At 37.0% G+C, this 42,388-nt stretch carries 26 protein-coding genes, 2 tRNA genes and 3 pseudogenes; 16 read left to right on the top strand and 15 right to left on the bottom strand.

Annotation, left to right across the window (positions count from 1 at the left end):
* The 5 genes from GGR08_RS02715 to GGR08_RS02695 all read left to right on the top strand — a co-directional run.
* On the top strand, positions 1 to 880 hold an 880-nt coding region (locus GGR08_RS02715), incomplete at its 5' end, for a tol-pal system YbgF family protein (protein ID WP_246350098.1).
* Between the two features lie 18 nt (positions 881 to 898).
* Positions 899 to 2,386: a tRNA lysidine(34) synthetase TilS gene (gene tilS, locus GGR08_RS02710; RefSeq protein WP_183193862.1), complete on the top strand. Its 1,488-nt coding sequence runs from the start codon at positions 899 to 901 to the stop codon at positions 2,384 to 2,386.
* Positions 2,387 to 2,500: 114 nt separating this feature from the next.
* Complete coding sequence (ftsH, locus tag GGR08_RS02705) at positions 2,501 to 4,669, top strand: ATP-dependent zinc metalloprotease FtsH (protein ID WP_183193861.1); 2,169 nt, start codon at positions 2,501 to 2,503, stop codon at positions 4,667 to 4,669.
* A gap of 483 nt (positions 4,670 to 5,152) precedes the next feature.
* A complete protein-coding gene (glmM, locus tag GGR08_RS02700; RefSeq protein ID WP_183193860.1) occupies positions 5,153 to 6,526 on the top strand; it encodes a phosphoglucosamine mutase in 1,374 nt (457 codons plus the stop codon).
* A gap of 2,337 nt (positions 6,527 to 8,863) precedes the next feature.
* Positions 8,864 to 8,953, top strand: a tRNA-Ser gene (locus tag GGR08_RS02695).
* A gap of 835 nt (positions 8,954 to 9,788) precedes the next feature.
* On the opposite strand, the gene GGR08_RS02685 is transcribed toward GGR08_RS02695, so the two are convergent.
* Both GGR08_RS02685 and GGR08_RS02680 read right to left on the bottom strand, forming a co-directional pair.
* Positions 9,789 to 10,241 (bottom strand): hypothetical protein, encoded by a 453-nt coding sequence (locus tag GGR08_RS02685; RefSeq protein WP_183193859.1) that lies wholly within the window; start codon positions 10,239 to 10,241, stop codon positions 9,789 to 9,791.
* Positions 10,242 to 10,244: 3 nt separating this feature from the next.
* Positions 10,245 to 10,571: an ElaB/YgaM/YqjD family protein gene (locus tag GGR08_RS02680; RefSeq protein WP_183193858.1), complete on the bottom strand. Its 327-nt coding sequence runs from the start codon at positions 10,569 to 10,571 to the stop codon at positions 10,245 to 10,247.
* A gap of 964 nt (positions 10,572 to 11,535) precedes the next feature.
* Between GGR08_RS02680 and GGR08_RS02675 the strand changes: the two genes are divergently transcribed.
* Together GGR08_RS02675 and GGR08_RS02670 are read left to right on the top strand one after the other, a co-directional pair.
* Positions 11,536 to 12,411: a MotA/TolQ/ExbB proton channel family protein gene (locus GGR08_RS02675; RefSeq protein ID WP_183193857.1), complete on the top strand. Its 876-nt coding sequence runs from the start codon at positions 11,536 to 11,538 to the stop codon at positions 12,409 to 12,411.
* Positions 12,408 to 12,860, top strand: a pseudogene (locus GGR08_RS02670) (biopolymer transporter ExbD); the annotation flags it as partial. The gene GGR08_RS02675 and the pseudogene GGR08_RS02670, both read left to right, overlap by 4 nt.
* Positions 12,861 to 13,320: 460 nt before the next feature.
* On the opposite strand, the gene dut reads toward GGR08_RS02670, so the two are convergent.
* Together dut and GGR08_RS02660 are read right to left on the bottom strand one after the other, a co-directional pair.
* Entirely contained in the window at positions 13,321 to 13,863 is a 543-nt protein-coding gene (gene dut / locus GGR08_RS02665; RefSeq protein WP_183193855.1) for a dUTP diphosphatase, read from the bottom strand.
* Positions 13,864 to 14,502: 639 nt separating this feature from the next.
* A complete protein-coding gene (locus GGR08_RS02660; RefSeq protein ID WP_183193854.1) occupies positions 14,503 to 15,324 on the bottom strand; it encodes a VIT1/CCC1 transporter family protein in 822 nt (273 codons plus the stop codon).
* 1,232 nt (positions 15,325 to 16,556) lie between these two features.
* On the opposite strand from GGR08_RS02660, the gene GGR08_RS02650 reads away from it, so the two are divergent.
* A complete protein-coding gene (locus tag GGR08_RS02650) occupies positions 16,557 to 16,748 on the top strand; it encodes a hypothetical protein (protein ID WP_183193853.1) in 192 nt (63 codons plus the stop codon).
* A gap of 135 nt (positions 16,749 to 16,883) precedes the next feature.
* Here GGR08_RS02650 and GGR08_RS02645 read toward each other — a convergent pair whose 3' ends face one another.
* Both GGR08_RS02645 and GGR08_RS02640 read right to left on the bottom strand, forming a co-directional pair.
* Complete coding sequence (locus tag GGR08_RS02645) at positions 16,884 to 17,456, bottom strand: disulfide bond formation protein B (RefSeq protein WP_183193852.1); 573 nt, start codon at positions 17,454 to 17,456, stop codon at positions 16,884 to 16,886.
* A 12-nt stretch (positions 17,457 to 17,468) separates the two neighbouring features.
* Positions 17,469 to 18,074 carry a YqaA family protein gene (locus GGR08_RS02640; RefSeq protein ID WP_183193851.1) on the bottom strand — a complete coding sequence of 202 codons (606 nt, stop codon included), beginning with the start codon at positions 18,072 to 18,074 and terminating at the stop codon, positions 17,469 to 17,471.
* A gap of 194 nt (positions 18,075 to 18,268) precedes the next feature.
* On the opposite strand from GGR08_RS02640, the gene GGR08_RS02635 reads away from it, so the two are divergent.
* A tRNA-Leu gene (locus GGR08_RS02635) sits at positions 18,269 to 18,353 on the top strand.
* Between the two features lie 605 nt (positions 18,354 to 18,958).
* Here GGR08_RS02635 and GGR08_RS08520 read toward each other — a convergent pair.
* The 3 genes and pseudogenes from GGR08_RS08520 to fumC form a co-directional block, all read right to left on the bottom strand.
* Positions 18,959 to 19,115 (bottom strand): annotated as a pseudogene (locus GGR08_RS08520) (integrase); the annotation flags it as partial.
* Between the two features lie 311 nt (positions 19,116 to 19,426).
* Positions 19,427 to 20,317, bottom strand: coding sequence for an outer membrane protein (locus GGR08_RS02630; protein ID WP_183193850.1), 891 nt, complete (start codon positions 20,315 to 20,317; stop codon positions 19,427 to 19,429).
* A 1,683-nt stretch (positions 20,318 to 22,000) separates the two neighbouring features.
* A complete protein-coding gene (gene fumC, locus GGR08_RS02625) occupies positions 22,001 to 23,389 on the bottom strand; it encodes a class II fumarate hydratase (RefSeq protein ID WP_183193849.1) in 1,389 nt (462 codons plus the stop codon).
* Positions 23,390 to 23,614: 225 nt separating this feature from the next.
* Here fumC and groES point away from each other — a divergent pair, with 225 nt between their 5' ends.
* Positions 23,615 to 23,911 (top strand): co-chaperone GroES, encoded by a 297-nt coding sequence (groES, locus tag GGR08_RS02620; protein ID WP_005774667.1) that lies wholly within the window; start codon positions 23,615 to 23,617, stop codon positions 23,909 to 23,911.
* 59 nt (positions 23,912 to 23,970) lie between these two features.
* Positions 23,971 to 25,617: a chaperonin GroEL gene (groL, locus tag GGR08_RS02615; protein WP_183193848.1), complete on the top strand. Its 1,647-nt coding sequence runs from the start codon at positions 23,971 to 23,973 to the stop codon at positions 25,615 to 25,617.
* A 1,509-nt stretch (positions 25,618 to 27,126) separates the two neighbouring features.
* Here the strand turns inward: groL and GGR08_RS08155 are convergent.
* The 5 genes and pseudogenes from GGR08_RS08155 to GGR08_RS02595 form a co-directional block, all read right to left on the bottom strand.
* A pseudogene (locus tag GGR08_RS08155) lies at positions 27,127 to 27,337 on the bottom strand (hypothetical protein).
* A gap of 128 nt (positions 27,338 to 27,465) precedes the next feature.
* The gene (locus tag GGR08_RS02610) at positions 27,466 to 27,702 is read right to left on the bottom strand and encodes a hypothetical protein (RefSeq protein ID WP_183193847.1); all 237 of its coding nucleotides are present in this window, start codon (positions 27,700 to 27,702) and stop codon (positions 27,466 to 27,468) included.
* A complete protein-coding gene (locus GGR08_RS02605) occupies positions 27,699 to 28,361 on the bottom strand; it encodes a lysozyme (RefSeq protein ID WP_183193846.1) in 663 nt (220 codons plus the stop codon). The genes GGR08_RS02610 and GGR08_RS02605 overlap by 4 nt, the downstream gene beginning before the upstream one ends.
* A 752-nt stretch (positions 28,362 to 29,113) precedes the next feature.
* Entirely contained in the window at positions 29,114 to 30,064 is a 951-nt protein-coding gene (locus tag GGR08_RS02600; RefSeq protein ID WP_183193845.1) for a YopJ/AvrA family T3SS effector serine/threonine acetyltransferase, read from the bottom strand.
* A 2,420-nt stretch (positions 30,065 to 32,484) separates the two neighbouring features.
* Positions 32,485 to 33,054 carry a hypothetical protein gene (locus tag GGR08_RS02595; protein ID WP_183193844.1) on the bottom strand — a complete coding sequence of 190 codons (570 nt, stop codon included), beginning with the start codon at positions 33,052 to 33,054 and terminating at the stop codon, positions 32,485 to 32,487.
* Between the two features lie 1,604 nt (positions 33,055 to 34,658).
* Here GGR08_RS02595 and GGR08_RS02590 point away from each other — a divergent pair.
* The 5 genes from GGR08_RS02590 to GGR08_RS02570 all read left to right on the top strand — a co-directional run bounded on the left by GGR08_RS02590 (position 34,659) and on the right by GGR08_RS02570 (position 40,295).
* Entirely contained in the window at positions 34,659 to 35,141 is a 483-nt protein-coding gene (locus GGR08_RS02590) for a hypothetical protein (RefSeq protein ID WP_246350094.1), read from the top strand.
* A gap of 40 nt (positions 35,142 to 35,181) precedes the next feature.
* The gene (locus GGR08_RS02585; RefSeq protein ID WP_343050717.1) at positions 35,182 to 35,736 is read left to right on the top strand and encodes a hypothetical protein; all 555 of its coding nucleotides are present in this window, start codon (positions 35,182 to 35,184) and stop codon (positions 35,734 to 35,736) included.
* 50 nt (positions 35,737 to 35,786) lie between these two features.
* A complete protein-coding gene (locus tag GGR08_RS02580; RefSeq protein ID WP_246350092.1) occupies positions 35,787 to 36,386 on the top strand; it encodes a hypothetical protein in 600 nt (199 codons plus the stop codon).
* 2,160 nt (positions 36,387 to 38,546) lie between these two features.
* Positions 38,547 to 38,804 (top strand): hypothetical protein, encoded by a 258-nt coding sequence (locus GGR08_RS02575; protein ID WP_246350090.1) that lies wholly within the window; start codon positions 38,547 to 38,549, stop codon positions 38,802 to 38,804.
* A gap of 1,254 nt (positions 38,805 to 40,058) precedes the next feature.
* Positions 40,059 to 40,295, top strand: coding sequence for a hypothetical protein (locus GGR08_RS02570; protein ID WP_183193841.1), 237 nt, complete (start codon positions 40,059 to 40,061; stop codon positions 40,293 to 40,295).
* 1,266 nt (positions 40,296 to 41,561) lie between these two features.
* Here the strand turns inward: GGR08_RS02570 and GGR08_RS02565 are convergent.
* Positions 41,562 to 41,885 carry a hypothetical protein gene (locus GGR08_RS02565; RefSeq protein ID WP_183193840.1) on the bottom strand — a complete coding sequence of 108 codons (324 nt, stop codon included), beginning with the start codon at positions 41,883 to 41,885 and terminating at the stop codon, positions 41,562 to 41,564.
* Positions 41,886 to 42,388 lie beyond the last annotated feature (503 nt).

Raw genomic sequence — 42,388 nt, 5'->3', positions numbered from 1 at the left:
GAAAGCGTCAGATTCCGTTGATAAATCAGCCTCTGATGCTGTGGAGAAAGCGTCAGATTCCGTTGATAAATCAGCCTCTGATGCTGTGGAGAAAGCTTCGGAGGTTGTAGGATACAAAGGAATTATTTTAGAGAATCAACAGATTTTATTTAAAGATTATGATTTAGATAAACTTTTGCATAAGATACGAGTGGTGCTTGAGCATAATAATTTGCAAAATATCAAAAAGCAGTTTCATCTGCTTTTTGATAAGAAGGATTCTTCTGTTTATTCTTGTTCCTTTAAAGAGGCTGCTTTGGATGAAAAATCTCAGACTGTGAAAAAAGAGATGGTGCAGAAGGATGGGACGGGTGAGCAGACAAAGGGTTCTGCTGTGAAGCTTAAGGTGGGAAGCCGTGACCATGAAAACAGTAAACAGTTGAAAAAAAGTCATAAAGATGTGAAGGAAATAAAGGATCATTTAAAAAAAGCGCCTGATGTAAATGTTCATAGTGAAGCACGTCGTGTAGATGGAATTCTTTCTCCTTCGAAAACTTTATATAAAGAAGGTTATGATTTTATTCGTTCCACCAACTATGTTGAAGCTGAAAAAGCCTTTTGTACTTTTCAAAATCGTTACAAAAAAAATCCTTTGAGTAATGATGCTTTATTTTGGTTGGCAGAATCTTTATTGGGGCAAAAACGCTATCATGAAGCAGCACAAGTCTATCTTAGTGCATGGTATGCAGATAAAAAGAAGCTCTATACCTCTGAAATTTTGCTAAAATTAGCAAGAAGTATGGTTGCTCTTGAGGTGAATAAAGAAGATTGTGCTCTGTTTGCAAAAAAATCAAAACGTCAGCAAAGGTTAGAATCTGTGTTTTGTAAACCTCTTAAATAAGTAGTTAGGTCTTTTTCAGTGTGCGTTAGACTGGCAAGAAATCTCTTTAAAACATCAGATTTTATTCAGTGTCAAAAGTTGATTCTTGCGGTTTCAGGGGGGAGTGATTCGTTGGCTTTGATGTTTTTAGTCAAAGAGTATTTGGAAACTCTCTCTGTTTCTCCTGAAATGATTGCTGTAACTGTTGATCATCAATTGCGTAGAGAATCAGCACGTGAAGCAGAAATTGTTGCAGAGATTTGTCAGGGTCATCGCGTTAAGCATATCATTGTGCGATGGGAAGGTGAAAAACCAAAAACACATATTGCTTCTAGCGCTCGTGTGGCGCGTTATGATCTCTTAGTGAAAGAGGCACAAAAGCAAGGTGCATCACTTATTATGACGGGGCATACACTCAATGATCAGGTTGAAACCTATCAAATGCGATATCAGCGTCTCCAAAAAAGTAAAAATATTGTGCATGGTGAAGTCGGTGGTCTGTGGAATAAGGTTTATGCGAGAGATTTTGTTGGTGCCTTGCACGGTGAAATTGGAGGCGTGCATGAGAAAGATCATGCCAGAGAAACAAGAATAAATATTGCTGAAAAAAGCTATGCATCTCTCTATGAGCGTGGTTTATCATGTATTCCGCGTGAGGCATTGTTGCATAGAAAAGTGCGTTTGATTCGGCCACTCCTTAGCGTAAAACGCCAAACATTACGGACTTATTTACGCTTACAAGGGAAAACATGGATTGATGATCCAACCAATGAAGATCGCAATTTTGAACGCGTGCGTGTGCGTTATTCTCTTCATCCCGAAAAGTTTGCTGATATTGCTAAAAAAATAAATGAAGCTGCATTGCAACGTCGTCAACAAGCGCAAGATATTGCCAATTTAATTTTAGCGCTGGATATTACTGTTCAACATGGGCGCTGCTTTATAGTAAAGCCTGCACCATTTTTACAGAAACATTCTAGTTTTCCTTTCGTTGTAGGACTCTTTGCGGTGTTGATGGGGGGAAGATTCTATTTGCTCCCTCGTCAAAAATTAAACACACTTGTTCAAAAACTCTGTTTTCATTCTCTAGAAAAACGGCGTTTTACTTATGCTGGATCTGTCGTTGAATATAACAAAAATGGAATTTCTTTGTGGCGTGAATCTCGAAATATGAAAGAGGCTATCGTAGAGCCAAACAAAACTTTTATATGGGATGGGCGCTATCAAATTACAAATCATGGATCTGAGGCTATAAAGGTTGGGGCAGCAAATTTAGAACAGCTGAAATCTTTAGTTAAAAAAAGCCATTTTGATCTTAAAAAACTTCATTTTCCCTCTTTACAATCGCTGCTGATGATTTCAAATGATAAAGGGAATGATATTCCAGAGTTGATTTCTCAAGCGATTGTTCATAAAAATGTGATCATCAAGCGGATTATGGCGCCTTTTGATTGGCTTTCCTCACGCGAAGATGCTGCGCTGGTGAATGTTGTGGCGCCTTTTTTTAATATTGAGGTGAAAAGATAAAGAAAAATCACTCTAAAAGAGAATAAACAGCTTCTCATCCCTTGGCAAGGGGATAACAAGGTTATATGTTAAGGAGAATTGTTTAAAATCTATATTTGATTAAGTGGGCTGAATATGAATTCCAATTATCGCTCTCTCCTCATTTGGGGAGTTATTGCCTTGATTTTGATTGTGTCGTTTTCTTTCTTTAATGGGGATAGTCAGCGTTCTGGTGGTGGAGAAGTCTCTTATTCTGAGTTTTTACGAAAAATTGAGAATAATGAATTGAAATCTGTAACTATTCAAGGTCAAAAGTTAACAGGACAAACCGTTGAGCATCGAGCTATTTCAACCTATGCTCCACGGGATCCGGGTCTGATACAAAAATTGGAAAGCAAAAACGTAAATGTTAAAGCTATTCCTGAAAGTTCTGGAAATAGCATTTTCCTCAATCTTCTCTTTTCCTTGTTGCCTGTGATTATTATCGTGGGAGCGTGGGTATTTTTTATGCGACAAATGCAAAATGGATCACGCGGCGCAATGGGATTTGGGAAATCAAAAGCAAGATTGCTTAATGAAGCGCAAGGACGTGTGACCTTTAAAGATGTGGCTGGTGTTGAAGAAGCAAAACAAGATCTTCAGGAAATTGTTGAATTTTTACGTGAACCACAAAAATTCCAACGCTTAGGCGGACGTATTCCACGCGGTGTTTTGCTTGTTGGACCTCCAGGAACTGGTAAAACTTTGCTAGCGCGTTCTGTGGCAGGTGAAGCCAATGTGCCATTCTTCACCATTTCAGGATCTGATTTTGTTGAAATGTTTGTAGGTGTTGGGGCGAGCCGTGTCCGCGATATGTTCGAACAGGCTAAAAAAAATGCGCCTTGTATTATCTTTATCGATGAAATCGATGCTGTTGGACGCCATCGGGGTGCTGGATTAGGCGGTGGAAATGATGAGCGCGAGCAGACCTTAAATCAGTTGCTTGTTGAAATGGATGGATTTGAGCCTAATGAAAGTATTATTCTGATTGCGGCAACAAACCGTCCTGATGTCCTTGATCCTGCTTTATTGAGACCAGGGCGTTTTGATCGGCAAGTGGTTGTACCAAACCCTGATGTTTCTGGACGTGAACAAATCTTGAAAGTGCATGTGCGCAATGTTCCTTTAGCGCCTAATGTTGATCTGAAAATTTTGGCAAGGGGAACCCCAGGATTTTCCGGGGCCGATCTGATGAATCTGGTAAATGAAGCTGCTCTTATGGCTGCGAGCCGTAATAAAAGAGTCGTAACAATGCAAGAATTCGAAGATGCCAAAGATAAGGTCATGATGGGAGCTGAACGTCGCTCAACCGCTATGACACAAGAGGAAAAAGAACTCACCGCTTATCATGAAGCCGGGCATGCTATTGTGGCTCTTAATGTGCCAGTTGCTGATCCTGTCCACAAAGCGACAATCGTACCAAGAGGAAGAGCATTGGGAATGGTGATGCAATTGCCTGAAGGTGATCGCTATTCTATGAGTTATCGGTGGATGATTTCTCGTTTGGCGATTATGATGGGTGGACGTGTGGCTGAAGAATTGAAGTTTGGAAAGGAAAATATTACATCCGGTGCTTCTTCTGATATTGAACAAGCAACTAAATTAGCTCGTGCAATGATCACACGATGGGGGTTTTCTGATCTTCTTGGAAATGTTGCTTATGGCGATAACCAAGATGAAGTCTTTTTAGGTCATTCTGTTGCGCGAACACAAAATGTCTCTGAAGAAACAGCCCGCATGATTGATATGGAAGTGCGTAAACTTATTGATGATGCCTATAAAAATGCTACCAATATTTTGAAAACAAAAAAGAAAGAATGGTTTGCTTTAGCACAAGGTTTGTTGGAATATGAGACTTTGACAGGAGCTGAAATTAACGAAGTCATTGCAGGAAAGCTTCCTTCACGCACACAGAAAGATGAGAGTGTTACGCTAAGGGTTTCCTCTGTTCCAAAAACTGGAACCGGGAGGGTGGAAATACCTGTGAAAAATGAGAAAAATAATGAAATAGCATCTAAAACAATGCCCCATAAAGCAGAGACCGATAAACGCAAAAAAAACAAAGCAGAGGGAACTGTAGAACAAAAAATCGAAAAATCTAGAGAGTTTGAGCCTAAAAAAGTCGAGCTTAAAAACGTGCAAGAGGAGGGGAGTCAGAAAAAAACGCAAAATACACAAGCTAGCACAAAATTAGTCAATCGCTCTAAAAGTAAAGGCAGTGATGAAAAAAAGTCGAATATTGCCGGACATGATAAGGAAAAATAAGAGCCTTTTAATAATGATTAAGTGATCATGTTTTGGGGAAATTTCTCAGAAAAATTCTTTGGGAAAGGCGCAAGCTAAGCTTGCGCCTTCAATGTAATGTTTGCAGAAAGATGAAAACAAAAAATCAGGCAAAGACGTTGTGTTGGAAAGGCTTAGTAAAATACAAGGCAAGGTGGTTTGTTACTTTGCGGATTTATAAAGTATGAGATTAACCTTTAGTTGTTTGCAAGAAGGTATTCTGGGTAAAGCCTTTTTAGAAAATAATATAGCTTTCTAGAGGAAGAATGTAACAGAATGGGGAGAGAGCGGTTTTATGAGATGTGTTCTAAATGGCGAATAGAGTTAGGGTCTTTGATTGTTTAAAAAAATGAAGGTTTAGTAAAATATCTCATTTCTAGGAAGAAGAAGGGCTATTGTCCTAAGAGCGCTGTTAGGATTTTAGAGAAGAACTAAGGTTAGAGGTATCTATTAAAGGAAAGACGTATGGTGCAAAAATATTTTGGTACAGATGGAATTCGGGGGAAAGCCAATTCATTTCCCATGACACCCGATTTTGCCATGAAGGTGGGGATGGCTGTTGGGGTTTTATTCCGTTCACAACATCAATCGCATCGTGTCGTGATTGGCAAGGATACACGATTATCTGGTTATATGTTGGAAAACGCTTTGGTTTCAGGATTAACAGCGGCGGGAATGGAAGCTTTTTTATTGGGGCCAGTGCCAACACCTGCGGTTGCAATGCTTTGTCGTTCTTTACGCGCGGATCTTGGTGTGATGATTTCTGCTTCTCATAATCCTTTTTATGATAATGGAATTAAACTTTTTGGTCCTGATGGTTTTAAACTTTCAGATGATATGGAAACGAAAATTGAACAATTAATCGATACAGATCTTTCAAAGTCTTTAGCAAGTTCTGCCGAAATTGGTTATGCAAAGCGAGTTGAGGGGGATATTTATCGTTATATTGAATATGCCAAGCGAACTTTGCCACGTGATGTGCGCTTAGATGCTTTGCGTATTGTTGTGGATTGTGCCAATGGGGCTGCTTATAAAGCTGCCCCCCGTGCGTTATGGGAATTGGGGGCTGAGGTTTTTGCTATTCATGATGAGCCCAATGGGACCAATATTAATCAAAAATGTGGATCAACTGATTTAAATTCTTTAAAACGAAAAGTGCATGAAGTGCGTGCTGATGTGGGAATTGCTCTTGATGGAGATGGAGATCGTGTTCTCATTGTTGATGAAAAAGCACAAACAATTGATGGTGATCAGTTGATTGCTGTAATTGCTGAAAATTGGCATAAAATGGGACGATTACGGTGCGAAGGTGTTGTCACAACCATTATGTCAAATCTTGGATTAGAGCGTTTCTTGAACGGAAAAGGATTGCATCTCGTAAGGACAAATGTTGGCGATCGCTATGTTGTTGATGCCATGCGCCAAAAGGGATATAATGTTGGTGGTGAAGTTTCTGGGCATATCGTGTTGAGTGATTTTGGTACAACTGGTGATGGTTTAGTGGCTGCATTGCAGGTTTTAGCCTGTATGAAGGAAAGCCAAAGCCCTATGAGCCAATTATGTAAACGGTTTGAGCCTGTGCCGCAAGTTTTAAAAAATGTAACAGTTAAAAATAAAAATATCCTGAAAAAAAGTCCAGTTAAAACAGCAGTCGATCAAGCAAAGAAACAGTTAGGGGAAAAAGCACGGTTGGTGATTCGTGCTTCTGGAACTGAGCCAGTTATCCGCCTTATGGCTGAAGGTGATGCACGAGAACTGTTGGATACAGTTGTGACAGAGTTGATGCATGTTATTACGCATCATGATGCATGCGTAGGGACTGCACTTGAGGAATCTTAAAGGTTATAAGGGTAAGCAATTGATAATCTTTTGAAAAAAGATGTTTGCTGTTAAGCTTAAGTGTTGGAATAAGGAGAATATTTGCAGATTTGGAGATTTCAGGTAGGTAATCTTACTAAAGAAAGCCATTCGCTACGATAGAGGGTTCTCCTTCAGAAGCAATAATAAATTGCTCCTTATATGGCTTTGCACTAAGAGTTCTTCTCATCACAATTTTATGGAGAAAATATAGGGCCATTCAGGTGCTATGTTGGATTGCATTTTTATGGTTTGGTAAAAATATCGTTTTCTGTCGTAATAAAATCCTTTTCCTATCAAAAAATAGAAACAAATCATAAGCATTTATTAACCATATTTTGATTCATTTAAAAAGATATTTTATTTATATAAAACAATACCTTATTCTATAATTTCTGATGTGATAATTTATGAATCTTATTGAGAAATAATGAAAGAAAAAAGAGATAAACTTATCTACAGACGATGGGGTAGGTATTGCATCTTTTATATTTGATCTGTGATATAAGGAATCCATTTAATCATAGAAACACGACGCTATTCTAAGGAGACAGGTCAATGAGAAGCATGTTCTATTTTGTTTTCTTCCGATGATCTAGAATGGTTTCTGCAACCTTATAAAGGGTATTGGTTGTTTCTGCGAGTCAAGCATGGGAACTAGAGTGAAAATTATGAGAGTGTGCGTTTAGTTTAGCTTGTTGCATAGACCTTAACAGACATTTCTTAGCAAGTCGGCATTATCATATGCTTTGCTAGTTCCAAATTTTGCGGCAGCTCTTGGCACTTAAGACGGTTCATAAGAGCATTTTAGTCCTTTCTTGTGCAGCTTTTACCCACACGCCAGCACCGTTTGTGGTGTGCGAGCAAGTGATTTTGATTGATTCAACATAGAATAGATTTGAAATGAGAAAATTCTATATTGTTCAGGATTCTAATTCAATCTGAGTAACGATAAATTAATCTGTTGTTACAAGAGTACTTCGATTGATTGCTGAAAAAAGAAATTATTGTGAGAAAACAAGTGCGCTTGTTTAAAATTTTCAATGCTTCTGGTGATAAAGGGACACGAAATTCTGGTGGAGCAGCCCGCTTTCCTTTCATATTTTCAGCAAGGATTACCCATATATCTCATCACTCTCATCTTCACGAATAGGGTGCAAGTGATTTGGACGAATTCCGGTAACGAGAAGTAAATGCAAAGCTTGTTGATGTTTGGCAGAGTATTTTATAAAAAGTTAGTATATCTCGCCAATCTATAGCTCTAGGATATTTATGTTTTATAGCCTTGTTTACCTAAGAAAGCTCTTGCTTTTTCTACTGCCTGTCAATTAACAGCTACATTTAGTGCTGCGGCATATTTGAAATGAAATTTGCGACGGAGTTGGGCTGTCGGAGCAGTTTAAGTGCGGTGTATCCCCAAAAGAATGAATTACACAAAAAGGCTGATCCCGGCTATAAATTCTGTTAAAATAATGAACTGGTTTACGAATAAGCAAAAGCAAAAAAGTATATTTTCAATATTTTTATTAATATCTTACGAAACTTTGCATGATGCTTATGAGAAAAAGCATTATAAATATCGCTCATTTCCAGTTATCTCTAAAAAAATTTTAAACTATCAACGCAAATGTCGTATAAAATTTTATCCAAATAACATAAATCACTGTTTGTCAATAAACATTCCATTGTAATTTTAGCTGAATTTTCTAACTTTTCTCGGTGATTGCACGTCAGCGATTCGCTTCAAGAGATGCCTTATCTGTAGTAAATATTTCAATATTTTATTAAAAAATTAAAATCTTTTAAAAATCTTTCTTATCAAATCGTATTCAATTTAACTTCAATACAAACTTATCTTGAATATTCTTGAGTGTGTAGGCAACTCTTCCAAATTTATCTTCCATAAAATATCAGAGTCACAACATATTCTTTTGGCACTAGATGAACGATCCCGATAGCATAATTATCTGAAAGGGCAACATACTTCGAAAATATATGTCCACAAAGAATTGAAGATAATTTATCAAAAATTTTCTTCTGAATATGTCTTATCGTTACGAAAACGCATTAAAACTAAAAAAGAAAAATATTGCTTTGTGAAAAACTTTTAGACAGGAAAACAAAATGATAAATATCATATTTATCTTTCATTTTTTTCAAAAAGAATTATCATGAAATATTAGGAATTACGCTCAAAGAATCAGCTTGTGAGGGGGGGATTTTAATTGAAAATTAAATAGTTTTACAAAAAATACTTTAAAATGCGTGTTAAAATGATTGACCTTTGGCAAGAAGTTTGTCAAAAAACATATCCAGTTTGGAGGGGTGGCCGAGCGGTTTAAGGCACCGGTCTTGAAAACCGGCGTGCAGGAAACTGTACCGTGGGTTCGAATCCCACCCCCTCCGCCATAGCACTCTCATCATGCTATAGCTTATTGATTGCTGCTTGCTGTGGCCTTGTGATTTCTGCTAAGCGCGTTTCATCTCCTTGCAACAAAAATCCATCTTCACTCCCAAATTCATCTCAAAGCCAAAATGCCTTCTTTTCCAGCACAAATTCCTTAAAATGCGGCAGGGAAATATCCGCGCTTACTTTCTGCGATATCAGCATTTAAACTTGCTTTAATTAAGATACAAGACATTGATGTATAATGATAATTAACTATTTTGTATAGTGCAGGAGAGTTCCGAATATCGTAAAATTTTCTCATTCCCAACCTGTGTATGTTGAATCAACCAAAACTATTTGTTTGTTCGTTACAAGTAGGAGAAGCGTGTGGATAAAAAAACTTAAAAAAGATTAAAATGGCTCTTGTCAACCGTCTTAAGTAGCAAGAGCTATAGGCTAATATTAGAAGTTAGAAAAGTGCGTGATGGCGCTGATTTGCTTCTCCATAAGCAGAAAGATGGGACTGCTCAATGGATCTTTGGTGGTATAGCATTCATGGTTGGCAGCGTGAAATGGGCTTGGAAGCGTTAAAACAGGTCTCTTTAAAAAGAGGTCTATGTTGCCTTTGATTCTATCAGTTCATAAACAAGATTTTAACTGGTCAAAAGCTATTCCTAAAAAATACTCTTATGTTTATGAAACATGGATTGCAATCTGAAAGAGATTTAATTGCTCCCATGATATTTTTAGCTAAAATGTAGGAAATTTCTTCTTAAACCGTTGAAAAGGCCAAAAAATAAAGAAAAAAGTGCTTTCTTTATAGAAAGCACTTTAAAAGGATTCAGAGCAGAAGCTTTACATATTTAAATCTGAAAAGCGGTCTTTTTTACCTTTTTTCCACAAAAAATAAGTTGCAAACCCGAGAATGGGAACACTCAATTTGACAAAAGGCAGATGTTGACTCAAAACTGCAAGACTGGAAACGGTTGCATCTGTTATCAGTTTGTGGTGTTGTTCTTCTGTCTTTTTTTGTTGGTGATAGCGTTGATAAGCCTTGAGTACACGGCTGATAATAAGACCTAATCCTGCAAGAAAAAGCCAAATTAAAAACATTATACCGGCAGCAACAAGAGGTTTCGTAACAGAACATAGTGCAATAAAACCAATGATACATAAAAAAAGCAAAGACATGAAAAATGAAATGCCCATAAGCCCACAGCAAATCGCTTGAAGGCGTATTTGCTTGACAGTGCTTTTCAGCCCTCCACCGACAAGATGGTTTAAAAGAGGAGCGATAAACTTATGCATTGCTTAACGACGCAGTAATTGAGAAAGAACAAAACCAGCACCTGCTGCAAACAGAACGCTTTTACCAGGATTTTTGCGAACGCATTGGTTTATGGTTTGTTCAAGATCACTAATTTTGTCTTTTGCTTGAGACATTATGTCTTCACCACTTTCTTTTGCTGAGTGATACAGTTTTTCCGCTTTGTCTTTGGCAGTGTTGAATTTGTTTGTTCCAAGATCTGTTAGTGTTGAGGTAATCCCTGAAATTTCATTGCGTAATTTTTCTAATTGTCCTTGTAGGTCTTTTTCTGTAGCTGTTTTATTGTGCTGTGTTGTTTTATTATTAGCCATGATGTTCTTTTCCTCTCTACTGATTCATTATATTTGTATTGATGTGTTCATAGTGATTATTTGTATTGGAGTGAAAATTTTCACTGTTTAGGTAACGTCAAAAGTTTTTTTTTGTTCCCTTCATTTTGGCCAATTTAAAACCGTTTTTGATAAAATAAATTGCATCCATTATGATATGGTTTGTCTGTAAAGAATCCTATCTCTTGAAAATTGGCTTATGCTTTTAAAGGACTTTATGACCATGCTCTAGCTTTTAGGGGGGCGTTTTCTATAAAAGGCTCTTGAAAGAAGCACATTGAGACTGGTTCTTTAGATTTGTGATAGGTAAAAAAGCATGCTTGGTACGATTTTGTGGGGGAGAAGTAATGCTATTTTTATGTTTTGAAGAAGGGAAGAAAAAAGAATATTTCTGTTCTTTTTTCTATGCATTTGGCACCTAAACAAGAATTCCTATATTCTGGATTGGTTTAAAATATTGCGTTCGTTCTTTTTAAAAAATGTATCACGTCTTTGATGCCTATTCCGTGAAAGAAAATATTTTGTTTGATCCAAAAGAGCAGCTAAAATAAAAGAAGCTTATAATATGAGAGATGCATTCAACAGGAATGACGATGAATTATTCTTATAAGTCAATGTGTTGTAAGTAGAAATGTCGTACGTTATTCTTTAAATTAAAAGATTATATGAAATATTTCTTGCAAGTCTATCATTTTGCCAAATTTATGCAATAAATCGATTTGAGTCAGATAAACTTGTTGAATTGTTAGAGAAAAATTACTTGGGTGCTCTCCCTAAAATTAAGAGAGAGCTTGGAGAATAAAACTATATTTGATTTATCAAGTTTTCTTTCTTAAGAGGAAGGCGAAAGTGACGTTAAAAGGGAAGTGGCATTGTGGAACAAAGATGCTATGCGGAGTGACAGTCCTAGCTGTAAAAAAGCGAGGCCCACAAGTGTGAGACAAAAATGGAATCTGAAACAGTATCATTAGATAATATGTCTGCTGCATTGACAGCACATGATTTTTCTCCTTTTTCTATGTTTATAGCTGCTGATTGGGTGGTGAAAGCTGTTATCATTATTTTGTTGCTTGCTTCTCTTATGTCGTGGACAATTGCTTTTGTAAAAATTATTGAGCTCACTTTGGCAAAACGAAGAGTGCGTTTTGAACTGCAATTGATTCTTAACGCTCAGACTCTCGCTCGTTTAGCCGCTAGTTTGAAAGAAAGCAAAGGTGCTGGTGTGTTTTTTCTCAAAGAAGTCCTTAAGGAGGTATATCTTTCTACACAGCAGGTTCATTTTGCTGTTCCTGAGGGAATAAGTGAAAACTTTGGTGAAAGAAGTAGTTCAAGAGAAAGTGCACAAACGCTTGAGGATATTCTCTTTTATGAAGAGAGTGATCAATATGGAGATGCTTCCCGCGGTGTTAATGTTCCCGATATGCATGAAGGTTTAAAAGAAAGGGTTCATTCACTTTTATCGCGTTGTTTATTGGCTGCTACACGCCGTGTTGCATGTGGAAGCACTGTTCTTGCAACCATTGGAGCAATTGCTCCTTTTATTGGTCTTTTTGCAACAGTGTGGGGAATTATGAATTCTTTTATTGGGATTGCTCAATCCCAAACAACGCGACTCGATGTCGTTGCTCCTGGAATTGCTGAGGCCTTATTCGCAACAGCTATAGGGCTTTTTGTGGCTATTCCTGCCGTTGTTATGTATAATAGCTTTATGCGTTCGTTGAATGGTTATCGCAGTGATTTAGGCGATATCGCGGCTGCTCTTGAAAGGCTCTTAAGCCGTGAGCTGGATAAACAAAGACAACAGAAAAGTCATAAAAAATGAAAGCAAGCTTTAATAATGATTGGGATACAGAGGAGAGCGGGGTGCAAAGCGAAATCAATGTAACCCCTTTTATTGATGTTGTGTTGGTATTGCTTATTGTTTTTATGGTGGCTGCTCCTTTAGCAACGTCTGTTATTCCTGTTCAGCTTCCTTCTATTATTCAAGCCCCTTCGGTGATTCAGCCTGATGAGCCTCTTTATGTTACTTTGCAAAAAGATCATTCTCTTTACGTTGGGGATCATCTTGTAGAGTTGATCGCTGTGAGAGAAGCTTTGCTGAAGGAAACCAAGCAAAATTTAGAAACAAAAATTTTAATCAAAGCGGATAACGAAATTAATTATGGGATTGTGGTGGATTTATTAAATCAAATACGCATGGCTGGATATCGTAAAATCGGTCTTGTCGGATTGCAAAACTCTCCTGCACTTGCTTCAAAAGGGGTGGTGAATAAATAAAATAGCAGATGTGGTTGTTGTTTGTCGTTGGCTCTGCCATTTAGCATTATCATACTCTTTGCATCTTTACGGGTCTCCAATGTTCTACAGCTTTCATGGGCGTGTTCAGAAGAGGTTTTTTAGTCTTTTTCTGTTTTTATCTCGAACGTTAGCCGTGCCTTGAAATTTGCAAAAGACATGTTTTTGATGGATGCAATATAAATAGATTCGAAATGAGAGAAATTTAGGGTAATTGGATTGCTCGTTAAAGCTGTAAATAATGAATTATTTTTATAAATCAATGTGATGTAGAAACTATAGATTTTATAAGTAGTGTGTGAGCGCTCAATAGTTCATCCCAATGCTTTTGTTTTGGAGGGGAAGGGATACGAGAAAATATCGGGTGATAACAAAATTTTGTCTAATGCAAAGAAGCACGGTGTGGTTGCTTTAAGAATAGCGATTTTAGAGCTTCTTAGTTGTGGCCCGTTGAACCAAAACCTCCTGTTCCACGGCTTTCTATATGGTTTTGGGTGCTGTCTTTTTGTTTTGGTTCAATGGCACAAACATTGACTTGAATAACGGGTGAGATAACTGTTTGTGCAATACGCATTCCCCGCTGGATGGAAAAGTCTTCTTGACCACAATTGATAAGAAGGACTTTAACTTCTCCGCGGTAATCACTATCAATTGTCCCAGGTGTGTTAAGGCATGTGATGCCGTGCTTTAAGGCTAAGCCTGAGCGAGGACGTATTTGTGCTTCATAGCCTGGTGATAAATGAAAGATGAGACCTGTTGGAATAAGTGCACGCTGACCAGGTGCAAGGGTGAGTGTTTCTCCTTCGCCAATTGCTGCGCGTAGATCAAGACCAGCAGAACCAGCTGTCGCATAGTAAGGAAGCTCTAGGCCTTGTCCGTGTGCAAGATATTGAACCGATAAAGTCACGGCCTGTGAAGGTTGAGAAGAGACAGAATTGTCTTGCTTGCTTAGAGGTGCGTTGGTTTTAGTGTGCAGCATGATTACGGTATTTCCAAAAGATGAGGTCTAGAAAAACAAATGACACTTTAACAAAAGATATCCATAAAACAAGTCGATAAAAGCTTGTTGATAGATGTTATCCCCAGAGCTTGTTTTATTTCTTGCTGAATCTCAAAGCATCATAAATGGTATGCAAAATAATATCAACATACTGATTTATAATAATTTATTGTTTTCTTCGTTCAATGAGAGTTCTGAATATTGTAGAATTCTCTCTATGTTGAATCAATCAAAACCATATCTTTTGCACATGATAAGTGAAGAAAGACGGTGGTGAAGAAAGATGTGCGGCATGTCACTGGACAAAGAAGGAGTAAAAACGCTTATGATGAACTGTTTCAAGGGCTTAGGAGTGTTGGCAATAGGAGGACTGGAAAAATGTGTAATAGTGCTAGCCTGCTTCTTCACAAGTTTAATGGAGATGCTCAATAGATTTATCGTTAAATATCATTCAGGAATGCCGTTGTGAAAGGGTTGTGGATGTGTTGAGAAATCGCTCTTTTTAAAACAAGTGTTGAAGCTGCAACCTAATAGATATCTCTATGGATGATTTAATCTTCCGCTAAAAGAGATGTCGATTTCTTAGAGATCTAAATTATGGGTGACGGATAAGATTTCTTAAATACTGCCGATAAGAATACCCGTGGCAAAAACCAATGCACCACCAATAATGACTTGTAAAGAAGCACGCCAAAAAGGCGTTGACATGAATTTGTTCTGGATCCAGACAATGACGCCTAGTTCGAAAAAAACAACAATAAAGGCAATAATTGTCGCTAGGTAAAAAGAGTTGATCAAATAAGGAAGCGTATGGCCTAATCCTCCTAAGGCTGTCATAATGCCGCTAGCAAGTCCTCTCTTTAAGGGTGAACCACGCCCTGATAATTTGCCGTCATCATGAGCTGCTTCTGTGAAGCCCATTGAAAGTCCCGCGCCAACAGAAGCTGAGAGCCCTATCAAAAAAGTTTGATGCGTATCTCCTGTGGCAAAAGCTGCGGCAAAGATAGGGGAAAGGGTAGAGACAGAGCCATCCATTAACCCTGCAAGACCTGGTTGAATCCATGTCAAAAGTGTTTGTTTTTCCGCTTTTGATGGCTTTTTTATGATCTGATTTTCCGCTGTTATTTTCGGAGAGAGATGGACGGGCTTGCTTTTCATAAAACTTTTTATAAAAGAAGTTCGATCATACCATGAACCGCGAGCATGGGCACGATTATGGCAAAAATTGCACAAAAGTTGCTTATAATTGTCAAGCTCTTGGATGCCCAGGGTGTTAAAAATTGCTGCTTCCTTAGCAGAATAAGATTCTAGAGCTTTTGCATATTTTAAACAAAAGACTGCATGGTGCTCTTTTGCTTTGAGCGCTCGAATCATCATTTTTTGTGCTGAATGAAGGGACAGAGCCTTACGTGGTATCGATGAAAAAAACCATTTCAACATTTTTTGTTCCTTCACACTTTAGAATAATTCTAAAACATAAGAAAAATAAACCGAAAGTCAATCTAAAAGTTAAAAACTGAAAAATCACAAAAAGGTTGCGGTGAGAAAAAAATGTTGGGGAATCAAGAAAGAAAAAAAGATTTGTTAAGAAGAATGATGGGTGAAAAAATTAAGAGATAATGCGCTTTATTTTATTGAAGGGACGGTTCAATGAAGTATAGCATTCCAATGGGAAGTGTTCCAATGAATTGCGCTAGAGAATATATGGAAAGGAATAAACCATCGCGATTGTTCAAAATACTATAACAACTCTTAGAATTTGAGACGGTTCTTTGAAGGGGAATTTTTATTTCTTTTTTCGATCGTCTCTTATATGGGAATCCTGCTTGTGATGTGCAAGAGACAGGGTTCAATATTAAAGAGGTTTGAAGAGAAAGAACATGACGATTTTGGAATCTTTCATTCAATATAAAAAAGCAAGTAACCATTATAAATTAACGTGTTGACTGAATAAGAAGAGAAGATGAAATGATAAAAATGAATTGGGAAAATTAGATTAAAAAGTAGCGTATTAAAAAGAAAGATCATATATGCAGGAAGTTTTTTGTGGTCAAGGAAAGATGATATCGGACTGATAGATCAGCTTGACATTTATAATAGGATCACGAACCTCAGGTAAAACAGAACGCCATTAGCTTGTCTATTCACCGGTTTTTTTTAAAGAAACATCTGGTCCCCAAACCCATTTTACACCGATCCCCATGAATGGGAGAACGATAAAACCATGGCGTATCGCCATCTTTATGTTTATGAAATATCAAGCCAACACCATCACACATTTTCCCCAATATTACGACAGCTCCTTTGGCACTTAAAACGCTGCATCAGAGCCATTTTTAGCTCTTTTCTCTATCATTTTTATCCATATACGCATCCTGCTTAGGACGCGCAAGAGATATGGTTTTAGTTGATCCAACCTGGAAAGCTTTGAAATAAAAAAACTTTCCGTTATTCAGGGGACTAATTGAAAAGACATAATGCTAAAAATTAGCCTTATATATCAATATATTACATAAAGTCAAATTGATAGTATTCTGATATTATCCTAGTATTTCCTAAAACATGATCTTTGGGGAGGTGGTGGTATACACCATGGAAGTTTCTTTGAGGTATTTAAATGTTTTTTTAGTGTGTGTTTTTTTAGCTGCGAACTTCTTAGGCACGGATTATCAATGAAGCTTCCAAGTTTAAGGACAGGAGGAGGAAGCAAAGCAAAATTTACCATACAATGGGGATTATTAATGGATTGGTGTTGGTTAAAAACTTCATTTTTTAAGGGCGGTGGGGATGTTAATTTGACAATTGATAAAAAAATGGGGGTGATCGGAAGAATATGGATTTCGTTTGTTGAGGAACGGTGGTAGTCTAGGAATACGGTTTAAAAGATGAGAACCTATGAGCGTCAAGATCTGCTGCTTTGTTTCAAAAACAGCAGAGTTTCTTAAAGGGTGACTCTGTTTTTAGCGTTTTTGTGGGGAGATTTATCTTTTATTTTTGAGTTATAGCTTTTTATGTTTTGAAAGAATTCCTTTTGAAGCAATATACAAGCTTAGAAGGGTGAATAATAGGCTAGAAATGACATTCCAACCAGCAAGTGAGAGAAAAAGAAAGCGCATGGATGCTTCAGAACAAGAAGGAGGATGAATGTTGTTTAATTGGTTAAAAAGTTGGTTAATGTCTGAAATTTTTTTCGCTGCATTTAGGCTACAACTGGGGGGAGCTGTCCAAAAGCCATATTCAACACCGGTATGATAAACGGCTAAAACAAGGCTGATGCTCATTAAAATGAAAACACATAAAAACAAAAGTTGTATCCAAGAAGATATGTAAAAAAAATGTGTTCCAAAACCTGCTAAGAGCAAAAATGGGATGGCGCTGTAATAGGGAAAACGTTCTATGAGACATAAATCGCAAGGAAGATATCCTCCAAAATATTCAAAACTAAGCGCCAAACCTATGGTAGCGGATAAGCAAAAAGCCAGAAAAAAAGCCCATAAACTTTGTTCTTTTTTGCTGGGTTCAAGGTGAAGATGCTTGTTTAAAAGTGGGTAAGAAGATAAAATACACGCCACTGAGTCTGTTCCTTATAAAAGATGCTTGTTTAAAAAAGCCATAAAAATTATATAAACTAAAAGAAGATTAACACAACCAATGAGAACAATCCATTTGAAATGCTGGGCTAAAAAATTCATTGCTTTTTGACCAAAATGTTTAATAAGCCATGCTAAAAGATAAAAACGAGCGCCTCGAGAAAAAAAGCAAAGAAGAATGAAAAATTCAAGACGAAGGCTTATGACACCAGCTAAAATTGTGACAATTTTGATGGGAGGAAGATGTAAAAAACCTGATGTGATCAGTAAAATGATTAAAAATTGCAAGGTTGTATTGTTTTTCAGAGATTCAAAGCTTTCAACTTTACCGTAAAATTCTAAAATGGGTTTGGCAAGGGTATCATAGGCAAAATGTCCTATAAACCAACCGGCAATTCCTCCTAAAACAGAACAGATCGTTGCAAGAAAAGCATAGCGATAAGACCGATAGGGATGGATAAGGAGCATCGGAATATATAAAACATCTATGGGAATTGGAAAAATAGAACTTTCAAGAAAAGCAATGAATCCAAGCCAGTGTGGTGCTGTACGTCGATTTGCTAAAGAAATCGTCCAGAGCTTTAATTTGTTTAATATCATGAGGTTTTTTATAAATTTAAGAGGTAAAGACTTTACAAATGAGGTTTCTATAAATCTAAAAGAAAGAATATTCTATAAAATAGATAAGAAAGTGATAGGAATTCTTAAAAAATGAGAAGTCTAGTGTTGACGAATCTGTTCTGCTTCATATAGTGCAGAAGGATAATCGGCAACTCTGTCTTTTATAGCAAAGTGCGGGTGTGGTGGAACTGGTAGACGCGCCAGACTCAAAATCTGGTTCCGAAAGGAGTGTCGGTTCGAGTCCGACCACCCGCACCACTTATAGATTTTCTACAATATCATTTGATGTCGGTGTTTATCTCATTTTGCTTATAGCTCGTTTTTCATTTAATGAATTGTTTTTATATCCGACCTTGATATCTGATGAATCTATCAAAAGGTGGTTTAAAAGGTGATTAGAAAAACAAGAACACGTGATAGATTATCCACATTATCTGTAAAGAATTTTCCTAAAGGTAAATATGCGGATGGAGCTGGATTATCGCTTATCAAAATAGAATCAAGGATGTTGGGTATTTCGCTTTAATTCCAGTAAAAAATGTCGTGAAATGAGGTTAAGCTCTTGGCGTTGTATCTTTGAAAGAAGCAAGAGTTAAGACTATGGTTTACTGTGATCTTTTGCAACAAGGTATTGATCCGATTCATAAAAGGAAAAATGAAAAGTTACCATAGACGGTTGATAGTATTTCTTTAAAGGAAATATTTTAAGTGCTTTTGATGCCTAAAAAAAGCGAACTAAAAAATGAAGGAACCGCAGCAAGCAGAGGTTTTCAATGTTGATCAAAAAAAACCTTGAAGGAAAAGTGTTCTTCTATAAAAGAAGATGTGGAAGCTATAAATTTACCATGACATTAAAGAGATCGTCTTAAAGAAGCCAAGCCCATTTTACGACGGCGCCCGTGAGGGGTATAACATCCATTGAGCATTACCATCTTTCTGTTTGTGAAGAAGCAAGCTGGCACCATCATTATATTTGCCAGCCTCCAATGTTGCGACAGATCTTATATTAAGACGATTCATGAGACCATTTTTATTCCTTTCTTATACGAATTTTATCCACACATGTATTCTGCTTGTAATGTGCAAGAGAGTGGTTTTGATTGGTTTAAGATAAACAGCTTTGAAATGAGAGAATCTTACGTTATTCGAGATTCTCATTCAAGATGAATAACGCTAGATTATTTATATAAATCAATATCTTGCCTTATATAGGAAGAATTCACACTCTCTGGTTTAAGGAATTTCGTTTTTTAGAAAGAAGGAGCCATAAAAAACCCTGTTTTTAACAGGGTTTTTAAACAGTACAATCTTTTACAAGATATTAGAATATCTTAGAATTTGTAAGCGATACCAAGGTGAAAATTATGCGTTTTGGAGCTAATTTTAAGTTTATCATTTGCAAATTTTTGTTTAGAAAAATCCGAATAACGATATTCTGTACGCATGATGATGTTATTTGTCATCGCAAGATCAAATCCACCACCAACAGTATAACCAACCATTGTTTTTGTCTCATCTAAGACATTCCCAGAGGCAAAAATCGTCGAATCTTCTTGCGATTTCGTTAAAAGTGACATGACATATTGCATCTGTGTATAAGCTATACCACCTGCAATATACGGCATAAGACGATGAGAAGCAAAACCAAGACGGATGCGGGCGGCACCAGCCCATTTTTCTTTCAACGTTACACTACTTACAACAATGTCACCATAGTTGGGTATTGTTTCATCCTGAGCAGCAGGTTTTATGATAGGAATTCCAGCTTCTTTAAAAGCAGCATTAATCGTATCTAATTCATCTAGGATTTTTTTTCCATTATCCGTTTGAGTGCTTTTTCTACCAGACCAGACCATGTCTGTATCAAAACCGAAAATAAAGTTATTGCCCAGAGCAATATTAGAACCTCCATAAATACCTGCTCCGAATCCTGATGGTTTGGGTGATAAATTTCTATCAACCCAAGCCCACTTGCCATCCCTCGCTTCTTGTGCGTAATTTAGAGTGTTTTTACTGGAAAAAGATCTAATTTGTCCTCCAAAATAAAAACCAGACCAAGAAAAAGGCGCTGAAACAGTAACCGGTGAGATAGGTGGTGATGAAATATTTTGCGATGAAACGTTAGGTTTTGGTTGCTGAAAGACTAACGTATCTGCCGCTTGCGCTGTTGAAGCGGTAATGAAAGTAAAAATAGATAGTGTAATTAAACATTTTGTATTCATAAAAATGTCCCCAATTTATTTCTGATATGGAATATATTATATGATTTGGTTAAAAAAATCTATAGTTAATATCATTATGATAAAATAAATGCTCTGAAAATCTATAATTATATGTGATTAGGAGTTTTTCAAGCTTGTTTATCGTGCAATTATTATCATAAAGGCGTTAATTTTTCAATTTTTTTTGATATATTCCTAGAGTGATCGCATTATTTTATAAAACATTATGCCGTAGCAAACGGAATGTTAATTTGTTAAAATCGCTATTTTAAATATAACAATATGATTTTTATTAGTTATTTTTATGGATATAATATTCATTATAATTAATATCTTTATGATCTATATTAAATTGATATCAAAAAATATATATTAGCACCATCGGCTTCTTTTTCTTTATCAGTTTCCAATATTGCGATAATTTTTAGCACTTGAAAGGGCATGCGTGACGTTATTTTTTTTCAATCGTTTTTTTATTTAGATGCTATTCTTGCTTGTGGTGTTCAAGCGAAAGGTTTTAATTCAATGTAATTGGGGGAATAAAAAGGGGGGAATAAGAGTATGATCATGCGATGTCTTAAATGCATGTCAAATGATAATTTATCCTTTTCTTTCCCTAGAGTTGTTGGAACGTGGGTCAAAGCTTAAAAACTAAATATCATTGGCAATTTTAAAGAAGTTAACTCATGCATTCAGGCTTTTGTGGAAATAAGTGGGCACGCTGTGAAGAGTGAGTACTTTAAAATTTATTGTGAGCAGTTTTTAAAGCGTATCCTCGTGAGGGAGCTGATTGTTGCAGTAAAGGCAGCGTTGAAAGCTTTTGGTGCATTGAGGCTTGTTTAAATAGCGATTCCTCTTTTTCTCTTTGAAAAATACATTGTTTTATAATGATAATTTATTGTTATTCCATTCGAAAGAGAGCTCTGAATGCTCTAAGGTTCTCTTGTTTCAAGATTGTTTTATGTTGAATTAAGCAAAACCATTTTCTTGAGCACGACAAGCAGAGAAGTGATGTGGGGTGAAACTGTACAAGAAAAAAGGAGGAAAAATGCCGCTCATGAATCTTCCTAGAATATCAATGGCTTGTCGTAACATGGGGAGGCGATAAAGTGTGTGATCGTGTTGGTTTGCTTTTTCACAAGTATAAAGATGGGAGTATTCGCTAAGTTTTATATTCGTCACGGGATTGTATTGTTATACCAGTTATAGGCTCTATCATAAAATGGGCTTGGGTGAATTGAAATATGTTTGTTAAAAAAGTCCGTGAATCAGCAACACAATGGCGTTCTGTTTGATATGAGGGATATGACTCCATAAAAATGTGAGAAACAAAAGCGTGAGGCAAGGCGTCATTGCTCTTGTTTACCAGTGATTATAAAGGCATTGCTTTGGACTCTTTTAAAAGAAAAATGATGGTAAGGTTGGGGATTGGTTCCAACTTTTGCGGTTTTACATTCTCCCCAAATTAGGCTGCATGCCCGTTTCCGAGATTACCCAAATAAGAGAAATGCAAGACACTCATTCTTTTTGGGTATATAAAAGCTTCAGCAGCACAGAGAGCACCGACTCGTCTTCTTAATAACTACCTTAATATTTGGCTCAAATAGGCTGCTGCACTAAATCTCGATGTTGATTGACAGGCTAACACCAAAAGTATGCGCTTTCTTTAAAAAACGGCTTCTCTTATTGGGGAGCAATCATCTTTTTGGGATCCACGATCCGATCATAATCATCTCCAGAAACGCCTGCTTTTAGTGCTTCGGTGCGCAAAGTTGTATCATTTTTATGTGCTGCTTTGGCAATTTCAGCGGCTTTTTCATAACCAATTTTTGGTGCAAGAGCTGTGACTAACATAAGAGAACGCTCCATGAGAGAGTGAATATGAACCCGATTGGCGCGTAATCCTTGAATGCAATGCAGATCAAAAGAGCGCATGCAATCACCAAGCAGGGTAATGGATTGTAAAACGTTATAGCCAATAACAGGTTTATAAACGTTTAGTTCAAAATGCCCTTGGCTTGCTGCAAAGGTGACGCTGGTATGATTCCCAAAGACTTGGCAAGAAACCATTGTCATTGCCTCACACTGGGTAGGGTTGACTTTGCCTGGCATAATAGATGATCCGGGTTCATTTTCAGGCAAGTTTAGTTCTCCTAAGCCAGAACGCGGACCAGAGCCTAAAAATCGAATGTCATTAGCAATTTTAAAGAGATCAGCAGCTAAAGCATTCAGGCTTCCATGGAAATGAGCAAGGGCACCATGATGGGCAAGAGCTTCAAATTTATTGCGAGCCGTCTTAAAGGATATCCCTGTGAGTGAGCTAATTGTTTCAGCAAAGGCAACATCAAAACCTTTCGGTGCATTGAGCCCTGTGCCGACAGCTGTTCCTCCTTGGGCAAGCATTTGAACATCGGTAAGAGCTGTTTCAATGCGTTGAAGATTCGCTTCCAAAGCTGCGCGATAGCCTGAAAATTCTTGGGCAAGCGTTAAGGGGGTTGCATCTTGCGTATGAGTTCGTCCGATCTTAATGATGTCGGAAAATTCTTCTTCTTTTTTTCTTAAAGTGGTAATGAGCGCTTCAAGAATGGGAAAGAGATGTTGGCGTGTCTGTAGCGTGGTGGCAATGTGAAGCGCGGTGGGAAAGGAATCATTCGATGATTGACTCATGTTAACATGGTCATTGGGATGAACAGGTTTTTTGCTGCCCAGTTTGCCGCCTAAAAGCATGCTGGCATGATTGGCGATAACTTCGTTGACATTCATATTGCTTTGCGTACCTGAGCCTGTTTGCCAAACAGAAAGGGGAAAATGCGTATCGAATACGCCAGAGAGAACTTCATCAGCAGCAGTGATAATTGCTTTGCCAATTTCAGGTGAAAGTTTACCTTTTTCCATATTTACAAGAGCTGCAGCTTTTTTTACAAGGCTTAAGGCGTAAATGATGGTAAGAGGCTGCTTTTCATTGCCAATATTAAAATTATGCAGAGAACGTTCAGTTTGTGCGCCCCAGTAACGATCTTGACGGACCGAAATTGTACCAAAGCTATCCGTTTCCTGACGTGTTCCAACCATGATAAAATCCTTTTTTGTTCACAGGTTCATAAAAAAGCTAAATAACGCGAAATAGCGATAAGAGGCAAGACTTTAGAAGTTTTATTAGAGATTTTTTTATAACTCTTCTTGACATTGAGAAATGCTGATTTTATATTCCAAACAGTGCTAGCACTCACAATTTAAGAGTGCTAGTAAGAGTTTTTAAGATTAATGCAATTATGTTCAGTTTTAAGGATTTAAAACATGGCTAATATACAATTCCGCCCACTTCACGACCGGGTCGTTGTCCGTCGGGTTGAATCTGAAAATAAAACAGCTGGTGGGATTATCATCCCTGATACAGCAAAAGAAAAACCTCAAGAAGGAGAAGTGATCGCTGTTGGCAATGGCGCTCTCGATGATAATGGAAAACGCGTGCCTCTAGAAGTAAAAACAGGAGACCGCATTTTGTTTGGAAAGTGGTCTGGCACTGAAGTCAAGATTAATGGGGAAGACCTCTTAATCATGAAGGAATCTGACATTATGGGAATTATGGGCTAATTGAAGTGCCTGATTTTTCATTATGTACTATTTTGAAAAAAACTCCAAGGAGAAATTAAATGGCTGCTAAAGAAGTCAAATTTGGCCGTGAAGCGCGTGAGCGTTTGTTGCGCGGTGTCGATGTCCTTGCTAATGCTGTTAAGGTAACACTCGGCCCTAAAGGTCGCAATGTGGTGATCGATAAATCATTTGGTGCGCCTCGCATCACAAAAGATGGTGTATCCGTTGCAAAGGAGATCGAACTGGAAGATAAGTTCGAGAATATGGGTGCGCAAATGTTGCGTGAAGTTGCTTCTAAAACCAATGATATTGCTGGTGATGGAACAACAACAGCAACCGTGTTGGGGCAGGCTATTGTGCAAGAGGGCATTAAAGCCGTTGCTGCGGGCATGAACCCTATGGATTTAAAGCGTGGAATTGATGCTGCTGTTGATGAAGTGGTGGCTGATCTTTTCAAAAAAGCTAAAAAAATCCAAACTTCAGCAGAAATTGCACAAGTAGGGACAATTTCTGCAAATGGGGCTGCTGAAATCGGTAAAATGATTGCTGATGCCATGGAAAAAGTTGGCAATGAAGGCGTCATTACTGTGGAAGAAGCTAAAACCGCTGAAACAGAATTGGAAGTCGTGGAAGGAATGCAGTTTGACCGCGGGTACCTTTCCCCTTATTTTGTCACAAATGCTGAGAAAATGGTCGCTGATCTGGATGATCCTTACATTCTTATTCACGAAAAGAAATTGTCTAATTTGCAATCTTTACTGCCTGTGTTGGAAGCTGTTGTTCAGTCTGGGAAACCACTTCTCATTATTGCTGAAGATGTGGAAGGCGAAGCTTTGGCAACACTCGTGGTTAACAAGTTGCGCGGTGGTTTGAAAATTGCTGCTGTAAAAGCACCAGGATTTGGTGATCGTCGTAAAGCAATGCTTGAAGATATCGCTATCTTGACAGCCGGTCAGGTTATTTCTGAAGATGTGGGCATTAAACTTGAAAATGTCACTTTAGATATGCTGGGACGTGCTAAAAAAGTGAATATTTCTAAAGAAAATACCACAATTATTGATGGAGCTGGACAAAAAAGCGAAATTACCGCACGGGTAAATCAGATTAAAGCTCAGATTGAAGAAACAACTTCTGACTATGATCGTGAAAAATTGCAAGAAAGACTTGCTAAACTCGCTGGTGGTGTAGCTGTTATCCGTGTGGGGGGAGCAACAGAAGTTGAAGTGAAAGAAAAGAAAGACCGTGTCGATGATGCTTTGAATGCAACACGTGCTGCTGTTGAAGAAGGGATTGTGGCCGGAGGTGGTACCGCGTTGTTGCGTGCAGCAAGCGCGTTGTCTCTGAAGGGGAATAATCCTGACCAAGCTGCTGGTATTAATATTGTTCGTCGTGCTCTACAAGCTCCAGCCCGCCAAATCGCAGCCAATGCTGGTGAAGAAGCAGCTATTATTGTGGGCAAAGTGCTTGAAAATGATGCAGATAATTTTGGTTACAATACTGCAACCGGTGAATTTGGTGATTTGATTGCTTTGGGAATTGTTGATCCAGTGAAAGTTGTGCGCTCTGCTCTTCAGAATGCTGCTTCAATTGCTAGCTTGCTTATCACAACAGAAGCAATGGTTGCTGAAGTTCCCAAAAAAGATACTCCAATGCCTCCAATGCCTGGTGGCGGAGGAATGGGCGGAATGGGTGGAATGGATTTCTAAGATCTTGTCCTCTCATAGAGATGATAAAGAAAACGGGTCTTTTAGGCCCGTTTTTTATAAGTTATCTTTTTCTCATGCTTTTGTTGCGTGTGCGCCTGTAAGAAGGGCATTTCCGCATGCAAAATACTCCCCAAAAAGAGATTTGGCTTGCATATGCACGTGTTTTTTTAAGAAACATTTTGTTCACAAGCTCATTTTGCAATGGTATTGTGTGAATGGAGATGGATGAGGCACCGATGAATAATATAAAACTTAGGATATTAGTATCTTGACGTTTGTGAAAAAGAAAATTAACATCATCCCATCATCCCATCATCCCATCATCCCATCATCCCATCATCCCATCATCCCATCATCCCATCATCCCATCATCCCATCATCCCATCATCCCATTCGTTCTTAGTTTCGGATGCCGGGATAGCTTTTAGCTCTTGAGATGGTTCATAAAAGCCATTTTTAGTTCTTTCTTAGAAAATTTTGCTCTTACACTTGCTTTGCTTGGAAGGTGCAAACGACATAATTGTGATTATTTCAATATAAAACAAGATTTGGAAACGAGAGTATCCTACGATCTGCAGGGTTGTAATTCAGGATGAATAAGCATCAATGATGATTATAAATCAATATGATGTGGTTTTGTGGTTTTGAAAAACATTCCATGCTTGAAAATAATGAAAAGGGCGTATTGCTTTACATTTTTTAATGGAAAAACGCTTTATATTTATAAGCATACCTCATCGTTTTGTTCGTTGAATAAAAGATTTTCAGAGCAGTGGATTTTTTTATTTCAAAGCTTTCCAGGTTGGATCAACTAAAACCATATCTCTTGCGCGTCCTAAGCAGGATGCGTATATGGATAAAAATGATAGAGAAAAGAGCTAAAAATGGCTCTGATGCAGCGTTTTAAGTGCCAAAGGAGCTGTCGTAATATTGGGGAAAATGTGTGATGGTGTTGGCTTGATATTTCATAAACATAAAGATGGCGATACGCCACGGTTTTATCGTTCTCCCATTCATGGGGATCGGTGTAAAATGGGTTTGGGGACCAGATGTTTCTTTAAAAAAAACCGGTGAATAGACAAGCTAATGGCGTTCTGTTTTACCTGAGGTTCGTGATCCTATTAAAGAACGTGAAAACCAAAAGCGTGGGGTAAGGCATCATCGCTATGATTTAAAAGAAATATCTTTTAATGTTTTTAAATTTTTTAGGATGCTATTAGGCAAAAATATAAAATTATTTGGGCATCCATACTTTATGTAAAAAATGCAAATCGGTATGATCATTCTCTTATGTTAACCCAAAGTTGTTTATGCATGCGCCTGTTAAAAAATCTCTTTTAATTGTAATTGATCCAACCTCATTTCATAATAATGTTTGTGAAGCGTATAAAAATTTCTCGTGAGACGTGAAAAATCATCAATAAGATCTTCATTGTCTAAAAAATTTATGAGCTGATGGCTTTTTATCTTGTAAAAAGATTAAACATGTCTCACATGTCGTTTTTTGTTTTAGAGCTGAATATTCATTTTTGTGTAAAAATACTCGCTAACCCATCTATGAGACGAGAAAAATCAAGCACTAATAACAAAATGATGAATAGAAGTCACTTCATCTAGCGTGACATCATTTTTATACTTTTATAAGTCATGATGATTTCTTGTAGAATTTCTTTTTCCTTTTCTGTAAGCTCTGGTTGTTTTTCCATTTTTTTCTAGGCATGTTTCCATCCGCACAAGTTTTCTCCTTGTTTATTGTGCTTTAAAATATCTCTTGCAAGACTTGAGCTGATGTTATTGATATCTTTTTTGTCTAAATAAATAGGCATCCAACCAATACAAGAAGAAGACTCATTTATTGTTTTTATCGCGCAACCAGTGAGTAAGAGTAGTGCGTACATCAGAATCACTTTTTTGATTAATTTCATTTTCTACCTTTAGCCGTATTGTTGATGATTTTAGTGTATTTTTTATTTGTTTTTGTTGTTCAGTCTTCTTTCCAAGAGTGAAAATTTTTGTTAAAGCGATAAAAAGAGCGGTCAAAGCCGCTCCTGTTATCGTAAGATTTTTTTTCATCCACCACATCATAGATGCTGCTCCCGAGACCGTTTTAACACAAATAAAAGGCCAACACAGGCAGCTAAAACCATAAGGCTTGCTAAGACCCATTGGATGGGTTCATTGTCTGCCAATAAGCCTCCAAGTCCAGAAAAAGAACCAATAATCGGTGTAAGCGCTTCTGCTTTGAGAAATCCTATTGGCTCTTTTGTTTCGACGGTTTGATAGTTGGAAGAAACATAAGCACCTTTTGCCCATAATCCGGACTCTGCTGCACGACGGTGGACAAGGCCGTGAAGACGTTTCCCTCCAGCTTTGGTCCATTTTTGTAATTCAGCAGGAACAGCTTCATATTCACCGTTATTGAGCTTTTTTAGAAGAGTTGATTGGCAAAAAGCCGCTGTTCCTACATTATAGCAAAACGAAACTAATGCAGCGAATTGTGCATTCGTTAAAGAAACCTTCACATTTTTTTCAACGGTATTTTCAAATTGTCTTAAATCTTGACGAAGAAGGTCTTCAGCTTGTTTTTCAGTAATGGTCATGCCCTTATGAACAAACGGTTTTCCAGCTGTGCTGGTATGTCCGTATCCAATTGTCCATACTCCGATGGAATCTTTATAGGCATGTAAACGCAAACCTTCCCATTGTTTAATGAGTGCAATTCCTTCTTTGGATATTTTTCTCATCTTCTTCTCCATAAAATAAAGCCTCACGATCATGTGAGGCTGGTCAATATCTTAAAAATGATTTTTCGCTCTTCAGGAAGAGAAGAGGCATGAAACTTTGATCAAATCATAAGGTTGGTTGGGCGATCCTAGGGGATGGGATAATGTTCATTGTGGTCGTATTTTCCTTTGGGAGACATTTGTTGTTGGTTTTGAGACTCTGTTCGTGTGATGGTTTTTTGATGGAGCCTTATAGACACGGTAGATGTTAGTGTGAGGCATAAAGGTATGGTCATTGCACTTGTGTTGGTCGGTGCTTGTGGTGAAAAAAGGGTTATGAATGGTGTTGTTTATTATGAATATACTGGTTCGGAAGATAGCTGTGGATGATGAGCAGCACAGAATTGATGGAGAGGTCCTTGAGATAGAGCGATATTTTTAGAAAAACTCCACAGAAAGATTATAATGTTTGCATTTCAAGAATCATGCACTATAAAATATTTTATGGATCCAGTATGCTGTCTATAAAATAGGTATCATGGTTTAGAAGAGCTTTGGAATTTTGATGCAATTTTAAGATTGGTCGATTTTGGTAAACCAATAACATTAGGATTCTGCCTTTCAAAAAATTAAACTTCTCGTTGTTTAACTCTTTCAAACAGAAAAAAAACAACAAATTTATGTTTCTCTAAAAAGCGCCACAGCCCCATTCTTTAGGGTTACGGAATAGCGCATGGGGTTAAAATGTTCATGACATCATCTGAGATTTGTATTCACATCATTAGAGATTTGTATTCCGTTGCTCTTTTCCTGTGTTGTGAAACAGAAACAGTTTTTCCCTCTGTTGTCACTAAGTTTTTCTCAAACCTTTCGGTCAGAGTTTCACCTTTTTTGTTTACTTTTTCATGGGCCTCTTCCGGATTTAGTTTTAGATATTCCCCAAGACGCCTTCTTCCTTGCACGTGTTTATAGAAACGAGCAGGAAGATAGGTATCCAATTTTTCAGCAGATAAAGGCGTATCTGGTTCACATAAGACACCCTTAACATTATCTTTGTGCAGTCTCTCTAGTTTAGCAGATTCAAGATAAAGCTTTTTGGCAAGTGCTAAGCTGAACATCCCACATTCAGAAGAGCTTCGTTGAATATTCATTTCTGCTGTGGCAAAATGAATCTGAGGCAATTGGTAATATTCAATAGATTTTTGCGTCCTTGATGCGAGTAAGGCGGGGAGTGTATCACGCAGTGAGGTCGGTTCGAAAAATACCAAAGATGTCTTGTCCTCAACGGTTTGATGATCGACGACCGCAAAATGGATGCCCCTATCTTGTGCATTAACGATTAATCTCGAAGATTTTATGCCGTTCTCGAGTGTTTCTTTTAGTGAACGTGCAAAGTCGTCAGGTGTCATTGCAAGTTTGAGATTCATCTCTGGATATTTGTGATTTGCTTGCTCTACTAGGGCTGGCATCATGTAAAAATCTAAAATATCATAATAATTTTTGATCCAACTTCCATCGGCATTATGCTGTTCTAAGCCTGCAATAATATCTTTTAATTCTTCACGATTGAAAGGCGTATTTTTTATTTTTTCGAGGCTAAGCCGCTCTAAATGTGCAGCTAGATTTTCTGTGGGATCATTTGTACTCACCCCTTCGGGTGTGCTCACCCCTTCGGATGTTTGTGGTGAACTATAGGCACTGATTTTTGAATCTTGTGATTTCATAATATTCACTTTTCATTTCAATAACCGGTAAGCAAGATTATCTCCTTCAATTCTGGCTAAACAATGTTTAGGAGAGAGCTTTTGTTTTGAAAGATGAGATGATGAGAGTCTATAGTTGCTGTTTTCATAAGAAAATAGGGTGATAGGTCTTTTGGATTCAAAAATTTGAATGTTTTTTCTCTTTTTAAAATTTGAAAAACGATAAGAAGTTTGGATGCATTATCTTTATTTTTAAGTTGCTTTTATTATCCATCTTATATGCTTCAGCTTAATGAGAAGGCACAGGTCTATTTTCAATCGTTTTCTGCGCAAAAATTTGAAATGAAATCATCTAGAATACGTGTTTGTTGGGCAACAATATCTGCTTTTTTCAGAAGCTTCTTTTGAATTTTTGTAAAGAGAAGTTTATTAATCATCTGTTGTAAAATTATCTTAGTCTATGATGTTTTTTGTCCATCATAAGATAAAAACAATCTGTATGGATAAAACCGTACAAGAAAGAACTAAAAATGCTTCTCAGGAACCATTATGGCGTTAAGAGCTGTCGCTAGCATTGGGAAAAAGTGTATAATGGAGCCGATTTGTTCCAATCGAGTGAAAGAGGGACGTGTTGGTGTTTGAAGACAGATAAAATTGAGCCTATTATGCTGTGTTTTGTTATTATTATGGGGGGATGCTATAAGGGAAACTTTCTTTGAGATGCTTAAATATTTTTTTATGCATGGCTCAACTTGTTGGACTGGTTTGTGGCGCTTTACAGTTTTTCGTGAAAATATGCAAGGAGATGTCGCGTGAATCTCAAGTACAATTCGCCAGAACAGTTGTTTCTTTACAACTGATGTAGCTTCTAGAAGCTTCATCCTTTCAGGTGTGGGAAGAAGAAACCGAATGTGCCGTGTGTTAGCAAAAACAGCGTATTCATCTTATTTCTGTTTGTGGATTGCTCATCATTTTTAGCATAATTGCATTGGTGGTTTATTGAGGAGAAATTGGGGAGCGTTTTATTGGATTCTGCTTGCGCTGAATCTCTCAAAATTATTTGGTTGATTGGTGAGGAAAATAGAGTGATATAAAAATAGTCAGAAAAAGATGAAAAACACCTTCAAACATTGCTGCAAAATACAATATTTTATATCAATTTTCACACCAACATAAATATTTGAAGCTGAAATTTTGACACAAAAAAACCCCTACCGCATCTATTATTAAATACGATTTTTCATATTCTGTCAACAGGAAAATGATTATTTTTTCTTTTTTATCGTGGAAAAAATCGATAGGAAAAAGCTCATTTATTGGTTGTGCTGCGAAATATGCTGTCGTAGTTGGAAAGTTTTTTGATGCAGCAAAGAAGATTTTTTCGTGAAAAAGACAGTAAGGTAAAGATTTTGGAGAGGAATGTTTGTGGCGTTGGGCAGAGGGTGGTGAGATTAGGAGGATGGGGTTTGTTGGTGGTGTTGGGATAGGGCAGGAAGACAGGGACATGGCAATGATATGGCAGGGACATGATGGGTGAGGACTTCTCTTTTGATTTAAGGGATGAGGCTTTTAATTTTGTAAAAAACAACGTGTGGTTTTAAAGATCAATATATTAATTTATTATTCAGCTTGAACAACAGCTTTGATGATCGTACAATTTTATTCCTTAAAGCCTATGTTAAATTCAGCAAGAATTATGTTTCTTGTTTATCATAAGAGAAGAAGAATCGTAGAAATAAAACAGGACAGGAAAAGGCTAAAATATCTCATAAACTTTCGCAAGTGTTAACGGCTGTCAAAATATTGTATAACGATAAATTCGTTGAGCATCACCGTCTTTACCTTTGGAAAGAAGCAAGCCAGCGTCATCACACTATTCACGAGCTTCCAATGTTGCGATAGCTTTTGCATTCAGACGATTCATAAGAATCATTTTTAGTCCTTTCTTATACAGTTTTCTCCACACATGCCTCTCACTTGTGATGTGCAAGCAAGTGGTTTTGATTGATTCGACATGGAGAGATTTAGCGTGCGAGAATCTGAGGATCGTCGGTTTTACCATTCACCATGAACAACAGTAAATTATCATTATAAATCAATTTGTTGTTATGATAAGGAAAAGGAGATGACAGAACTGGTTTGTTGCAATGAAGGGGGGGAAGGTTGGGCTCTAAAGAGGCGCAAGAGTGATCTTATTATGCTGTTGTTCTTTGAGATCGAGTGATAGGAAGGTGGATCTCTTTGACACGTTTAAGCGTTTTTTGAGAGCGTCATGGGCCTTTTAAAGTTTGTTTGTTGCGTTGCTTAAAGCAGGAACCCCTGAAAGGGAAAATCTAGAGGATCCCAAATGTAGGCTGCTAAGAGGGGGTGTTTCTTTAATAAAAGGTGTGATTTTAGAGTTCTTTCTCTTGTGAGAGAGAACAACGCAAGGATGGGTGTTTTTAGCGGAGGCTCTTTTGGGTAGAACAAGAAAAATGTTTAGATAGGGCATCAAGAATAATTCGTAATGAGCCAACAAGCGTAGAGAGTGGTTGATCTTCTATAACAAGATATTGTAGTGCTGCATGGAAGTTATGTTGGCGATGCAGAGATTGTGCTTCTTTAATCGCTTCTTGCATATCTTCGTAGTGTTCCGTTGCCCTTTGAATCCATTGCTTTTTTGCGTTCTCATCGGATGTACTGTGCGTGAAACCATCATAATAGCCGTTTGGTAAACCTTTTGCACATAAATAGTCATTTCTGATTTGAAGATACCGTTGCGCCGTGTCATATTGCTCTTTACTAATGCCTGTGGAATTCTCTTTAAAGCCAAGCAAACAAAGACGGCCTATATAGGAACTCGAAAGCGGATTTTTCGCTTCTTTGAGGCTTAAACCAAAATGTTTTGCACGCATTTCAATTGCAGATTGAGGTGCAGATTTGCTGAGGCTTTTGGCTCGTGAAATACGACCATTGGGTTCTCTTAGCTTGCCTGTGATTATCGGTCTACCGCGTTTTTTACGTATTTTCATGAATTTACCACTTAAATGAAAAAACTGTCTGTTGATCGAGGACAGTGATGTAAAAAGCACTTGGAGCAAATACTAGGTGGATATGAGCTATTGGAAGATCAAAAAAATGATCCTAGAACTATCTTAAGTGCAAAGAAAAGCACTGTTGTGGGGTGAAAAATGCCCTTTAGCGCGAAATGTTTCTTCCCATTTTTCTTGTCCTTGTCAGTCTTAATTTTTTCGCCTAGCAATCTTATTTTTTCATGGATTGCCAATTATTTACTTTCTCAAAATGTTTCAACTTCTCTTGAAAAGTTGAAAAAAAATTTTGTCAAATGTAAAAAATAAGAATCTTGTTCCATAGGTAGGTCATCGTCTTTTCTCATGGGATTATTGATTTCTTTTTTACAAGCTTTTTGCAGTAATTTTTCAATTCTACCTTTGAAAAGTCGTTGTTTTCTTATGATTTTTTTGTTGCTAAGCGCTGGATCAAGATGTCTGATATGCGTTATGCTAGTTAAGTCTATTTACATCCTCTTAGAAAATAGACTTTTGTTGAGTGCCAGAGAACTGTAATTCTCTACTTTATTATGATAACATAAAATACACTGTATTTTCAAATAAAATATCGTTTTTGGGTCAAAATAAACTGTAAATGGTCAAGCGATTTGGTTTAGAAATTCCTTTATTAAATATCTTTTATAGAGTACAAAATTTCTTTTTTTGCTATTTAAATGGCGTTCATTATGAGAAGGGGAAATATCGTTTAAAGGTGGGATGCACAGATTGAAAGAGGCTGTTTTGATAAGTGAAAAATGCCTTTATTCTAAGAAGATGCTTGGATTACTGTAGGGGACGTGGAGAAGGGGAGACATTTCTTTTTAATGGAATTTTTTAAAATGAGAGCTTTTTTGATTCAGAAGCTTTCCAATGAGGATTGAAAAGTTGTAAGGCGCTTGTTGCGCACTTTTAATGCCAGAGAATTGCTTGCTTACGTGAGGTCATTGTATCGTATTTTTAAAAGCGTTCTCTCTTAAAGCTCCTAAGTCTAGTCAAAATATGCTTGTCTGTGTAGAGTATAACGCGGGAAGAGTTTTAAGCGTAAAGTCTCCATGAGGAATATAAAATTGGAGAAGATAAAGCTTCTTGAGCGCCTTTCTCTTTACTACTTGTGAAGTCACAAGACCGCAGGTATCACACATTTTTCCAGCCTCCATTGTTGCGATAGTTTTGGGTCTTTAAAACGGTTATTTTTATTCTTTCCTTAAAGGTTTTTCCTGCTTGTAAGGTGCAAGAGACATGGGTTTGGTTGATTCAACATGAAACAAATTTGAAATGAGTTGACTTCACAATATATGATATTCGGGATTTTCATTCAATCGACAAAACAATGAATGATTTTTATTAATAGAGGTTATGAGAACATTAAGAGTATGGAGCTTATGTAAATTTTGCCGAAAATTTCAGCTCGGTTTCTTTGAAAATCCATGATGCTTTGAGATTATAAAGTCATCTTTTAACATAAAATCTTGCTTTACGGTGGGAAGAATGCTAAACAGACCAATTGCGTTGGTGCGTGTTTCAGATATTGAGCGAGCATTTTAGAAAGTGGGGGAATATTCAGTATGAACGAAGATAAATTGCAACACCAATCTCCCCCTAGGAGAGAAGATATGCCTAGTGAAGACCAACCAGTGTTGGGTCAATTTGCGGCTTTTAAAAAATGGAAGATTCTCTCAACAAAAGATTATGTCATCATTTATTGTTTGGCAATTCTCTGGTTGGGGCTTTTTGCTGCGACTAGCTATATGAATCCTTTGGATTTTTTTCACGTGATATCCAAAGAACATTTTCAAGCAATGAGAGAGCAAAATTTTCAAAAAATAATTCGGGAAAGCTTGAATCGACCTTTTGAAAATAATCCTATGATCGCATTATTGCGTGAGGCAGGGTGGAATAGCGTTTGGGCTTTTTTATGTCTCTTGCCGCAGTTTATTTTTGTCCTTCTTTTTGTACTTTTCCCATTCTTTTTTGTCTTTAACGCTATCATTAAACAGCATGTGAAGGCAATGATGCAGCTGTGGAAAATATGGCCAGAGCAGAAATAGAAAAATAAATCATCTCTCAACAAAATATATAGGGAAACAAGTGGCTGATTCTTTCATACATGTCTATGTAATCTTCATCGCAGTAGGCTGGAGTGCTATTATGTTTCTTGGAGTGAGCATGGTGCTGTTTTCAACCGTGATGACAATCTTGGCCATTTATTATTCTTTGATAAAACGGGCGATATTGTTATTTGGGATGCGGCGAAAGTTAAAAAAGAATGAAATCCAGAATTTGACGCCTTATAAGACAGAAAAAAGAGAACAAAATGGTGAGTTTGCAACAGCATTCAGCGCTTTTTCTTTCCAAAAATCTTTACTTCTTTCAAGAAAAGATTCTTTAATAATCTTTTCTATAGCTTTCATTGTGCTTGTGATTTTCGCAGGTTCTATGGTTTTTGCAGCTTTGCTTCCAAATTCCGCGGTTTTTTTGTTCAATCATATGCCTTTATTGTTAAAAGCCGGTACTTTTGTCATCCAATGGCTGTTTTTGGTTTGTGCGTGTGTTGTTGTTTCTTTACCTGTTGTTTTAATCTTTCATAGTCTCCTTCATTATGGCGTGAAAAAAACAAGCAGGAGATTGGAAACACTTGCTTGAGCAGAGAATAAAAATGATGATTTCATAGCAATGTGATAGGGGAAAAAGTGATGGTTATTATAAAATTTTTGGCTTTTTTAGGGTTCACAATCATTGCCATTTTAATGTTTATGGTGATGATTAAACTACCTTATCTGTTGATTAAGTATGTAAGATTGTCTTACAAACTGTCTCAAAAAGTGAAAAAAGACACAGAACAACAGAAATATGTGATACAGCAATTGCGCAATGATCAGGAAGAAATGAAAAAACAAAATCTCATGCTTGAGACCCTTAATGCAAAAATGCGTTTGCTCACTTTTAAAGAATCTCTACCTCTTTATCCAAAAGAATGGAAAATAATCCTTTTTGTTTTAAGCATCGTTGTTGTTTTACAATTTATTTTCTTCTTTAGCAGGAATTGGGGTGGGGTGAAAAGTGATATGTTTTACTTTAGCAAATTGCTATGGAGTATGCTATGGGCTGTAATTTTCCTCTTTATTCCGATCATTGGGATGGGGAGCATAAAATTAATGAGAAAACTGACAAAAATGCTTCAACAATTGGAGGAAGCGATACAACAACGAGATCAAGCAATCCGTAAGCATATTCAGACAATCTATGGGCACAGCGGGTATGGAGAACAACGTGGAGGGCAAAATGATAAGTAGCATTATAACACTAATAGTCCTTTTTTTCCTGTTAGCTGTGATCTTAAATGGTTTAATTTGGGGGATAATGGTGGCCATTTCTTACTTGTTTATTAAGCATGCGAGGTTATATTGCAGGGTCAAAAAAGAACTGAAATATGTCCTGAATGAACGTGATAGAATATTAAAACAGATCTCCCAAAAATCAAAAGAAACAGAATTTAGTATGTGATAAAAAATAGCTTTCTCTCGGTTGGCAAGATTATAAAAGAATATCCTCATTGTTACAGTCATGGTCGTCCTTTTGATGGTTATAATGATGTTCATGATCATGAACAGGGTTTGACATTTTTTCTGCTATTTTAGGGTAGTCACTTGCGGATGCTTACATGTGCTTTTGAATTCTTACCGGTTGTTTTCCTCCTACGGGTTGCTGTAACACATTCGTTGAGGAAAAGGTGCGACAATTGAAAGAACAGCTTGAGCAGAAAAAGTGCTGGTAAGATTATACAGTGTAGTAAGACTGGATAATGTAAGGGATGGTAAATGTGAGGAAAAATAAAGAGAGGTTGCTCTTGCTTTATAGTTATCGTTGTTGGTGTTTTCTTTAAAGAGAGAAAGTCTTGTAGCTTCTTTGCTTTTTATCAAGTATAAAAAATTATCACGTATAAAATGTGGTTTAGCAAGCGACAAAAGAACGAAAAATCCATGACTCAATAGAGGATACAGTGATGGGTTTATGGGAACAGGTTGTGCTAGCAGGCTACGTGAAGAGCCTATTTCTCTGAAGTTGGAAAAAGCGGGCTAAAAGTAACACGTTTTTAAGCAAGATGTTTTGGCTATGAAAAGGGCAAAGGCACTTTGAAAGCTTGGAGTGGATAGTAGAAAATTGAGGGAATAGGAGATCATTTGGTTACTTAATTATTTACCAGATTACGGAGGGTAATTGCTCTCAAATGAGGAAAATGGTTTTTCACAATTTGATTGTGCGCTTGCGGTTGTTTCTGGTGTTTACACGGCAAGATGTTGATTTATATAGATAATCTATCGTTATTCAGATTGAATTACCCCCCCGAATACCGTATGGTTCTCTCATGTAAAATCTGTGTATGTTGTATCAATCAAAATCACTTGCTTGCATGCCCCAAGCGGTGCTGGATGTGGGTAAAAACTGAACAAGAAAGGGCTAAAATGCTCTTATGATCCATCTTAAATGGCAAGGGTTGCGCAACATTGGGGGCTAGCAAAGTGTGTGATAGTGCCGGTTTGCGGCGGTTTGCCAAAAGATAAGATCCTTATAATTCTAGCAGATTGATTACTTTAAAATTGAAGTGTGTGATGAGGGGGTGGAAATTTTTGAAAAAAAGGCGAGTGTTGGGTGTTTAAGGCAGGCACTCGGGAAAGTTTTAGATAAATGCAATTAAAAATGGTGATCTTGACAATATGCTTGGTTTTCAATATAGCACCCTTTCTTGAGACAACAAAGTTGAGGTCTCTCTGTTGACTTTTTTATTTGCTGTGCTATTCCGTGTCTCTAGCTTTGATCGGTGGTATTGAAACTTTACATTCTTATCACAAAAGCTTTATGAAAGATGAGAATTTAGGCTTTGAAGAAATCACCGAGGAGATGCTTTGGGGATTGCTAAAGCTGCAGAAATTGTGTGGAAAAGACAAGGGAACAAGGTTACAATTTACTTCAATAGGAGTAAAGGCCTTTTCCATGAAGGTGGTGAGGGGTGAATATTTTAAAGCTATAGAGCCCAAGTTGTGCAATAGATGAAGAGATGTCTATAAAAATTTGATCGAAAAGAAAAAGCACAGATAAGAGAAAAGGGATAGTTCGTTTGTGAAAATTAGAAACCGTGCGCGAGGTTGATACAGAAAGCGATCGTCCTGATATTCTTTCCATAAGGGGTACATAATGAAGATATGTAAATGTAAAATAGGATTGATAAAATCAAATATTGAGGAAATAAAATAAAGAATTTAGGTGAATTAAAGAGAGCTTCATCCTTAAAATGGAGCGTGAGAGAACAAAGTGTAAAAGCAGAGGGGTAAATGCAGAAGAAAAAGGCTACAGTTGAAATATCTTTCTTTTCATTCAAAAAAAATCTAATGTTTTCAGTTAAAAAGTGTAAAGAGAAGGGAAGTGGTAAAATGATAAGGCGCTGCTTTTTTTTCATGTTTTGTGCACCCCTTATCATGATGGTTTCAGAAATTTCTGTTAGCGCAAAATCTCTGGGACAGCCGTTGCAGTGGGAAGGAGGGGAGAGGATTGGTTATCTTATCTTTCTTTTGCCGGTTTTAATTTGGTTTTGTCTTCTTACACCTCTTCCTATTCTGTGGGGAATCCGCAGTTTTAAAGAGCGCAAATTGGAAAAAATAAGGCAAAAACTGAAAGAAGAAATAAAAAGACAGTCAAGTAATCGGTTAGAATAAAAGCGCTGTCAATTCAGAGTTTTTCATTCTTGTCATACCGTTTGCTTTTTTGTCTTGCTCAGGGGGGGCTTTTGTCATTAGTGTCATGGTTTTTGCCATTTTTGTGCCTGTGGTTATGGTGGTGCTTTAATCTTCTTTAATGTAATTGGGGAACTTTCGATACAGAGTAAAAAGCAAAAATGTCTGAATGAAAGAACAATTGCGGCAGGGGGACGAAAAAATTTAAAAAGCAGAGGAGGAAAATTTAGCTCTGAATACAGGAGAAAATTCCTATTCATTTAAAAAATGGTTCGCTTTAATTATCCCATCATATTATGCTTCTTCTTATCATTATCGTTTTTAAAATTTTTGCCTAGACGGCCTTATTGAAAGGAAGTGGGGCGATAATTAGTAGAGATCATCTCTCGTTTTGGATGGTGGTCTTTATGTTTGCATGTAGTTTGGCAATGGTTCCTTTCATTTTGTTATGCCAAGAATTTTTAACTTCTCAGTTGAAAAAATGCATCAATAATTGAAAAAAGCTGCAACAAAATCAAGAAAATTCTCAATAGAATAGGAAGAGAAAATGCAGGATGGTCTGATTGGATTTAAAATAATCTTTTTCGTTGCTTTTATAAGGATGATTCTTGATGTCTTCTTAACAAGAGCTGCTGTGGTACTTTATGTTTCTTTTATCTAATGTTTGATCTATGAACAATAAGATCATGCGATCGTTAAATACTGTGCTAAAAAAGTGTGCGTAGGCTTCTGTTATGGGGGCGGTAGAGGGGGATATAGTATCATGGACTTATCTCATTTTATGCTGGCATCTGTTTGCAAGGGGTTGAGGTTAAGCACAAGGTTTCCAGAGTGATGTTTATCGGAATTTTCTATTTTCTGTAGATTCGCAAAAACGTGTTTCTGTATATTTTTAGAATCGTAAAAACGTTGAACGATCAAATAATACACAAGTTAAGAAAAGAATTGAAAAGTGTGTTGAAAGAGCATGATATAGTCTTTGAAAAGTTCTGAGAGAGAAAAAGAATGGTTAAGAGATTCTGGGAGTTTCAGTATTTATGATTATTGCTTTCTTTGATATTTTTCCTTTGAGATATTTCTATGTTCTTTATGGTTCGTCAAAAATATTTCTCTCAAGGGGTATTGAGGATGGTCTTTTCTTGAAGGAAAAGTTGAATTATGACTATTTTTTATAGTTGATGAGGTTTGCAAATCTTTACGGTTTGAGATGTAGGGAGAAGGGAAGCGGTAAGGGATTTGAAAGATAAAAAGATTGCTGTGAAGAGCAAGGCACAAGTGCTTGATGAGGAGGAATTTTTATCCATACAGAGTGCCACTGCGCTTTTAAGAGGCTTGGGGTGGTCAGTGAAATTGAGGAAAAAGGAGGTCATTTGGCACTCCTTTTTTACCAAATCGCTGATGGAGTTCCTTTATAATGATGAGAAAATGGAAGAATTTTCGTCGTTTGATCGTGGATTTTTAATGATCGAATGATCGTTTTGCAGCGGTTTTCAGACGATGAATTCTCATAATTCTGGGATTTTGCTAACGGTTTTTTTGAGTTTTATCTCTAATGAATTGGAATTTTTTGAAGAAAGAGTGAGCCAAGCACGTTTAAAGAAAACTCTTGAGAAAACTTTAGGATGAACAATATGCAGGTTGATCATTTGCATGAAATGTTTCGTTTGCAATAGAGGATTCTACTTTGAGAAAAGAACGCTTTAGCTTGGGCAGAAGGCGAAGCAGCGTTTGCAGCTTATGTTTTGCTGCATCTTGGAGCTCATATCTTGCTGGGCAATGTTGAGACTTTAGCTTCTTAGTTTGAAGGTTTTACGGCAGGTGAACAGCTTATCTTTGATGTCTCCCTTGGCTTTGATGAGATCCTTGAAAAGTTCATCTGGAACGCACTTTGGTAAGAGCGTAAGAAGTGAAAGAAGAAGAAAAGTTCAGTTACAATTTGCTGGAATGGGGTGCATAGATTTAGTTTATTATCGTGAATGGTTGTCAATTTTTCAGAGTGAGGGCCCTTGATGCATGTCAGCACAAACGAGCTGTTTTATAAAAATAGTTGAGGAGAAAAAATAAAAATTGAGGAAACAAAGATTTGAAGGGATGAGTGATAAACCGCTCGTGTTTGAAGCTGAGACAGGTAAAATATTTTTTTGATATTGGTTCGATCAAAGAGCGTCAATTTGTATTGATGGATCTAAAAATTGATTAGTTTATTCTCTTTTTGAAAGAAAGTAAGCGCCTTGATTGAAATGGTTCATACCAGAGAAAAATAAAGTGTCCGGAAAATCAAGAATAATAGCAAGATTTTAAAAAATAGACTGAAAATAACTTGATCCTCGAGAAGAAGAAAGAAAATTCGATTAAATTTCTTGGGGGGGCGTGTTTTAAAGCTGCTCATAAAGGCTGGAATAGAAATCCTATTGTATGCGAGGAGTCTTATGGTGTGCGAGGGCCAAGATCATTTTTTTGAAAACAAGGGAATTTGCTAGAAAAACAGCAGGATTGTGGTTCATCATTGACGCAGTATGGGAGGTATGGCGAAAACCGGGGGGAATCTTCGTCGGTTGAAAGGTAAGGAAGAGAAAAAAGTATCGTTTTTAAAAATAGGTCTTAGGACAATAGAAATAAAAATACAATAAAAATTAAAATAAAGTAAAGGCCCCATTTTAAAAGGGCCTTTTATTTAATTTTGTAATATATTCAAATATACAAAATGTATATAATATTAATTTGAAAACTTTTTGTATCTTATACTCCATTAAAATACATTTGTATGAAATACATAATAAGTGATCCTAAAAAAACAAATATTGCATTTAATAAACGGTGGCCTTTTTCATAGACATCATTTATTAGCTCTTGTTCTGATAAAGCAATATTTTCTATTCTAAGTATATTCAATGTATCCGATGTGTTACTTACTGTTTTTAAAAAATGTAAAGGTGTTTTCTCAACAGTATAAGGAACAACAATAGGAGAGGGTTGTTGCTTGACTATACGACCAGATTCTTGAATCGCAAGAGCTAAACCGCTTGTAATAGCCCCCGCTATGAAAAAATATCTGATATTCATAGTTTTTCTCCTATATTTATTTTTATAAATAAATATCGATATGTATCATATATAAATTCACTTTAAATAACTATAGTAAAAATACAACAGTCATAAAAAAGAATAAAGTTTGTCTACAAATTGACAAAATTTACACTTATTTGCCTTAATCAATTCTTTCATATTCTATTTTATGGATGTTTAAAAAAAATTAAAAGCTCTGTACGAAAGTGGAATCCCATAAGATGGGTGATAAAATAGTTGCTAACAAACTTCCTTTTTGTGCTGTTGGCTCAAGGTTCATAAAAATAGGATATAATGAAAGTTAAGTAATACCTGTGAGGGGAAGGATGCACTCTTTGAGGGCTGAGTGCATCCTCGAGATTGGAGTCTTCCTTTGAGGGTAGGAAGTCTCCGTGAGGGGAAGGATGCACTCTTTGAGGGCTGAGTGCATCCTCGAGATTGGAGTCTTCCTTTGAGGGTGGGAAGACTCCGTGAGGGGAAGGATGCACTCTTTGAGGGCT

Source organism: Bartonella fuyuanensis (assembly GCF_014197255.1).
GTDB classification, from domain to species: Bacteria; Pseudomonadota; Alphaproteobacteria; order Rhizobiales; family Rhizobiaceae; genus Bartonella; species Bartonella fuyuanensis.
This window is presented reverse-complemented; position numbering and strand designations above follow the sequence as displayed.

What these genes read in the sequence shown, in the direction of transcription:
- ftsH (WP_183193861.1), top strand. Translation starts at nt 2,501, where the DNA reads ATGAATTCCAATTATCGCTCTCTCCTCATTTGGGGAGTTATTGCCTTG.
- glmM (WP_183193860.1), top strand. Translation starts at nt 5,153, where the DNA reads ATGGTGCAAAAATATTTTGGTACAGATGGAATTCGGGGGAAAGCCAAT.
- GGR08_RS02685 (WP_183193859.1), bottom strand. Translation starts at nt 10,241, where the DNA reads ATGCATAAGTTTATCGCTCCTCTTTTAAACCATCTTGTCGGTGGAGGG.
- GGR08_RS02680 (WP_183193858.1), bottom strand. Translation starts at nt 10,571, where the DNA reads ATGGCTAATAATAAAACAACACAGCACAATAAAACAGCTACAGAAAAA.
- GGR08_RS02675 (WP_183193857.1), top strand. Translation starts at nt 11,536, where the DNA reads ATGGAATCTGAAACAGTATCATTAGATAATATGTCTGCTGCATTGACA.
- dut (WP_183193855.1), bottom strand. Translation starts at nt 13,863, where the DNA reads ATGCTGCACACTAAAACCAACGCACCTCTAAGCAAGCAAGACAATTCT.
- GGR08_RS02660 (WP_183193854.1), bottom strand. Translation starts at nt 15,324, where the DNA reads ATGTTGAAATGGTTTTTTTCATCGATACCACGTAAGGCTCTGTCCCTT.
- GGR08_RS02650 (WP_183193853.1), top strand. Translation starts at nt 16,557, where the DNA reads ATGAAGCTTCCAAGTTTAAGGACAGGAGGAGGAAGCAAAGCAAAATTT.
- GGR08_RS02640 (WP_183193851.1), bottom strand. Translation starts at nt 18,074, where the DNA reads ATGATATTAAACAAATTAAAGCTCTGGACGATTTCTTTAGCAAATCGA.
- GGR08_RS02630 (WP_183193850.1), bottom strand. Translation starts at nt 20,317, where the DNA reads ATGAATACAAAATGTTTAATTACACTATCTATTTTTACTTTCATTACC.
- fumC (WP_183193849.1), bottom strand. Translation starts at nt 23,389, where the DNA reads ATGGTTGGAACACGTCAGGAAACGGATAGCTTTGGTACAATTTCGGTC.
- groES (WP_005774667.1), top strand. Translation starts at nt 23,615, where the DNA reads ATGGCTAATATACAATTCCGCCCACTTCACGACCGGGTCGTTGTCCGT.
- groL (WP_183193848.1), top strand. Translation starts at nt 23,971, where the DNA reads ATGGCTGCTAAAGAAGTCAAATTTGGCCGTGAAGCGCGTGAGCGTTTG.
- GGR08_RS02610 (WP_183193847.1), bottom strand. Translation starts at nt 27,702, where the DNA reads ATGATGTGGTGGATGAAAAAAAATCTTACGATAACAGGAGCGGCTTTG.
- GGR08_RS02605 (WP_183193846.1), bottom strand. Translation starts at nt 28,361, where the DNA reads ATGAGAAAAATATCCAAAGAAGGAATTGCACTCATTAAACAATGGGAA.
- GGR08_RS02600 (WP_183193845.1), bottom strand. Translation starts at nt 30,064, where the DNA reads ATGAAATCACAAGATTCAAAAATCAGTGCCTATAGTTCACCACAAACA.
- GGR08_RS02595 (WP_183193844.1), bottom strand. Translation starts at nt 33,054, where the DNA reads ATGAAAATACGTAAAAAACGCGGTAGACCGATAATCACAGGCAAGCTA.
- GGR08_RS02590 (WP_246350094.1), top strand. Translation starts at nt 34,659, where the DNA reads ATGAACGAAGATAAATTGCAACACCAATCTCCCCCTAGGAGAGAAGAT.
- GGR08_RS02580 (WP_246350092.1), top strand. Translation starts at nt 35,787, where the DNA reads ATGGTTATTATAAAATTTTTGGCTTTTTTAGGGTTCACAATCATTGCC.
- GGR08_RS02575 (WP_246350090.1), top strand. Translation starts at nt 38,547, where the DNA reads ATGTTTTGTGCACCCCTTATCATGATGGTTTCAGAAATTTCTGTTAGC.
- GGR08_RS02565 (WP_183193840.1), bottom strand. Translation starts at nt 41,885, where the DNA reads ATGAATATCAGATATTTTTTCATAGCGGGGGCTATTACAAGCGGTTTA.